The sequence below is a fragment of the Providencia sp. PROV175 genome, from assembly GCF_032707045.1.
Taxonomy (GTDB): domain Bacteria; phylum Pseudomonadota; class Gammaproteobacteria; order Enterobacterales; family Enterobacteriaceae; genus Providencia; species Providencia hangzhouensis.
Genome location: NZ_CP120533.1, coordinates 2,191,034 through 2,248,704 on the forward strand (window position 1 = coordinate 2,191,034; position 57,671 = coordinate 2,248,704).

Here is a 57,671-nt window from a genome sequence, read left to right on the forward strand (position 1 = left end):
TATGACAAACCTTATTGAATATGATTGCTATTTGCATTTAAACTATCAGTCATATTCTTTTTTGGTAGACAGGTGTAGGGTAGAAATTGCATATGCGTTGGATGCGTTGGACTTTAATTATCGTCGTTTCATTATCTATTCATGCGGGTCTTGCAATGGCATGGATTTTTAATCAACCTAACTTGGTCAGAGACCCTGAACCATTGACGATTTCTATGATTGCTTTTGCCGCCCCTGAACCTGCTTCTGAGCCCGTTGAGCAGGTTGAAACACAGGTAGAGCCGGAACCAGAGCCCATTATAGAACCTGAACCCGAACCGGTAGTTGAACCTGTTATTGCATTACCCAAGAAGAAACCTGAGGTAAAGAAAAAGCCTAAGCCAAAACAGGAAGAAAAGAAAAAAATTAAAGAAGATGTTAAGCCAGTTGAAAAGCAATTGGCGATGAATAATCTTAAATCAGACGTTACTGCGCCGAAAACGAATAACAGTCCAATTAAAACTGCAAACAATACAGGGGCAAGTAATAGTCAATCGACTAAGAAAGGCGGCCCGAGGGCTCTGCATAAACAAGCTCCTTCCTATCCTGAACGCGCGCGTCGCTTAGGTAAAGAAGGATATGTGAAAGTTCGTTATGATATTGATGATGGTGGACGAGTGACAAATATTGAATTTGTCGAAGCCTCACCTAAAGGTTTATTCGAGCGGGATGTTAAACGTGCAATGAACCGTTGGACTTTTGAAAAGCAACCTGCAAAAGGCTACGTGACTGAAATTTATTTCAAATTAGATGGCACTGTTAGCCAAGTCTAATGGTTAACATTAGGTTGTATAAAAAAGCACCACAGCAATGATGGTGCTTTTTAGTTTTTATATAATGAGTGGAGCAAAAAACTTATGCTTCGTTAGTTTTTTGATCTGAACTCGCTAACTGAAAATGTTGTTTTTCTTTGGGTAATGAACGTGAGGTACTATCATCATTAACTGCGACATAAGTAAATACCGCATCAGTAGCACGGTAACGTTGCCCAACAGGCTCCGTTGCGACTTTTTTTACCCAAACTTCAATATTAATGGTAATTGAGCTTTTTCCTGTTTTTAAGCAACGTGCATAGCAGCAAACAACATCACCAACTGCAACGGGCTTTTGAAACTTAATGCCATTAACTGCCACAGTAACAACTCGTCCGAGCGCTATTTCTTTTGCTAAGATAGCCCCACCAATGTCCATTTGTGACATTAACCAGCCACCAAAAATATCACCATTCGCATTAGTATCTGCGGGCATGGCTAATGTACGTAAAACCAACTCACCGTTCGGCAATTGCATATCTGACTCTTATTAAAAGGGTTATTACTTTTGATTTTGCATTTATAACAAATTACATATGCAATAGTAAACCTGAACCATACAGTTATTGATTGATAATAGCTATTTGATTGAATTGCTGCAAAAATAAGACAAATATGGTACCGATTATTAATAAACAGCGTCTAATTCTTGGTAAAAAGATCAACTTTTGCAAAGAAAAAGCAAGAAGTGTTTTTTATATTTAGTCAGTTGATTGAATTGGCTATACTCAATAATATAAATTTTATTGATTAATTTAGAGGTATGAAATGAGATTGTTACTGGCAATATTATTACCTTGGTTGCAATTTTTTACGATAGGGCGCCCCTTTGCTGGGGTCATTTGCTTAATTCTACAGATCACGTTAATTGGCTGGCTACCCGCTGCCATATGGTCGGTATACGCATTATCGCAGTACAATACAGATAAAAAAATTGAAAAAGCATTTGGTGACAAGCGCTATTAATAAGAAAAAAAAACCTGCTAATCGATAGACAATTAGCAGGTTTTTAACTCTAATTTTTAATTATTCTTCGTGTTTTTCTGCAGGCTCTTTAACCATATTTTTAAAAATATAGACCACACTCAGTACTGTAAATATTAATGTTCCCGCTGTCAGACCAAAGACTTTGAAATTCACCCAAATATCTTGCGCCATCCAGAAAGCAACATAAATGTTTAGTAATGCGCAGAAAATAAAGAATATTGCCCATGCACTATTGAGTTTGTTCCAATAACTATCTGCTAATTTTATTTCTTGATTACTGCCTAACATGCGCTGAATTAGGGGCTTTTCAGTAAACCATTGGCTAAAGAGTAATGCGCCAGCAAACGCAGCATAGATGATAGTGACTTTCCATTTAATAAATGCATCACTGTGGAAAATAAGGGTTAACGCAGCAAAACTCATCACAATTGCACAGGTGATTTTTGCAACTTTCTCAACTTTTTTATAAATAAGGTAGGTAGCTAATAACGCTAAAGGAGTGGTAACCATTAGTGCGCCACTCGCATAGAAAATATCGTATCTTTTATAGACTATAAAAAAGATTACCAAAGGAATAAAATCAATAAGTTGTTTCATAACAGTGAATACAGCGCCTCAACGTAAAGATAATGGAGTAGTTTAACCGATTTTGGCTTTAATTGTTAAAAGTTTGCACCTTTTTACCAATAAACATGTTTTGTTACCAATCATATTTGCACTATTTTACGATTATTTGACTTACTTCTAGATAAACTTTATTAGTTCGGATATAAGTAATACATAAAATAATTTAACTTGCTAATTTATAGGTACTTTTCTCCCATGATAAAGGCAAAGCTATTTGTCTGGATGCCAGGTTTAAAAACGCTATTTAACTATCAACGTACAGACTTAGGCCCTGATGTTAAAGCGGGTTTGTCTGTCGCTGCAGTTGCTTTGCCAGTGGCTATTGCCTATGCCGAATTAATGGGGGTGAATGCCATTGTCGGATTATACTCATGTATTTTACCGATGTTTTTCTATGCGTTATTTGGTACGTCGAAACAATTGATTATCGGGCCTGATGCCGCAACATGTGCTGTAATTGCAGCCGCAGTCGCACCACTCGCAATGGGGGATGAAACCGTTCGTTGGCAATTGATTATTGTCATGAGTTTTATGACTGGGGTTTGGTGTTTGATTGCAGCAAGGTTTCGTTTAGGTACCTTTGCTGATTTTTTATCGAGGCCGATATTGCAAGGTTTACTAAATGGGGTAGCTCTTACGATTATAGTCAGCCAAATCAGTAAAATATTTGGTATTACGACTTTACCTTCAGGGTTTATTGAACGCTTAATAGCGTTTCCATTAGCGCTAATGGAAACACATATTCCGACATTATTAGTGGCTATTGCAACATTGGTAATCACCTTAGTGATTAAGCGAGTAAGGAGTAAGTGGCCGTCCCTATTAATTGCAATGGTTTTGGCTACAGCAGCCAGTATTCTATTTAATCTTGAGCAATATGGAATTAGCACGGTTGGGGATTTAGGTGAAGGACTTCCTTATATACCTATGCCTGATTTTCCGCCAGGGTTACTCAGAGATCTTGTCATTCCATCATTAAACTTAGCAGTGATTAGCTTTGTAAGCTTTATGATGACAGCGCGAAGTTTTGCAAGCAAAAATGGCTATACCGTGGATGCAGACCAAGAATTAAGAGCATTAGGAATGGCAAATATTGCTTCTGCTTTTGGTCAAGGTTTTGCAGTGAGTGCTGCGAGCAGCCGTACAGCAGTTAATGATATGATGGGAGGGAAAACACAGTTGGTTTCCCTCGTTGCCGCGGTGACCATCTTAGCTGTTTTACTTTTTTCTATGAATTTATTGGAATATATCCCTATGCCTGCTTTAGGGATGGTTTTAATTATTTCAACTTATTCCTTGCTCAGTTTACGCAGTATTTTATCAATGCGTAAACGCAATAGAGAAGCTTTTTTCTTATGTGTTTTTACTTTATGCGCAGTGTTGGTAGTTGGTTTGATTAGTGGTGTAGGCTTAGCCGTTTTATTAGGTTTATTACAGTTTATCCGAATTATATTTAGGCCAACAGATCAACTATTAGGCGTTGATGAGCATGGTATGTTGCACTCGATGACATCAGAAAATGATATTCAAGAAGTTGATGGTGTCCTAATTTATCGTTTCAATTCTCCGCTTACCTATTTTAATGTGAATTACTTTAAAGAGCGGCTAAATAAACATTTAGATAATCAACATAAAAGACCCGCTTGGGTGATTGTTGATGCTGCTGTCAGCTTTACGCATAATGATGTGAGCGTATTTTCCACATTGAATGATATTGTGACATCTTTGAAGGCGAAAGGGGTGACTTTGGTATTAGCTGGGCGTAGAACTTCTCTTAATCGTTGGTTAGAACAAAATAAAATCAACCGTTCAGATGATGATTTATTAGTGGTACCGGATATTTATTTTGCGATCCGTTTAATTCAAAGTAAGCAGCAAATTCAAATGAAATGTGTGGAAGAAAGAAAGACACAAGAGAGCGGGAAGGACCCAGGCTCATTAGAATATGATTGCGAAAATCGAATTAGACCAACGAATATTAACTCAGATAAAGTTTAAAAATAACGTAAATAAAAAGGTATCAAATGATACCTTTTTATCAGCGAGATCAATTTTTTGTGATTAGCATATATAAACGATAAAAGTAAATTAAAGCAAATGCGGCTACAACATTATTGAGTAAAAAGGAGATACCATTAATCGCAATATGATTCATATTAAGGTTACCCAATAGAACACTGATAAGCATTTGAACGGCCATCCAAATTAAAATCATCGGTAAAGCGACACGCCAATTTGCATAAGCCAATTTCCAGCTTTTTCCCATCGCACTAAATGGGTTGGTATTTTCTGTCATTAAAATTGCTGGCGCTAAGGAAAAACCAATGGCTAGCACGATACCAGGTAGAACCATAATTGTGATGCCTAATTGGATAAGCAGCGAGCAAACGACCAACAGAAGAAACATAGAAGGCGCTTTGTTCAGTGATGATGTTATCGCTTGAAGTCCTGTCATATCTTCGCCACGAGACATCCCTGAGATATAGGATAATGTGCCACAAATAAGGAACAAACTGCCAAGAGTGACGGAGAGAATCAATCCAAAAGAAACACGCAAAATACTACTTTTATCTTCTTCAGATAGATTTAGAATCCAGTCTTGTAACCCCGAATTACCAGATTCAATCATTTTACTTTGTGCTTGAGCAAGAACACCTATCATCTGTTCACTTGGGATCATCACCGCATAGATAACGAGGCTCACTACGGTGGCTAAAAGCACGATGGTGAAGAGGCCACTCAATTGATTTTTAAAGAAATTGATACTATCACTAATGAGTGAGTTGGCCGAAATGGACATGACACTGCTCCTATCTACAAACGGGATCAAAAATTTATGCCAATTGTAACCGAGTATCACGCCTAGAGGTAGAGAAAGATAATAAAATTCGGGAGGTTAAGACAAATATAATGGACATAATGATTGAATTTAATTAGCCAAAGAAATGAAACTATATAAGTTGTATTTTTAATATATGTTTAAGTTTCGAAATAAATATATATATTTCGAAATCAAATTTTTATTTTGTTAGTTATCTTCCAAAAATTGATTTAAATCAAAATTTAAAAAATAATAAATGAAATAATAAATCCATATTTATTGGTTTACCTCTAAATTAGTAAAAGATGTGATCTTGATTTGAACATCAATTTAAATAATAAGGTATATTTTCCTAAAATAAAAACACAGGAATGGGATTGATAATGAAAAAACTCACTGCGCTTGTATTAGCTGCTGCAACTTTAGCTCCAGCAGTTTCTATTGCTCATGAAGCTGGCGATTTTCTTTTTCGCGCGGGTACTGCAACAGTCAGACCTAATGTCGGAGGAGATGATGTTAAAATTAATGGATTAGGTAATTTAGGTACCTTTGATGCAAATAATAATACTCAATTAGGTTTAACGTTTGGGTATATGATCACTGATAATATCGGTGTGGAATTATTAGCAGCAACTCCGTTTGAACATAAAGTTGGTACAGGCCCTACAGGTAATATTGCAACGGTAAAACATTTACCACCAACATTAATGGCGCAGTATTATTTTGGTAGTAAAGAAGATAAATTACGCCCTTATTTAGGTGCCGGTGTTAACTATACTTTCTTCTTTGATGAGAAATTTAACTCTACCGGAAAAACTGCAGGCTTATCTGATCTAGATCTATCAAGCTCGTGGGGCTTCGCGGCACAAGCAGGTATGGATTACATGCTGACTGATAACTGGATGTTAAACGCTTCTCTTTGGTGGATGAATATTGAGAGTGATGTGAAATTTAAAGCGGGTGGTGAACAGTATAAAGTTAATACTCGTTTAGACCCATTTGTATTTATGTTCGGTGCGGGTTACCGTTTCTAAGAATTTGATAGGATGCAATACAGGTAATACCTGAATTCTGAAGGACTAGAGAGAAGTAGGAAATCCGAGAATATTCGTATTCTCGGATTTTTCAATTACCATTAAGCTTGAACATATATTTAACAAATGATTATCATAAAAAACAAATTATGATAATGATATTTATAATATATTAATTAGTGTTATAGAGTGATAATAAAGTAAAGGTACTTATTGATTATCTTTATTTAGGGTAATTAATAAAAGTATTGAGACTAATTACCTTGAAATAAAAAGCCGAATACAGGGGCGTATTCAGCTTTAAGATATTATTCAAATTTACAATATTAAATTACCAAAACCATTGCACATTTAACCCAGCATTGACGCTACTGGTTTCATATTCGTCCGGCTTATAAAGTGGGGCACCTAAGAATAAGTCATAACTAAATATATTAACATTACCTCTCATGCCTATAGCCATTCCTAATAATTGGTCATCAGAATAGAGACCTAACGGATAAACACCGCCGAATACACGTCCATAGTCAAGAGCATAGTATGGATAGATGGAGAAGCCAGGAATATAAAAGTTAAACTCATTGCGTAAATAAAAACCCTTATCACCTATTAGGGAAAATTCTTCGTCAAAACCACGAACCGTCCAACGGTTACCTAACGAAAATTGATCTTGAATGGTTAAGCGGTCTCGTGAGTATTGTATAAACAGTTGTGGATTATAACTCATAATAAAATTATCAAAGGCGAAGGGAAACATTCCTGAAATATCGGCAGTATAAACACGGCTCATTTTGCTGACATCACCATATTTCATATCCCAGCTTTCTTCGGCACCAAACCAAGGTACATTACGTTGATAATATATTGAAGCATCGATAGTTGAATTATTGATGTTTTGACGGTGGTTAACACCGAGCTTAAGGCTGGTAAGGTCACGTTGTTGGGAAAGTAGGGCGACATCCTCTAATTTATATTTTGATTTTCTTTTAATTAGTTGAATTGATGCAGTGTCTTTGAACGTTTGCCCACGCAAGAAAACATTACTCGCCGTAGCATTATAATATTTACTATCACCATAATACTTATAGCTAAATACGGAGTCATTAATAGTTTGTTTATAGTCGCTTTTGCTTGCATACAATGAAAAAAGCCAGTAGTTGTAAGGTACGGCATAATAAATTGCAGTATTACTGGTGCTGTAGCGGGCTTGGTTTTTTAAATTTTTTCCTGCTGAAACATATATTGTGTCATTTAAACTCGTTAAATTGTTAGCATACAAAGTCACTCCGACTTGATCTTTACCCGTTTGGCGGCTTCCTGAGTTATTGTAATATCCACCTACGTTAAAGTGAGATGATTTTTCTCTTTGTATGGAAATATCAGATGTGGAAAACTCTTTACCCGGTGCTAGCTCTATATTCACTTTAGCACCCGGTATCCGCTCAAGGTTCTCTAAGCCTTGTTCGATGTCACGAATATTCAGAATATCCCCTTCTTTAGCAGGCATAATCGCACCTAACGTAATATAAGTGTCGCTACCTTCTGCAAGTTTTACATTCGCAACTTTACCTGGAATAATCTGGAGCGTTAAAATACCCTCACTGATGTTTTGTTCTGGAATATTAACTCGTGTTGTGACATAGCCTGATTTAATTATTTTATCTTGTAAGCCCTTTGCTAAAGTTTCAACGCCATTAATACCAATGCATACACCAACAACTTGGTTTACATATGTTTCAAGAGGACGCATAGAAGGGAGTTTAGGTTCAGAGAGCAAAATGACTTGCTTCATTTGAAAGCAATCTTTTTCATCATCGAAAACTAAAATATTATTTGACCGCTCTCTTGTTTTACCTAAGACATCTTTAGTTTCTAGTTGAGTCTGTTGTTGGCGAGAGCGATCTTGGCTGGTTTGGTTATTGATTTGTTGGTCAATAATTTGTGCAGTATTACCTGATACGTATAATGGAAAAGATAATAAAGTTGCAGATAAAAAAATAAATCGAAAATTCATGGTTACCACATATATTCTTATGATTAAAATATAATTAGAAGAGGCTTGTAGAAAATAATTTCTATCTTATATGAGAATTATCTTATCTATGTATAGCATTGTTAGCATTTTAAGACGGTTTTCATATATCTCCTTATAATAAAATTGTCGTTATGAAAATATTTATTTTTAGCTGATTTGAAATTACTAAGATTATGCTTTAAATTTAAATTTATTAAAAATTAATTATATTAACTAACTAATGAAAAACAAAATGGGAGGTTAATGCTAATATTGATTTAGTTATGGTTTTATATTTTTAGATGCGATTGTTTTTTTAATGAAATCAAAAGGTAATATTTACTCCGTTATAGGGTGAATAGGGTTTTATACTTAGATGTATAAACACGAAAATGAAAGGGGAAATAAGATAAACATTAGTATGTTTTAACCATTAAATATTTAAATAAGAAATAATAACTATCGGGTTTTTTAGCTAAGTGAATATAAGGTAGGTATCATGAATCAGGAGACCAAAGGCCTCCTGAATCATCTAATTAGTAATAATTAGATGTGTTTAAAACGACAGTAGAGCCTAAGATGCGGCCATAAGGACCATTGTAAATTACAGGGCTTGTAATCTCAGTTTTTCCATATGAACTTAATACCCCATTGTTGTTTTCTACGCGGCTAAATGCGTTAATGGAGAGATCTTTACCAGCACGGATAAAGCCAGAATAGGTATTATTTAACCTATTCATATCCAAGTTAATGGTTTTAGACGCTAGGATTTTTCCGTAGCTATTTTCAAGGTTGTTTTTTAAGTTAATTTTAACATCGCCATCAGTTCCTGCATTTTGGAACGTATTAGCTGAGATAATTCCATATTTATTATTTAAATTAGTTCCTTTGATAGTTACAGAACCATTTTTGGCATAGATACCACCAGTATAGCCGGCAGCACCGAAGATATTTCCGCTATTATTGAATTGTGCGGAATTAGTGTTATCTATCTGACTCGAATTTATGACAACATTAGAGTCTGCAGTAATTAAGCCTTTATCATTTCCAACATAAGTTGCTTTGATATTAAGGTTGTTCCCTTTGATATACCCATTTTGATTATTTAAAGTAGTTACATTGTATTTAGATTTACCTGCATTTGAAATGAGTGAACCGTCATTGTAAAGGATATTTGCATTAATATTTAATGCCTTACCACTATCAATAACACCATAACGGTTATTTAATAAATTACTTGATAGCGTAATATTAGTTTGGCCGTTAGTTGATTTTATCAAAGCATTCTGGTTTTGTAGTGTTTCAGCATCAATATCGATTCTTCTTTTTGCGATAATTTGGCCATTACTATCATTAGTAATAATATAACGCCCTGTTAATGCAACGTCCTGTCCTGAAAGAACTGAATTATTGTTATGGAGTTTGGTAGTATCGATGGTTAATTTCCCACCGGCTCTGATACCACGCTCAGGCTCATTGATAGCGCCATGATAGATAGAATATGAATTATCTATAGAGTTTGTAGAAGTAATATCAATATTGCCTTGTTTAGTTTTAATTGAGCCGTTGTTGTTAGTTAAATGATTTGTATTAATTTCTATATCTTGCTGTGCATGAATAACCCCCCTCTGGTTGTTATTGATAGTACCAGCGGCGATTTTGATATTACCACCGTTAGATTTAATTAATCCCGCATTGTTGCTAATAACTGTATTGTGATTGTTGATACTTATATCACCTTGAGCAACGATGGATGAGTTGTTATATAAACCGTTAGATTTAATATCGATGGTTCCATTCGAATTCATTAGTGCATTTTGGTTATAAACTAGTCCCGTCGAATCTATTTTAATACCACCTGAACCTGCTGATAACATACCTAGGTTAGAGACACCAGCTCCACTCTCAGTAGAAACTAAAGTAATTTTATCTGCGTACATACCACCCATAGCGGCAACATCAATACCAACACGAGGTGTTGAATTTGAGCCTGGTAGTTTAGTGATGTTAGTTGCATCTGCATCAACAAAGTTATTACCAGTAATAACATTAATTTCTTTAGCTGTAATATTTCCACGAATAACTGCCGAACGAGCGATGATATCTGTTGGTGAGTCTGACTGTAGACGGTTGTTTATCGTGATTTGACCATTTGAAACGTTGTATCCAAGAACTTCACCTCCAGCGACAATTGGTTTACCCGTTGTGAGTGTCACACGATCGGTATTGATAAAACCACAGTTATTACATGTGATGCCAGATGCGTTAGCAACGATAACTTGTGCTTTATCACCAGCGACTTCAATCATACCACCTAAGGTGCTTGCTTTATTTGAATTAACTTCATTCAAAATGACTTTTGCGGGGCCATTACCATTATTTAAATTTAGGTTTCCATTGATTTGTCCGCCCAAACTGGTATTCGTATTTGTTGCGCTATTATTTAAAATAACCCCTTTTTGGTCAACATCAAATTGGCTATAAATGTTATGTGAGACACCTTTGTCACTTGCTCCTTTAATCTGCACAATAGTAGGGCCATTGCTTTGATTTATAACACCAGCACCATTGGTATTAATAACCGCACCGTGAGCAATAGATATTGAACCTAAAATAATAGATACATTTAAAAAGAGTGGTTTAATTTTCATCATAGGATGAGTAATTGAATGGTTGGAAGAATGTTTCATAAATATCCCTAAAATAGACTATAGATAAAATTAAAAATAGCTAATAAAAATTCCATTAAAGCATAAGAATTATGCATGATATTAATTTTCATTAAAATTTAATTGTACTTAAGTCGGTGCTGGGGAATGTAAGAAGAGTAAAATATCTATATTATAACATAAATGGTATATTATATATTTAACCTGAAAATAATCATTTAAATCAATTGGTAGCGATTACTCCGCTACGGATTTAATACGAAAAAACACCAGTGTAATAACACGTAGCTATTGATTTTGACATTAGCGTATTGTATTAATAAATATTATGATTGGTGGTTTTTTATGATGTAAGATTTTTTTATTCGAATAAGGTCGAGTATATTTTGGCGTATTTTTATTGTCGAAATGAAAATAATACTAAAATAGTCAAAGTAGAGTATTTTAAAATTAATTATCTTATTTTAGTAATCAAGTCATTAAATATGAATATGACTTGATTACTCTTTATTCGTCCATCTACCTTTGTGTTGCGGCTTTCATATTTTCAACAAACTCCGTTAATGATTTAAGCATAACATCAGGTCGATTGAGGTTATTTTCGATAATTTTAACTACTGCGGAACCTGAAATCGCACCAGCAGCACCATTTTTAATGGCTTCTCTGACTTGTTCCGGTTCTGATATTCCAAAACCTTGCAAGGCAGGAGCTGCTTTATATTGGTTTAATTGACTTATTAAATGAGTCAAAGGCATTTCTGCTCTTTTTTCAGTACCTGTCACGCCTGCACGAGATAATAAATAAGTATAACCTTGGCTATATTTCCCGATCTGTTGCAGTAGCTCATCATTAGCATTTGGTGGGCAAATAAAAATGGGTGCAATATTGTGAGCTAGCGCCGCTTCGCGAAATGTTTTTGATTCAGACATAGGGACATCTGCAACTAATACAGAATCAACACCTGCTTTTTCGCAGCGAATATAAAAATTTTCAATACCATTCGTAAAAACTAAATTTGCATAGACTAATAAGCCAATAGGAATAGTAGGGTGTTTTTCTCGAATACGACGGAGTAGTTCGAAACAAATTGTTGGGGTAATTTCACTTTTAAATGCACGCAAATTTGCATTTTGGATAGTTGGGCCATCTGCCAGTGGATCAGAAAATGGAATACCAATCTCTAATGCATCAGCACCACCAGCAATCAAAGCATCGACAATTTTTAATGATAACTCAGCATCTGGGTCACCTAAAGTGACGAATGGAACAAATGCGCCTTGATTCTTCTGAGCTAAATGTTCAAAAAGTTGGGTGTAGCGTTCCATTAGATTTCTCCTTTGCTGGCTAAAATATCATGTACCGTAAAAATATCTTTATCACCACGGCCAGACAAATTGACGATTAATAACTGTTCTTTATTAGGTTCTTGCTCTGCCATTTTTAATGCATAAGCGAGTGCATGAGATGATTCTAATGCAGGAATAATTCCTTCCTTACGTGATAATAATTTAAAAGCATTTAAAGCTTCATCATCGGTAATGGAAACATATTCAGCACGACCAATACTGTTTAAATGGGCATGCTGAGGGCCGACAGAAGGGAAATCTAATCCTGCAGAGATAGAATAGGATTCTTCAATTTGACCTTCATTGGTTTGCATCATTGGCGATTTCATACCGAAATAAATCCCGACACGGCCATGTTTTAACGGGGCACCATGTTGGCCGGATTCAATACCTAATCCAGCAGGTTCCACACCGATTAGTTTCACATCTTCTTCTGGAATAAAAGAGGCAAATAAGCCGATTGCATTTGAACCACCACCAATACAGGCAACGACAGCATCAGGTAAACGGCCTTCTTTTTCGAGAATTTGTTGTTTTGCTTCATCACCAATCATACGTTGGAATTCACGTACAATTGTTGGGTAAGGGTGTGGCCCCGCCGCGGTTCCTAATAAATAATGAGCTTTATCATAGCTGCCAGACCAGTCCCTTAATGCTTCATTACAGGCATCTTTCAATGTGGCTGAACCGCTGTAAACTGGAATAACTTCAGCGCCCATTAATTTCATTCGAAATACATTGGGAGACTGGCGTTCTACATCTTTGGCACCCATATAAATACGGCATTTCATGTTCAGTAATGCACAAGCCAGTGCTGTCGCAACGCCGTGCTGCCCAGCGCCTGTTTCTGCAATTATTTCAGTTTTCCCCATTCGCTTAGCAAGTAGTGCTTGGCCTAATACTTGGTTAGTCTTATGGGCACCGCCGTGCAGTAAATCTTCCCGCTTTAAATATAATTTTGTTTTCGTACCTGCGGTTAGATTTTTACATAACGTTAGCGCAGTAGGGCGACCTGCATAGTTTTTTAGTAAGTCGTGAAACTCACGAATAAATTCATCATCATTCTGTGCGTCGATAAACGCGTCTTCTAATTGGTTTAATGCAGGAATAAGAATTTCTGGGACATATTGCCCACCAAACTCGCCAAAATACGGATCTAATTTGCTCATTATTTATTGTCCATTTTATCAGTTACATTAATTGGTGTTGGAGTCTTTCATTTCGTTGTGTATTGATGAGCCGTTGATTTGGCTAACAACGTTGACAATACCAAATTTATTTTTTGTTGACTTTTTATACCAGGTTCAATTTCAACCCCTGAATTAAAGTCTAATCCGTTGCACAATAACTTAGCTGCGTCTAGGCAGTTATCAGGGGTAAGCCCTCCCGCTATCATTAATTTCTGTGTTGTGGATGAGGGGATTGCTGACCAATCGAAGGTTTTGCCAGTACCACCAGAGCCATTATCCAGCAATAACACATCAATACCTTGTGTATCGTAGTCATTTAGAGTTGTTCGTGACATATCAAGCGCCTTCCAAACTTCACAGTAGTTTGGTAAAAATGTTTTTAACGTATTGATATAAGAAGTATCTTCTTCACCATGTAATTGTACCGCAGATAATGCAAGTTGCTTGGCGATATGAGCAACAAAATCCGCGGACTGATTGCGGAAAACACCGACATATTTTAAAGGCGCTGCATGGATGATATTCTGCGCTTGTGACAATGTCACTTTTCTAGGGGAGGTATCAGCAAAAATTAATCCACCATAGTGTGCTCCCGCTTCAAATGCGGCTTTTGCATCTTGCTCGCGGGTTAAACCACAGACTTTATGTTCTCCTACTAACAAGTTTCGAATGGCTTTATCTAGGTCAGCTTGCTCCATTAAGGCGCTACCGATTAAAAAACCATTAGCAAATTGTTTCAGCGACTGAATATGTTGGTGTTGGTGAATACCTGACTCACTGATCACAATGGTGCCTTCAGTTAATTGAGGGGCGAGTTCACGAGTTCGGTTTAAATCAATAGAAAGGTCACGTAAATCACGGTTATTGATACCAACAACCTTGGCTTGTAACCGAATTGCTCTCTCTAATTCTTCTTCATTACTGACTTCCGTTAATATTCCCATATTAAGTTGATGAGCGACCTCTGCTAACGCTTTATATTCATCATCATTTAAGACAGATAACATGAGTAAAATGGCATCCGCTTGGTAGTAACGTGCAAGGTAGATTTGGTATGGGTCAATGATGAAATCTTTGCATAACACGGGTTGTTTTACGGTATTACTGACAATCGTTAAGTAATCCATATTCCCTTGAAAATATTTTTCATCAGTAAGAACGGAAATCGCGGATGCGTAGGGCGCATAAGTTTTAGCTATCACAGCGGGATCGAAGTCAGCACGAATCAACCCCTTTGAAGGCGATGCTTTTTTGCACTCTAAAATAAATACAGGGCGTTTTGCGCTTAGTGCGTTATAGAAACTACGCTGGCTAGGTTGAATACCAGCAATAAAGCTTTCTAATGGCTGCTTGGCTTTACGTTCGATTAAATAATCAACTTTATCATCAACAATTTTTTGTAAGACTGTCGCTTTCATTTTATTGGTTCCTTGCCGCGAGTGCTGTGACGCGGTCAAATGCTTTACCGCTACGAATAATTGCGAGTGCGTGTTCGCTGTTTTGTTTTAAGTCTTCATGGCCATTAATACGCATCAACATGGCGACATTGGCTGCTACAGCAGCTTCGTGAGCAGCTTGCCCATGGCCTTGAAGCAAGTTACTAAGTAACACGCGGTTTTCATCTGGTGTTCCGCCTTCTAAGTCACGTAATTGATACGGTTCTAACCCAAAATCATCTGCAGTTAATTGGTAATGTTGTACTTTGCCATCTTTTAATTCAGCGACTTGAGTCACTGCATGTAATGAAACCTCATCCATCCCTCCACTGTGTACCACAGCTGCACGGGTGAAACCAAGCATCTGTAATGTTTCAGACACCGGTTTTACTAATGATTCTTGGTAAACTCCGATAAGGGCAATTGGCGGACGAGCCGGATTGATTAATGGCCCCAATACATTAAATAACGTTCGGGTTTTCAATTGAGTGCGTACAGGGGCCGCATGGCGGAACCCACTATGGTATTGCGGTGCAAATAAAAAACAAACACCAAGCTCATCTAATGCGTCACGAGCGCTTTGCGCACTGAGATCAAGAGCGATACCAAAGGCAGCCAGTAAATCTGAAGAACCTGAACGGCTCGAAACACTACGATTACCATGCTTGGCTATTTTAATACCACATTCAGCAGCAACAAAGGCACTTGCTGTTGAAATATTAATACTATTTGCACCATCTCCCCCTGTACCAACAATATCACTGAATAGGTAGTTAGGGCGGGGAAAGGGTTGTGCATTTTCTAAACAAGCTAGAGCGGCACCCGCAATTTCTTGTGGTTGTTCGCCACGCATTTTCATACTGATTAACACAGCGGCTAACTGAGGTTCTGTTAATTCACCTTGAATAATGGCATTAAACAAGTACTGGCTTTCTTGTTGAGTTAGCGGCTGCGCTTTAAATAATTTATCATAAATATTTTGCATAATTGGCTCTTTAGTATTCCGTTAGTGCGAATGAGTGGATTCGATTGCATTGGGAGTAGAAAGAGCCCATGCCACGGTGTTTTCTAACAACTGTTTACCTTGAGTTGTTAAAATGGACTCTGGGTGAAATTGGAATCCACAAACTCTATCGCTATCATTACGTACAGCCATGACCATGCCATTTGAATGGGCACAAATGGTTAAGCTTTCCGGAATTTGACTACCCACAAGAGAGTGGTAACGCGCCACTGATATTGGGTTTTCAAGATGATTAAACATAGCTAAACCATCATGTGTGGCAATCGAAGATTTACCATGCAAAATTTCACCTGCGGCTGAAACCGTTCCGCCATAAGCTTCAACGATGGCTTGGTGACCTAAGCAAATACCAATAACAGGAATTTTGCCTTTTACTCGCATTAATACTTCTGGCATTGAACCTGCTTCACTCGGTTTACCAGGGCCGGGTGATAAGACTAGTATCGGTGAAATCATTTGATTTAATACAGATAAAATATGTTCTACATTGACTGTATTGCGATAAATAACCACGTTATGGCCACCTGCGCGCAGTTGGTCTACTAGGTTATAAGTAAAGGAGTCAACGTTATCGAGCAGTAAAATGTTCGCCATTAGAATAACTCCTTAACTTGATGTGCTTGGGCAATTGCACGGATCACTGCACGTGCCTTATTACGGGTTTCATCGGCTTCAGCTTGAGGTACGGAATCTAGAACGACACCACCTCCCGCTTGTACAGTGGCAATGCCATTTTCTACGTAGGCGGAGCGAATAACGATGCAAGTATCAAAATCACCATTTCCTTGAAAATATCCTACAGCCCCCCCGTATGATCCTCGGCGCTCTTGTTCATATTGCGCAATCAGCTGCATTGCTTTTACTTTTGGTGCACCCGTTAACGTTCCCATATTCATACAGGCTTGATATGCATGAAAAACATCTAAATCTTGGCGTAATGTTCCCACGACATGAGAAACCAAATGCATCACGAAAGAATAGCGGTCAACCTTAGTTAGGTTAGCAACGTAACGGCTACCCGCTTCACAAATACGCGCTAAATCGTTACGTGCTAAGTCAACGAGCATGATGTGTTCAGCAAGCTCTTTCTCATCAGAACGCATGGAAAGCTCAATTCGGCTATCTAAATCAAGGTCTAATTCACCTTGGGCATTTCGTCCACGAGGGCGAGTCCCGGCGATTGGATAAATTTCCACTTTGCGATTTGCTGTCGCATATTTGAGTGCGCTTTCGGGGGAAGCCCCAAAGAGTGTAAATGCGTCATCTTGCATGTAGAACATGTAAGGACTTGGGTTTTGTACTTTGAGTTTTTGGTACGCAATTAAGGGATGTGAGCACGGCATCGTAAATTTACGAGAAGGCACAACCTGAAAAATATCCCCGCGGTATATGGCTTCTTTTAGTGAGGTGACAATTTCCCCATATTCTGGGTCATTTTTGTTTACCGAGACGGCAAATTCAGGCGCAGTTGCTAAAGGAAGTGCTGGCAAGAATGGACGGCACGAAGCGATAATTTGTGCGTGACGCTGCGTAACTGTTTCGACATCTTGCTCATTTTGCGTAAATAGGCAACTTTTTAGGCGTGCAGCCTGATTTTGATGGTCGATCACTAAATAATGCTCAGCAACAAAAAAACAGTAATCAGGGCAGTGATTAACGGTATTTACCTTGGGTAAATCTTCAAAGCTCGCGACTAAATCATAAGCAAACAACCCACCAACAAACAGATTTTCAGGTTTTGTGGAATAGGCTTGTGCAAGAGCGGGTAGTGCACGTAAAACGTCTAAGCTAGATGCAGCCTTCAGGCGGCTATCTTCGTCTAAATCTTGTGCAGGCTGGCTGAACGTTACCGTCAAACTATTTTCTTGCATGCTATGATGCATGATTAAATCTGTTAATTGAGTTAACAGTTTAGGTAATAAGGCCTGGCCATTTGGCGTCAACGCTTCTATTTCAACTTGCTGGCCAAAAGCACGAATACGTAGCGCGCTGTTGACAATCAACAAGCTTTGTAAGTTGGCTTTATTATTAATTTCAGCGGATTCCAACAGCATTGTTGATGGAACTTGATGACACAAATGATTAAATAATAATGTTGGGTCAGGCTGATAATTAATTGGGCTATCCAGATACTTAAAATGTGCTAATGTGGTGTTTTGTTCGTTCATTATGTTGCCTTACGCTAATTTTTGACATAAAAAAACCCGCCTAGGAAGGGCGGGTTTGGCACTGAAACATACAATAACTATGCGCGTGCGGCTTCCGCCCAATTTGGGAAGTCACGCCACCAACGATTTGATAAGTTTAATAAAGTCATTGTATGCCTCACTGGATAAACTGATTATTTTTAGCTTTAGCTGTCTTGCGTACTAGTTAACTGGATCGCGCTATTTATGTCAAGGACTTTATTAATTTATTAGGAAAAATAGTTTTTCATGGAAATAGGAGAAGATATCAATATGCCGACAGCCTCGTCGCCATTAGTGACTCGCTATGACTTACATAGCCATACGAATGCTTCGGATGGTGACCTCACTCCTGCTGAGTTAATCGAACGTGCAGTGGAAAAAGGGGTTAATATTTTAGCGATTACCGACCACGATACCTGTGAAGGTGTATTAGAGGCTCGCCGCTATCTTGCTGAACATGAGTGGCCAATTGAGCTAGTCAATGGCGTTGAAATTTCGACACTTTGGGAGAATATTGAAATACATATAGTGGGCTTAAATTTTTCGCCTTCACATCCCGCGATGGTTCAATTGTTAAAAACACAATCTGAGCATCGTTTAGAGCGTGGTATTGAGATGGGCAGGCGGTTACAAAAAGCAGGCATTGACGATGCATGGGAAAATGCACAACGTATTTCTGGTGGTGGGCAGGTAACGCGGGCACATTTTGCACAATATATTGTGAAAATAGGTAAAGAAAAAACGATTAATAATGTATTTAAACGTTTTTTATCGAAAGGGAAAACAGGGTATGTGCCTGCGAAGTGGTGCACAATTCAAGACTCAATTGACGCAATCCATGCCGCAGGGGGAGTTGCGGTATTAGCGCATCCGTCTAAATATCAATTATCCAATAAATGGTTAAAACGGTTGGTTGCGTATTTTAAACAGTGCGGTGGTGATGCTATGGAGGTTTCTCACTGCCAGCAACCGCCAAATGAAAAGCAATATTTAGCAGAATTGGCCAATAATGCTAATTTGTATACATCCGTTGGTTCAGATTTTCATCGGCCTTGCTCTTGGATAGAGCTTGGCAGAAATTTATGGTTGCCCGATGATGACAAGGCTGTTTGGACACTTTGGGATACAGTAAAAACAGCTAATTAATTGATGTATTAATAATGCAGTGTAAAATAATTATTATAAGTGATGATTTATTAATGAGTAAGTCATCTTATGGAATTCAAAGATAGTAGCATTTATAGGTATTTTTGCCGGGTGATGCTGTCGATACCCAAAAATTAGAGGTATGTATGAGCCAGTTTTTTTATATCCATCCGGACAATCCTCAGGCAAGACTTATTAGCCAGAGTGTTGAAATTTTAAATAAAGGCGGAGTGATTGTTTATCCTACAGATTCAGGATATGCCATTGGATGCCGTTTAGAAGAAAAAGATGCTTTACAACGTATCTGTCGGATTCGTCAGCTTGATGCTAACCATAATTTCACATTAATGTGCAGAGATCTCTCTGAGCTATCGAATTATGCGCATGTTGATAACACTGTCTTCCGTTTAATTAAAAATAATACACCAGGTAATTACACCTTTATTTTGCGGGCAACGAAAGAAGTTCCACGGCGTTTAATGAATGAAAAACGTAAAACTATTGGTTTACGTGTACCGTCGAACCCGATTGCTCGAGATTTACTCGAAGCTGTTGGTGAACCGTTGATGTCAACTAGTTTGATTATGCCAGGTGATGATTTCACTCAATCAGACCCTGAGGAAATCCGCGATTTACTCGATAAACAAGTCGATTTGGTGATACATGGTGGTTATATTGGGCAAAAACCAACAACTGTGATTGACTTTACTGATGATACGCCTGTTGTGGCGCGAGTCGGAACAGGGGATCCAACGCCTTTTGAGTAGGTATAAATATATCGAAGCTTAAGATTCAGTACTGAACTAACTAAAATTGTATTGAATGTGCAATATACAGATAAGTAATAGGGGTTCAGGACAAACCTGTGTATAATGCGCGGGTTTTCAAATTCATTATTGTTTGGCGCGGCAAAAATAGCGCGCCAAAAAGATATTTGACGCCTGTGAAGGCGACAGCAGAGGGTTACATGAGCGTAAAACCGCAAAAAACTGAAAAATTACAGAAAATCCTTGCTCGTTCAGGGCATGGTTCTCGTCGAGAAATCGAAACATTCCTGCAAGCGGGTCGTATTAGTGTTGATGGCAAAATTGCGACACTAGGGGACCGTGTTGAAGTCACACCAGCAACAAAAATTCGTTTAGATGGTCGTTTATTAGCAATCAAAGAGCCTGAAAAGGAAATCTGTCGTGTAATGGCTTACTACAAGCCAGAAGGTGAGTTATGCACACGTCATGATCCTGAAGGGCGCCCAACTGTTTTTAACCGTTTACCACGGTTAACAGGGGCGCGGTGGATTGCTGTTGGCCGTTTAGATGTTAACACTAGTGGTTTATTGTTATTCACAACAGACGGTGAGCTAGCTAACCGTTTAATGCACCCTAGCCGTGAAGTTGAACGTGAATATGCAGTGCGTGTGTTTGGTGAAATTAACGATGCAAAAATTCGTCAATTAACACAAGGTGTACAGTTGGAAGATGGCCCAGCCTCTTTTAAAACGGTTTCTTACCGTGGCGGAGAAGGGATGAACCAATGGTTTAATGTCACCTTAACAGAAGGACGTAACCGCGAAGTTCGTCGCCTTTGGGAGTCTGTTGGTGTACAAGTAAGCCGTTTAATCCGTGTGCGTTATGGTGACATCGACTTACCTAAAGGTTTACCACGTGGAGGATGGACGGAGCTTGGTTTAGAGCAAACCAACTATCTCCGTGAGCTGGTGGAACTGCCGGTGGAAACGGAAAGTAAGGTTGCGGTTGAGCGCGATCAACGTCGCATTAAAGCAAACCAAATTCGCCGTGCAGTAAAACGCCATACACAAGTTGCATCGCGTCCGGCATCAAAACGTCAATCATCAAGACCAACGGCGAAACGTCGTACTCGCATCTAAATTTGCTATTCTTTATTCAGTATAAAAACGCAGAGCGTAATTTCTCTGCGTTTTTTTATGTGATCACGCCAATAATCATCCACTCCAGTAATCATCAATCTTATAAACAGTAATAGTTATATGCAACATAGATAATTAGAAAATTAATGGTCTAGTTCACATTATTATGAAACCTATCAATAATAGATAATGTTTATGAGATGTTTGTCTCATTTTAATGTAATAAAAAGTCTTAGTATGCCCCTTCTTATGGGATGTAACTCACAAAATGTTGGGTTGCTAACTGATAATAAAGACAAATTTACAGATAAACCTATTACTTACCCAGTTTATCCAGATAAATAAAGAATGGTTTAAGTGGATAAACCTGAATAAGGACAAAACATGAAAAAAATAACACTGACTTTGAGTGCGATTGCATTGGCATTGAGTTTTACGGCAACCTCTCAAGCAAAAATTCCAATGCCAGAAACCGTAAGCCCCGGCGTTACCGTTGTTGAACTTGCTCAACAACAGCCTATTCATTGGGTTTCCATCGAACAAATTAAACAAAGCCTAGAAGGAAAAGCACCTATGGCTGTTGGGTTTGATATCGATGATACGGTGTTATTTTCAAGTCCAGGTTTTTACCGTGGTAAATTAGAGTTCTCACCTAACGATTTTAGCTACCTCAAAAATCAACAATTTTGGGAAAAAATGAATAATGAGTGGGACAAATTCAGTATGCCAAAACAAGTGGGTATTGATTTAGTCAAAATGCACTTAGAGCGCGGTGACACTGTTTATTTCATTACTGGCCGTACGAAAACAAAAACGGAAACAGTGACGAAATATGTTCAAGAAGGTTTAGCGATACCTGCGGATAAAATGCAACCTGTTATTTTTGCGGGCGATGAACCAGGGCAAAATAATAAAGTGAGCTGGATGCGTGATCACAAACTTACCATATATTATGGTGATGCTGATGCCGATATCGCAGCAGCACATGAGTTAGGCATTCGCGGTGTTCGTGTTTTACGTGCGGCAAACTCATCTTACCAACCATTACCAAAAGCAGGGCGCTTTGGGGAAGAGGTTGTGATTAATTCAGAATATTAATTTAACAAATACAACGCAAAGAAGGAGGTCTAATGACCTCCTCAGACTGCTGACAAACATATTATGTTTGGCGGCAAGTCTAATAGGTTTTGAAAATAAACTAGGAAAATCAATTTATTGATTTTCGGCTGATAACACAAAGCGGGAAAAACCACGCTTTTATCCTGCTTTGTCAACAACCTCAGGAGGTCTAATGACCTCCTTTTTAATCGTTGTAATATATTAGTTTGTCACAACTGCATCAATAATCACACGGTTACCCGTGATACTTCCAGTCGTTCCATTACTTATTATAGGGCTGGTGACTTTAGTTGTGTTAGTAGAGCGTAAAGCACCATATTGGTTGTTAATACGATTTTTTGAATCAATGGTGAGATTTTTACCTGCGGCCACTGTTCCTGAATAGTTTTCTAATGTGCCAACATCCAGTTTCTGGCTATTAGCGCTTTTGATTTCTCCATAATTATTATTGAGTGTTGCTTTGAGCTTAACGTCAATATCATTACGTGCAGCGGTATTATTTTCTACATTTGCAGCAATAGAACCATAGGTATTATGTAACGTATCACCTTTAACTTTAATAGTTCCATTATTGGTTTGTAGGCCACCATTTTGGTTTGTTAGTCCAAATTTAGTATTAATGAGTTTAAAGTCACTACTGTAACTGTTGTTCAAATAACTGGTTTCAATATCCAGATTATTTTCAGCATTAATTAACCCTGCTTGGTTATCAATACTATAGGCTTTAATCGTAAGATTTTGTCCTTTGATATAGCCAGAACGGTTGTTCATTGAATTAGCATTAATAACGGATTTGCCGTTATTTGAAACAATCGCTCCGGTGTTATTGAGCTGGTTAGCATTGATATTCATCAAGCGACCACTATGAATGGTTGACGTTCCCGCATTAGTGAGTGATACCGACGCATCTAAATTCATCTGGCCATCAATGGCATTTATTTCAGAATTAGTTTGCGTTAAGTACATCGTACTGATGTCTGCATGGCGTTGTGCAGTAATTTTGCTATTTGATGTGTTATCAATTGCGGATTGCGTGCTGATTTTGCTATCTCGCCCTGCAGTAATATTGGAGTTTTCATTCACAACACGAACGGCATTAATCGTTATATCACGCCCGGCATTGAATCCTTTTACTGGATCATTTGGATTGGCGAGATTGTCCCTGTTGTAAATTGTACTCATGGAATGAATGTCGATATTACCTTTAGTAGACTGAACGATACCATTATCATTTACAAATGAATCAGAGAGTGTATTAACATTCTGCAGAGCGATTATCGAACCACGATTGTTGCTTAGTGTACCTAATGTACTTAGATTAATATCATTGTTATAGGATGTGATATCACCATTATCATTATTAATTACACCCGTTCCTGCAACGGTAATATTGACGTTTTTATTACCCGCAATGCGACCGTTATTGGTAAGGCTTGCTGCTTTAATATCAATATCACCCGCTGCGTTCATATTACCATTGGTATTATTCACCGTTCCTGCGGTATCAATAGAAATTGCGCCATTATAGGTACCAATATCCCCTAAATTACTGACACCAACGCCAGTTTCAGTGGCTATTAATGAGATTTTATTGGCATACATACCGCCAATCGACGAAACATCAATCCCAATAGTGGGTTTTGTTCCAATTGCTGCGGCTGTCCCCGTCACATCCCCAGCCGAATTGACGTGATTACTTCCAGCTATCACATTGATGCGCTGTGTATCAATAATGCCATTAATGGCCACCGAACGTGCAATTAAATCTGTCGGAGAATTGGTATCTAATCTCCCATTGATGGCAATTTTACCTTGCTGCACATTATAGTTAGCAATGGAGCCATCATTTGCTAGCTCTACTTTACCGGTTGTCAGTGTTGTACGATTGGTGTTGATAAAGCCACAGTTGTTACATGTAACTCCGGACGCATTAGCAACGATTACTTGCGCTTTGCCACCTGCAACCTCAATCATGCCATTTAATGTGGTTGCCGCATTTGAATTTATTTCGTTTAAGATAACTTTAGCTCGCCCGCCAGCAACATTGGTATTGCCACCAATTTTGCCGCCAATGAGCGTATTAGAATTTTTTGCACTGTTATTTAAAATAACGCCTTTTTGGTCAACATCGAATTGGCTATAGGTATTATGGGAAACACCAGCCTGGCTTGGTTTATTAATATAAACGACAGTCGGCCCATTACCTTGATTTAATATACCAGCCCCATTAGTTGGTGTAATTGCCGCTTGAGCAACAGTAGTAGTTCCAACGATTATTGAAACACATAAAAAGAGTGGATTTAATTTCATTTTTGTGAAATTTAAATGAGAATTTGAAACATTTTTCATATATATCCCTTAAATAAAATAGAAAAATCTAAGATAACTAACAATCCATTATTGCAGTTTAATTATGCTTAAATAGAAAACTAAATAAAATTAATAATGTTAACATGGGTAAATATATCGTTATTCATTGATAACTAACTAAAACTGAATAAAAGCGGAGTAATATCTATTTTTATAGATTAGTTTGTTTTTTATCAATAGGTTGTGTTTACGCATTTTTAGCCTGTTAGGAGGATTTTACTCACGTAGCAATACGTAATCATTTTAATTAAAGAGGAGATTTTCAACAAATAGCATTAATTATTTTTATATTTATTCTTTATCGTTATAAAATAATTGTGATACTTGATGAACAAAAGTTAGCAAAAAACTCATACTACCAAAAAATATTTTCCAATATGGAGTTCACACTAAATTAGTGTTACCAATGAAAAGTATTAAATAACTTTTTTATAGGTTAACTGATGGCTTAGTTAGAAAAATAGCTAGTGAAATAGATTAGAAGTGCAATAATAAAAAATAACGCCTTATTATTGCACTTTGTTATCGGATGATTACCAATCAATCCCTTTTTGAGCTTTAATCCCAATATCAAATGCATGTTTCACTGGGCGCATTTCTGTTACTGTATCAGCTAATTCGATTAAATCTCGGTGGCAACCTCTGCCAGTGATCACAACAGATTGATTGGCAGGGCGGCTTTGTAATGCTTGGATCACTTCTGCTAATTCGAGATAATGGTAACTTACCATGTAGGTGAGTTCATCTAAAATGACTAAATCGTACTGTGGGTCACTTAATAATTGTTTGGCGTATTGCCAAGTTTCTATACAGGCGAGGGTGTCTGTCTCTTTGTTTTGAGTTTCCCAAGTGAACCCTGTGGACATAACATAGAAGGGAACGCCTTGGGGTTCTAACAGTTCACGTTCACCATTATCCCAGCCACCTTTAATAAATTGAACAACAGCGGCTTTTTTACCATGGCCTACTGCACGGCAAACAGTACCAAATGCCGCTGTCGTTTTGCCTTTTCCATTTCCAGTAAAGACAATAACGATACCCCGTTCAATTTGAGCGGCTTCAATTCGTGCATCCACTTTTTCTTTTAAACGTTGTTGACGTTCTTCGTGTCGGCTTTGAGACATCATTTTTACTCCGCAGCACCGGGCTTGCGTCCGGGTTGTGCATCATAGCTACTTCCTGTTTTACGCAGGCTATCATCACCCATCAAATAGATATAAATAGGCATGATATCAGCAGGAGTTTTCAATTTAAGTGGATCTTCGTCAGGGAACGCACTTGCTCGCATAGAGGTTCGAGTTCCACCTGGATTAATACAATTTACACGAAGATTACTGTGCTTATACTCTTCGGATAGAATTTGCATTAAACCTTCTGTCGCAAATTTAGAGACAGAATAAGCACCCCAACCGGCTCGACCTTGTTTACCTACACTTGAACTGGTAAAAACTAACGAGGCATTAGGCGCTTTAAGTAATAGAGGGAGCAAAGCTTGAGTTAGCATGAATGTGGCATTAACATTTATTTGCATCACATCATGCCATAGGTCACTGGGTTGCTCAGAGATAGGGGCTACTACACCAAGTATTCCCGCGTTGTGTAAAACGCCATCTAAATAAGGCGTTATTGACGCAACTTGCGAAGCGAGTGTATGGCAGTCATCAATTGTTGCGGTTAATAAGTCTAATATAAAGCAAGGTGGATTCTTTCCATCTAAAGCCGCTATTTCATCACTAACTGATTGTAATTTATGCAGTGTTCTACCAACAAGAATAAGGGATGCACCATAGCGCGCATAAGTGAGAGCGGCTTCACGGCCAATGCCATCACCGGCACCTGTCACGAGAATAGTTTTACCTTTCAATAGGTCTTGTCTAGGCTGATATTGGAGCATATTCTTTCCTACTATTGTGATTAGCATGTATGGTTATCATCGCACTGATTGTGATAATTGGCTAATCTAACATAGTATTAACAAGGTTTGTCGTGCCAACTCTGTTTTTTTCTGGTTGTTTGCGCGTAATCGTGAGATTATTTTTGTATTGAAGATAAATATCAAAAGGATCAGATTGTGGAGTATTTCTCATTGTATGGGCTATTTTTAGCAAAAGTCGTTACGATTTTGGTAGCGGTGGTTTTGCTGGCTGTTTTTGTGTTTGGCGTAGGTATGCGCAGACAAGGAGCAAAAGGTGCTTTGAAAATCACAGATTTAGGTGAAAGCTATCGTGAGCGTCAGCGCCAAATGCAGCAGATAAAAATGAATGAATCAGAACATAAGGCATGGCTAAAAGCATTTAAAAAACAGCAAAAAGCAAAATCAAAAAGTGAGAAAACTGGGGCTAAATTAGGCCAAACAGGGGTTAAAAAGCCTTGCTTATATGTCTTAGACTTCAAAGGTAGTATGGATGCACGTGAAGTTGCCTCTTTACGTGAAGAGATCAGTGCAATTCTCGCTGTTGCAGACCAACAGGATGAGGTTTTGTTAAGACTTGAAAGCCCAGGTGGGATGGTTCATGGTTATGGCTTAGCGGCTTCACAATTACTAAGAATCAAAGAAAAAAATATCCCACTGACTATTGCGGTAGATAAAGTCGCTGCGAGTGGTGGATATATGATGGCGTGCATCGCAGATAAAATTATCGCAGCGCCATTTGCCATTATTGGTTCGATTGGTGTTGTCGCTCAAATTCCAAATATTCATCGGTTATTAAAAAAGCATGATGTTGATGTTGAACTTCACACCGCTGGCGAATATAAACGTACATTGACCATGTTAGGTGAGAACACGGAGCAAGGTCGTAAGAAATTTGTTGAAGATTTAAATTCAACACATGAATTGTTTAAACAATTTGTTCATCAAAATCGCCCATCTTTAGATATTTCTGCAGTTGCAACAGGGGAGTATTGGTATGGTTCACAGGCGCTTGATAAAGGGCTTGTGGATAATATTGGTGTGAGTGATGATTTTATTATTAATGCAATTGATACTAAGGAAATAGTTAGTATCCGTTATGTATTAAGTAAAAAAATGATGGATAAGTTTATGGGAAGCGCGGCAAAGAGCGTGGATAATTTATTATTGCGCTGGTGGCAGCGTGGGCAAAAACCACTCTTGTAATTTCCAATTTTGCCTAGCGAATAAGCGTTTTTAAATCTACTATTAATTTACCGGCTTTTTAGCCGGTAAATTATATACAAAGAGCAAACGTGTTAATTAGTTATTATCACTCAATTGGTATTGTTCTGATAGTACATGAGCAAGGTGTTTGTACATATTAAAAGCAGCGGTACTCTTTAAGGTAGGGATATTGTTCTCATCTAAGAAGAACTCCCCTTTAAATACCAATGTACCTCGATGCTGCTCTACAGTATCAACAAACATACCATGAATATAATCATCATGTTTCTTTATGATATCATTAGCTTTTTCAAGTAACTCTTTTTTTGTGATGAACGGTAAATTGTCTTGCATAACTTGGCTTCCTTGAAAAAATAATTGGTTGCTTCTAGCATTTTATCAGGTAGAGTGTGTGGTTTTCAATTGTGACTAAACATCTTTATATGGTTAAAATCAGTCGACTAGAAGACACTTTGTGCCTTTTAGAATAACGTGATTGAGTTTATAAGTTTTGTTTCAACACAAATAATTGTTTAAAAATATATTGATATATTGTGATTGTGTCGCAATATAAAAAAGAGATTCTCATTTTGCGCATTTTAATGTAGAAATGCGCCATTGTTGATATTTAGGTAAAGGTAAATATGGGTAAAGCTCTTGTTATAGTGGAGTCCCCGGCAAAGGCCAAAACGATTAATAAGTATCTTGGCAGTGGCTACGTTGTAAAAAGCAGCGTTGGCCACATTCGTGATCTGCCGAAAAGCGGCTCTGGTTCACAAACCGGCTCACAAAAGAGTACAGGCTCATCTACCGACAAAACAAAGAAAGTGAAAAAAGATCCGCGTGACGCATTAGTTAAGCGCATGGGGATTGACCCTTACCATGGTTGGAAAGCGAATTATCAAATTCTACCAGGTAAAGAAAAAGTGGTCTCTGAACTTAAATCACTGGCGGAGGATGCCGATCACATCTACCTTGCAACGGACTTGGACCGAGAAGGGGAAGCTATTGCGTGGCATTTACGTGAAGTGATTGGTGGAGACGATTCTCGTTTTAGTCGTGTTGTATTTAATGAGATCACCAAAAATGCGATCACTCAGGCATTTGATAGCCCTGGGGAATTAAATATAGATAGAGTTAACGCACAACAAGCGCGTCGTTTTATGGACCGAGTTGTGGGTTACATGGTTTCTCCACTGTTGTGGAAAAAAGTGGCTCGTGGCTTATCTGCTGGTCGTGTTCAATCAGTTGCAGTGAAACTGATAGTTGAACGTGAACGGGAAATTAAAGCCTTCGTTCCTGAAGAATATTGGGAACTGCATGCCGACTTAGCCGATAAAGATATCGCTAATTTGCGTATGGAAGTCACTTCACAAGGTGGTAAGGCATTTAAGCCAGTCAATAAAGCGCAAACAGAGGCGGCGGTTAAATTACTGGAAAATGCCCGTTTTGCGGTTACTGACCGTGAAGATAGGCCGACATCCAGTAAACCGAGCGCACCGTATATCACGTCAACGCTACAACAAGCTGCTAGTACCCGTTTAGGTTTCGGCGTGAAAAAAACCATGATGATGGCTCAGCGTCTTTATGAGGCGGGTTACATCACTTATATGCGTACTGACTCAACAAACTTGAGTCAAGATGCACTCGACATGGTTCGTGGCTATATTAATGATAATTTTGGCGCGAAATACCTGCCAAAAGATGCCAATGTGTATAGTAGCAAAGACAATTCGCAAGAGGCACACGAAGCCATTCGTCCTTCTAGTGTCGATGTTTTACCTGAGTCACTAAAAGACATGGAGAACGACGCGAAAAGGTTGTATCAATTGATTTGGAATCAGTTTGTGGCTTGTCAAATGACACCTGCGAAATATGATTCAACAACCTTAACAGTCAAAGCAGGGGATTTTGAACTAAAAGCCAAAGGGCGTACTCTGCGTTTCGATGGTTGGACGAAAGTCATGCCTGCACTGCGTAAAAATGATGAAGACAAAACGCTGCCACCAATGCAAGTTGGTGCGGAGTTGTCTTTGGTTGAACTATTGCCTAGCCAACACTTTACCAAGCCGCCAGCACGTTTTAGTGAAGCGTCTTTAGTTAAAGAGTTAGAAAAGCGTGGTATTGGCCGTCCTTCAACGTATGCAGCGATTATTTCGACGATCCAAGACAGAGGTTATGTTAAAGTTGAAAACCGTCGTTTCTATGCAGAAAAAATGGGTGAAATCGTCACAGACCGCTTAGAGGAAAACTTTAACGATCTGATGAACTATGATTTTACTGCACGTATGGAAGACCAACTGGACCATGTTGCAAACCATGATGCCGAATGGAAAGCCGTATTAGATGAATTCTTCTCTGATTTTAGTAAGCAGCTCGATGTTGCTGAAAAAGAACCAGAGGAAGGGGGAATGCGCACCAACCCAATGGTAATTACCTCAATCACTTGCCCTGATTGTGAGCGCCATATGGGTATTCGTACCGCATCAACTGGGGTATTTTTAGGTTGCTCTGGTTACGCATTACCACCCAAAGAGCGTTGTAAAAAAACGATTAACCTTATCCCTGAAGACGAAGTCCTTAATGTCCTTGAAGGGGATGATGCGGAAACTAATGCGTTAAGAGCCAAACGTCGTTGTCCAAAATGCGGCACCGCGATGGACAGCTATTTGATTGATAATGGCCGTAAATTACATGTTTGTGGTAATAACCCTGCGTGTGAAGGTTATGAAATCGAAGAAGGCGAGTTCCGTATTAAGGGTTATGACGGTCCGGTCATTGAGTGTGACAAGTGTGGTTCAGAAATGCACCTGAAAATGGGGCGTTTTGGTAAGTACATGGGTTGCACTAACGAAGAGTGTAAAAATACGCGTAAAATCTTACGAAGTGGTGAAGTGGCACCACCGAAAGAAGATCCAGTGCCATTGCCGGAACTTCCATGTGAAAAATCTGATGCGTATTTTGTGTTACGTGATGGGGCTGCTGGCGTTTTCCTTGCGGCGAATACATTCCCTAAATCACGAGAAACACGTGCACCACTAGTGGCAGAATTACAGCGTTTTAAAGACCGTTTACCTGAAAAACTCGCATATTTAGCTGAAGCACCGGCTGAAGACGGTGAAGGTAACCCAACAGTCGTCCGTTTTAGCCGCAAAACGAAACAACAATATGTTTCTTCAGAGAAAAACGGTAAAGCAACGGGTTGGAGTGCATTCTACGTTGATGGTAAGTGGGAAGTAAAAGAGAAGTAATAGCTCTCTTTTGTTTCCAAACAAAAAAGCCAATCATTTAATTAGATTGGCTTTTTTATTAAACGGTAAAATAAACTGTAATGAAATAAGTTGACTTACATTATGTTCAGGTAGTGTTATTTTTTGTTTTTATAGTGAATTGATTTAGTAGAGGTTATAAAAATGGGTCACGCATTACAAAAGCCTAATCGTTTATTGATACCTGCTCGTGACAAAAGTAAAATTGCTGCACCTAAACCAGCAATTAGCGAGCAATGTTCACATGAAGTCCAAGTCAAAAATGTTTTTGATTTTGGTTTCGCTCGCTATGAAAAAGCAATGGAAAAACTTGCTAAGGTATAGTGAGAGAGATACACGTCCAAGGGGTGTTTGTTGAAGGTATTAATTATTTATTTGTTGATGATTTGGTAAATATTAATAGGGTATTGATAGAACTACAAACTCCTAATGAACCTATAGAAGTCCTCAATTTTAATAATCTCAATTCCTCCCAGTTTAAATCCAGCCTATTTTTATTTCTTATCGCTCACTGTGATACAGCCGCCAATTTTTAACTAAACTCAAATGTAGCACCAAAGTGATAACTAATTTGTGTTAACTTAAGATAGAGTCGTTGTAGTTATCAATTGGCAGTAATAATCCTTACCTTGCTGAAATATTTAGGTAAGTCGATGGAATGATAGATAAAAGTTATCCACCGGAGGCAAAATGAAGTTAAAAATGTGTTTACTGGCTGCATTATTGACAGCGGGGACAGCGTACGCTGCTCAGTCTACTGTTGTATTAAAAGAAGCGACACCCACAGGTGATGGTAAAGCAATAGGTGAGGTTGTTATCTCAGAAACGGAATATGGATTACTGTTCACGCCTAAATTAACAGGACTACAAGCAGGTATTCATGGTTTCCATATTCATGAGAACCCAAGCTGCGAACCTGCAGAAAAAGACGGTAAATCGGTACCTGCATTAAAAGCAGGTGGTCATTTAGACCCAGCCAAAACAGGCGTTCATAAAGGCCCTTATGATAACACAGGGCATTTAGGCGATTTACCCGGCTTAGTTGCCGATAGTCAAGGTAATGCTAATTATGCGGTACTAGCGCCACGTTTAAAATCACTCAAAGATGTTCAAGACCGCGCATTGATGGTGCATGTGGGTGGTGATAACTATTCTGATAATCCAGAAGCGTTAGGCGGTGGTGGGGCTAGGATGGCCTGCGGCGTCATCAAATAATACGCGTCATATTTCAAGCTGTGGCGTTGTTAGCTGCGCTTGCTAACCCTAGTCACATACTGATGTATGCTCCTAGGTCTTAGCGCCGCTTGCTGCCTAGCCACAACTTGAACTATTTAGCGTATTGTATTGATTATAAAGTAGTTTAAAAGACAGTATTGCATTGATTAGAATATGATTTAAACAGCAGAATTGTTATCTGGACTTACTAATGTTAATTACATACTGATGTATGCTCCTAGGTCTTAGCGCCGCTTGCTGCCTAGTCATAAAAAGAAGGCTCACGCTAAATTTCGAGCCTTCTTTTGTCATTGATAAATTACCAAATACGAATACGCTGTTCTGGTGGCAAATACAGGGCGTTATTTTTATCAACACCGAATGTTTCGTACCAGTCATCAATATTGCGTACTACGCCATTTGCGCGAAATTGGTTAGGGCTATGAGGGTCTGTCATAATCTTATTACGTTCAGATTCTTTATTTGACAGCTCTTGCCACGTGCGTGCCCAAGCAATGAAGAAACGCTGTAACCCAGTTGTTCCGTCAATAATTGGAGCCTCACCATTTGAGTAGTTTTCTTTGGCAAATTGCTTATAAGCACTTAAGGCGATATTTAACCCACCGAGGTCACCAATATTCTCCCCTAATGTAAGCTCACCGTTCACCTTTAAGCCATCAACAGTAAAGCCGTTATATTGTTCAACAAGCTTAGCGGTTTTCTCTTTGAAGTGGGTTTTAGCGCTCTCACTCCACCAATTACGTAACTGCCCGGTTCCGTCATATAAACTGCCTTGGTCGTCAAAACCATGGCCCATTTCGTGGCCGATGACTGCACCTATTGCGCCATAGTTATAGGCTGGGTCAACATTAGGGTCAAAGAACGGTGCTTGTAAAATTGCAGCAGGGAACACAATTTCATTTTGAACAGGGTTGAAATAGGCATTGACTGTTTGTGGCGTCATTCCCCATTCCCATTGACGAACAGGCTGACCAATTTTGCCAATCATATCATCATATGACCAAGCTAAAACTTGCTTATAATTATCTAATAATGAATCGGGCTTAAGGTTAATCTCACTGAAATCATTCCATTGGTCTGGATAACCCACTTTAACCGTGAATTGTTCCAATTTTTTAAGGGCTTCTTGGCGAGTAGGCTCATCCATCCAGTCATTGACTTTTAAGCGTGAATTAAATGTTCCTCTCACATAACTAACCAAATCTTTAATTTTTTCTTTAGCTTGAGGGTCGAAATATTGTTCGACGTAAATTTGCCCTAATGGCTCACCTTGGAGTGAGTTAACGGTTTGCAAAGCGCGCTCTTGGCGGGTGCGTTGCTTCTCAATACCATTGAGTTTTTTCGAGTAAAAATCAAACTGTGCATCTGCGATGGTTTGGTTTAAATAACGTGCGTGCTCACTAATATACTGAAAGGTTAAGTAATCTTTTAATGTCGAAACTGGGGTATCTGCAAAAATCTTTGCAGTTTGTTCAACTGCGCTGTCCGTTTCAACGACCACTTTCGCAAGTTGCTTATCAGTTAAGTTGCGGCTAGTAATAAAGCTATCCCAATCAAAACCTTGGGTATGGTTTTTCATTTCAGCTAAGGTCATCGCATGGTAATTTTTGATAGTGTCACGGCGGGCCTCAGGGCTCCAATGTACAGTTGCAATCGCTTTTTCTAAATCAAAAATTTTCTGTGCTTTTTGTGTGACATCTTTTTCACCGGCTAGCTCTAACATGGTAGCGATATAAGCGATATAACTTTTTCGAATATCTTCCATTTGAGGGGTGTTATCGAGGTAATAAGTACGGTTCGGCAGCCCTAAACCGCCTTGACCGATATAAAGCACATAGGTATCAGGTGCTTTGGCATCTAAATCTACCCAATAAGAAATCAGCGATTTATAGTCAGGCTGTGTCATTAACTGGCTAATATCATGATGATTTTTAGCTTTTGCAATGGCATCTAAATCGGATTTTATTGGGCTAATACCAGCTTGCTCGATAGCTTCTTCATTCAGGTAGCTGAGATATAAATTTCGAATATTTCGTTGATTATGCGCAAGTTTGTTTTCGGGGATCTGCTGTAGCTGGTCAATTATCGATTGAATTTGTTTTTCTGTATTTAAGTATAATTCCACAAAAGAGTTAATACGTGGCATACCGGTAGGGATTTGCGCTTTATTTACCCAATCTTCATTCACATAACGGTAAAAATCATTGCCGGGTTCAATCGTGTCAGACAAAACAATTTTTTGTTGTCCATAACTAACTTCTTTTGCCAATAGTGACGGGGCAAAAGAAATAGTCGACATACCAATAATTAAAGCCAAAACATTTAAACGCATGTAACCACCTCTCTTCGTTGAGAATTACGATATCCACTCTAATACGTTAAACCTTGGAGCGAGTGTTCTGCAAAATTTATTTCACTCATTGAACCACATAATGAAATAAAGTTAATCCGTCTTTGCAGTACCTTACTGCTTTTCTTCATTGTAGAGGGGATTTAGATGAAATTTTATCATCATACTGTTTATTCTTCAGAGAATGATGTTATATTGGTTATATCAAATAAACCAATTATAACTATTAGCTATATGTAATATTCTTTAGCTATAGATAGCAAATGCACATTATTCCTGTATGAGGTAGACTGAAATATGAAATTGCAGCAATTACGTTATATTGTTGAAGTGGTTAACCATGACTTGAATGTCTCCTCAACCGCTGAGGGGCTTTTTACGTCACAGCCCGGTATCAGTAAACAAGTGCGGATGCTTGAAGATGAGCTTGGGATCCAAATTTTTGCGCGTAGTGGTAAGCACTTAACGCATGTTACTCCCGCAGGGGAAGAAGTGGTACGGATCTCCCGAGAAGTGCTATCAAAAATAGAAGCGATCCGCTCGGTTGCTGGGGAGCATACTTATCCAGATAGAGGTAGCTTGAGTATTGCCACGACACATACACAAGCTCGTTATGCTTTGCCTCCGACAATCAAAGGTTTTATTGAGCGTTATCCACATGTTTCATTGCACATGCAGCAAGGATCACCAACGCAAATCGCTGAGGAAGTGTGCAAAGGTAACAGTGATTTTGCGATAGCAACCGAAGCATTGCACCTTTATAACGATTTGATTATGTTGCCATGCTACCATTGGAATCGCTGTGTGGTCGTGCAAAAAGACCATCCACTTGCAACGAAAAAAAATGTCACTATTGAAGATATCTCTGAATATCAAATTGTAACCTATACTCATGGGTTTACTGGCCGTTCAGAATTAGATGTGGCATTTCAGAAAATTGGTCTTGAGCCCAAAATTATTTTTACTGCAACCGATGCTGACGTGATTAAAACCTATGTTAGATTAGGGTTAGGGATCGGTATTATCGCGAGTATGGCCGTTGACCCTGTTAGTGATAGCGATTTAGTTGTGATTGATATGCGTGATAAGTTCAGCTATAGCACAACCAAGATTGGTTTTAAACGTACTAGTTTCTTGCGTAGTTATATGTATGATTTTATGTGGCGTTTCGCACCGCATCTAACCCGTGATGTGGTCGATAAAGCGGTTGCTATACGTAACAATGAAGAAATTGAAGAGTTTTTTAAAGATATGAAACTGCCTATCATTTAATTTCTTTATATTTTTGCCTTGTCATAATTTGTAAGTAGGAACCCTAGTGATCGTATTTCTAGGGTTTTTATTATTATTACCGAGTTGGTGTACTTAGTTTTTTCCTGACTTATTTCCCTTCTTATCTTAAATTTCCTATTATTAATAGAGAAAAATTCAATATTTGGCACAAAATCTATAAATCAAATTTCTAGAGCAACTATGATTACAATTGGTTAACAAAAAATAATGGTGGTAAATACAAATATTGCCATAGCCATAAAAACCAAGGAGGAGTTATGTCGTTGAGTCTAAAAACAACGAGTGCTTCGACACTCAATGTTGGAAACAAGCAGTATAATTACTTCAGTTTAGCGATTGCTGAAAAAAAGCTCGGTGAGGGGACTAAATTACCTAAGTCATTAAAAGTTTTACTCGAAAATCTATTACGTCATATTGATGGCACCTCAGTTGTCGAACAAGATTTACAAGCAATAATTGACTGGCAAAAAAACGCGCATGCAGATAGAGAAATTGCTTATCGCCCAGCGCGTGTTCTCATGCAAGACTTCACGGGTGTTCCTGCTGTTGTTGATCTTGCCGCTATGCGTGAAGCAGTTAAATCCCTTGGCGGCAATGTTGAGCAAGTAAACCCGTTGTCACCTGTTGATTTAGTGATTGACCACTCGGTGATGGTGGATGAGTTTGCAACCGAATCAGCATTTGGCGATAACGTTGAAATTGAAATGGCGCGTAACCATGAACGTTATTTATTTTTACGTTGGGGCCAAAAAGCATTTAATCGTTTTCAAGTAGTGCCGCCGGGTACCGGTATCTGTCACCAAGTTAATTTAGAATACCTTGGCAAGGCAGTATGGTATGAAGAAATTGACGGTAAATTATATGCCTATCCCGATACTTTAGTGGGTACGGACTCTCATACGACGATGATCAACGGGTTAGGTGTGTTAGGTTGGGGTGTCGGTGGTATTGAAGCTGAAGCCGCGATGTTAGGCCAACCGGTTTCAATGCTAATCCCTGACGTTGTTGGTTTTAAATTAACGGGTAAATTATCCGAAGGGATCACAGCAACTGACCTTGTGTTGACAGTGACACAAATGCTACGTCAACATGGTGTCGTGGGTAAGTTTGTTGAATTCTATGGTGACGGCTTGGCCGATTTACCATTAGCAGACCGCGCAACAATTGCGAATATGTCCCCTGAATATGGTGCAACTTGTGGCTTTTTCCCGGTTGATGAAGTAACACTGTCTTATATGCGTTTAACTGGGCGCAGTGATGATGAAATTGCGCTGGTGGAAGCTTATAGTAAAGAGCAGGGTTTATGGCGTTATGCGGGCGATGAACCGATTTTTACCAGTACACTTGAGTTAGACATGTCGACAGTCGAATCCAGTTTAGCCGGGCCTAAACGTCCACAAGACAGAGTCGAACTTAGCCAAGTACCAAAAGCATTTCGTGGCGCAGTCGAATTAGAAGTCAATAAGAAAATCCAATCGAGCTATCCTTCGGTTAAATATCAAAATAAAACCTTTGAATTAACCGATGGCGCGGTCGTTATTGCAGCAATTACCTCTTGTACAAACACGTCGAACCCAAGTGTATTAATGGCGGCGGGGCTATTAGCGAAAAAAGCCGTTGAAAAAGGGTTAGTTCGCCAACCGTGGGTTAAATCATCATTAGCACCGGGTTCTAAAGTGGTTACTGATTATCTTGCCGTTGCAGGTTTAACACCGTATTTAGATAAGCTTGGGTTTAACCTTGTCGGGTATGGATGCACAACCTGTATTGGTAACTCAGGGCCATTACCAGAACCAATAGAAGAAGCGATTAAACAAACGGATCTTACTGTTGGTGCCGTGCTGTCAGGAAACCGTAACTTTGAAGGGCGAATTCACCCACTGGTGAAAACTAACTGGTTAGCCTCTCCGCCGCTTGTTGTTGCCTATGCACTGGCGGGTAATATGAATATCAACTTGAAAACTGACCCTATCGGGGTTGATAAATCGGGTAATGATGTTTATTTGAAAGATATTTGGCCATCAAGTGCTGAAATTGCGCAAGCTGTACAGCAAGTTAAAACAGATATGTTCCGTAAGGAATATAACGCGGTCTTTGAAGGTGATGACGCTTGGAGAGCATTAAAAGTTGAAAGCTCTTCAACTTATCACTGGCAAGCAGACTCGACCTATATCCGCCATCCACCTTTCTTTGAAGGAATGCAATCTCAGCCAGTACCTGTTAAAGATATTCATGGCGCAAATATTTTAGCGATCCTCGGTGACTCGGTCACCACTGACCATATTTCTCCTGCAGGGAATATCAAAAAAGAGAGTCCAGCGGGGCGTTATCTGCAAGAACACGGCGTTGCTGTTGCAGATTTCAACTCTTATGGTTCGCGTCGTGGTAACCATGAAGTGATGATGCGAGGAACATTTGCAAATATTCGTATTCGCAATGAAATGGTGCCAGGTGTAGAGGGGGGATATACCTTACATATACCGACAGGCAAACAAATGGCGATTTATGATGCAGCGATGCTGTATCAACAAGAAAATCGCCCATTGGCTATCATTGCGGGTAAAGAATATGGTTCAGGTTCTAGCCGAGATTGGGCAGCTAAAGGCACGAATTTATTAGGTGTGAGAGTTGTCATTACTGAATCATACGAGCGTATCCACCGTTCTAATTTGATTGGCATGGGGGTTATACCTTTAGAATTTAAAGATGGGGTATCTCGTAAAACTCTCAGGTTAAAAGGTGATGAACGCATTGATGTCACAGGGCTTCAGTCAATTACCCCAGGGCAGGATATCACAGTGAAAATCACTTATGGTAATGGGGATATAAAAGAAGTTATAACTCGTTGTCGTATTGATACCGCAACGGAGATGGATTATTACCGTCATGGTGGTATTTTGCATTATGTAATAAGACAGATGCTACATTAATCATTAAATTATGGCACTTCAACGCCTGTAAGATTGTATCCTACGGGCGTTTTTATTTTTTAATATTTAATCTTATTTATCAATCTTGTTTTTTCTCAATATTTTTGATGGCAATCTACGTTATGGTGTTAAATAGACGGTAAATTAAAGGAGAAAATAGTCGCAACTAGGCTAAATGAAAATAGGGTGAAGTTCGCCATAAATAAGTTTCTTTGTGCAAAATAATTGAATGTAATAGCTTCAACATGGGGCACCATGTGACTAGCTTATCGAAAACACTATTAAGGAAATGAGTATGGCAGATATCAATGAAACCGATTTCTATAAAGGGGCATTGTGGGCAGCAGATATCTTATTAACCACATCCCATTTTGATGGTGCGAACGAAGAGGTTCGTGACATTTTGGAGCACATACCTAACTTATATTCTATTGTGATGAGAACACCTGAAACGGAAGTCCATGATTTGCGTTTATATGCAGACAAAGAATTTCCACTCGGCTTAAATGCAGATTATACCGCCATTACCATTGCGCCATTACAAGACTACTTTGATATTCTGCCGATGCCCGATCAAAACCCTGAAAGTATTACGGTTGAAGTTGATTACTGGGGAGTGGTTGCAACGACATCTGCGGGTAAACAAGATTTATTGATTGCTGGTTTAGCAACGGCAGAGCAAGCACAGCATTATGCGCAAACACTAACTCAACAGCTTGAATTGCAAAGAGCAAAATAGCCATTTGGTTGTTAATTGGTCGATTTAAGTATTATTATTCAACAAAAATGACAAAAACCCGCGATACTGTAATTTTATACAGTGGTGCGGGTTTCTTTAACTGAATGAGATTATAACGCGTTGGCTTCGGCTAATTGTAAAGCGAAATAAGTGAAAATAAGATCAGCACCTGCGCGTTTGATTGACCCCAGTGTTTCAAGAGCCACACGAGTTTCATCAATTGCACCCGCTTGAGCAGCAAATTTAATTTGTGCATATTCGCCACTGACTTGATAAGCACCGATAGGTAATTGGGTATGCTCACGTAAATCACGAATAATATCCAAATAAGCCCCAGCAGGTTTAATCATTAGCGCGTCAGCACCTTCACGTTCATCAATTAGTGATTCATGTAGTGCTTCACGGCGGTTCATTGGGTTCATCTGATACGTTTTTCTATCCCCTTTAAGGCATGAACCCGCTGCATCTCGGAATGGGCCATACAGTGCTGAAGCAAATTTTGTGGAGTAAGACATAATGGCGGTGTCTGTAAAACCAGCTTCATCAAGTGCATGACGAATTGCGGCAACTTGGCCATCCATTGCCGCAGAAGGGGCAATAAAATCAGCACCTGCACGTGCAGCGGCAACCGCTTGTAAACCTAGGTTATGGATGGTTGCATCGTTATCAACGATATGGCCGTGAATGACACCACAGTGACCATGGGAAGTGTATTCACAAAAACAGGTGTCAGACATCACTATCATTTCAGGGACGGTTTCTTTACAGATACGTGACATACGTGCCACTAAACCATTTTCTTGCCATGCATCACTACCATTATCATCAAGATGATGGGAAACCCCAAAGGTCATCACTGATTTTATTCCTGCATTTGCGATACGCTCAATTTCATAAGCAAGGCGTTTTTCAGGAATACGCATAACACCCGGCATGCTGTTGATTGGCATATAATCGTCGAGTTCTTCTTCAACAAAAATTGGCAAGCAAAGGTCATTAATAGAAAGGTGAGTTTCTTGGAATAAAGTACGGAGTTTTTCAGTTTTACGCAATCTTCTCATGCGTTGAATGGAATGCAGGTTGTTCACAGTATCTCCTGGTAGTATGCGGAATAAACCTCAAAAACTCAGTTTATTCGTCAGGGTAATCAGATGGCTAACAGTATAAACCTTATGGAAAGAAAGTGAATATAGCCGTGGATAAATGGCACACTTTGAATGGTGATAATGAAATAGGAAAAATAAAGGGAAGAGCAGAACACTCTTCCTTTGCTGAGGTCATTGGTGCTTAAATAGCATATGGCCCATTTTTTCTGCTTTAACGTCAAGATAATGTTCATTACTTGGGTTGCGGCCAACGATCAACGGAACACGTTCTACCACGTTAATTCCAGCTTCACGCATGATATCGATTTTTTTCGGGTTATTCGTCAATAAGCGGACTTCATTTATCCCCAATAACTTATACATATCAGAGCATAAGGTAAAATCACGCTCATCCGCTTTAAAGCCTAACTTAATGTTAGCTTCAACCGTATCTAAGCCTTGATCTTGCAATGCATAAGCTCGGATTTTATTCAGCAAGCCAATATTTCGGCCTTCTTGACGATGGTAAAGTAATACCCCTCGGCCTTCTTTACTAATCTGAGAGAGTGCGGCTTCTAATTGAAAACCACAATCGCAACGTAGACTAAATAACGCATCTCCTGTTAAACATTCGGAGTGGATCCGGCTGAGTACCGGTTCACTTCCTGAGATATCGCCAAAAATTAACGCTACATGATCACGACCGGTTGCGATTTCTTCAAAACCCACCATCAAAAATTCACCAAAAGGTGTAGGAAGTTTTGCTTCGGCAACGCGTTTTAGCTGCATATTTTCTTTCATTAGTTAAAGTAACTCTTGCTTAATTAATAACGTTTATCGATATAAAGTAGCTTAACTATAATACATCGATGCTATATGACGTTTAGCATATAGAGGTTGGTATTCTTTGCACACGACCAACGCTGTATTACTATAACAGAGTTAATAATAGGTGAATGGAATATTTGTATATTTAATAGAACTTTATTTGGAACACGTTGAATGAAAAAAACTGTTTTGGTCGTTTGTACTTTTGCATTGTTATTAATTATGCCTCCCATGGTGATGATAGTTACAGGGTGGCATTGGTCACCAGAAACCCAGTTTAACTCAATGAAATGGATACTCTGGCTGACAGACACTGCGGGAGCACCTTATAGTATTTTAACGTCTCTGTTATTTCTTAGCGCAGTTGCATTTATTTTTCGTTCAGAAAAAAAACAGCGACTGAAAATATTGCTTGTTCTTGTTGGTATTGTATTACTGCAGCAAGGTTTGAAGACGGCATTAAAAAGTACGTTTAAAGAGCCTCGCCCTTATGTGGAATGGCTGGCAACCGAATATCAAATTCCTTCATCAGACTTTTATGCGTTAAAACGTAGTGAACGAGCAAAATTAATTAAAGACACCGTCAAACAAGATGAATATATAGCGAAATGGCAGCGTAAACACTGGCAAGCAGAAACCGGATATTCTTTTCCTTCTGGTCATATGTTATTTGCGGCTGGCTGGGCATTGTTTTTAATTGCGCTTTTTTGGCAACAACGTTTATACGTTTTATCGATAGGGCTCGCTATTTGGGCTGAGGGTATTGCATTTAGTCGTATGTTGTTGGGCATGCATTGGCCTATTGATATAATTACTTCAGTGATCATCAGTGCGTGTTTTGCCTTATTTGGTTATTATATTTTGCGAGCATGGGGAATACTGAGTAAAACCGATTAATCTTTCATCAAGTTAACCATTATTAGGGGAGATCTGACTTAAATCTCTCATTGTATAAAATAAATTGCTTTGTCTGAATGCGTTGGAAATGCTACCTTAACAGGTAGATATTATTGGATGAATAGAACTGATAACGGGAATAAATGTGAAATATTTTCTGATTTTATTACTAGCGGTCGCTTTTTTTATTATTTCGATTACGCTAGGTTCAAGCAATGATCAGGTTATTACATTTAACTACCTGATTGCAAAAGGGGATTTTTCATTATCGACCCTTCTTGCATCACTTTTTGGTGTCGGTTTTGTGCTAGGTTGGCTAGTTTGTGCTGTGTTTTATTTACGAGTCATTGTTAGCCTGAAAAACGCACGTCGTAAAATTAGACGTTTAGAATCACAATTAGGTGCTGGAGAAAGTCATATTTCCGATTCAACCTCATTAGTGACGACTCAGAACAAGGAATAATCCTGTATGTTCGAGTTGCTGTTTCTGCTGCTACCAGTTGCTGCTGCTTACGGTTGGTACATGGGGCGCAGAAGTGCTCAACAAGATAAGCAACAACATGCGAATCGCTTGTCACGTGATTATGTGACAGGCGTTAACTTCCTATTGTCTAATCAACAAGATAAAGCTGTCGATTTATTCCTCGATATGCTAAAAAATGAAGATAGCTCTGCTTTTGAAGCACACCTCACGTTGGGAAATTTATTCCGTTCTCGTGGTGAAGTTGAACGCGCCATTCGTATTCACCAGTCGCTGGTGGAAAGTGCCGCTTTATCATTTGAACAACGCTTATTAGCAACTCAACAACTCGGTCGAGATTACATGGCTGCTGGGGTTTATGACCGAGCAGAAAACATGTTTCAACAATTGACGGATGAAGTCGATTTCAAACAAAGTGCCTTACAATCCCTGTTAAATATTTATCAATTAACCAGTGATTGGACAAAAGCTATTGAAACGGCAGGTAAACTGGTTAAATTAGGGCATACAGAGCTACGTGAGCAAGTTGCACACTTTTATTGTGAATTAGCGACTCAACAACTTGCTAGCGATGATCTCGAAGATGCACTGACCTTTTTAAATAAGGCAGAGCAAGCCGACAACCACTGCGCTCGGGTCTCAATTATGAAAGGGCGCTTGTTCATCGAACAAGGTAATTACGACAAAGCAATTCATGTCCTAAAACAAGTCTATGAGCAAGATAGAGAGCTCGTCGCTGAAACGCTACCTTTGCTGTTTGATTGCTACCAACATACTGGCCAAGCCGATGAGTGGGAAGATTACCTACGTCAGTGTGTTGCGGGTAACTCAGGGGCTATTGCAGAGCTTTATTTAGCGGATATTATTGTTGAAAAGCAAAATCACGAAGCCGCTGCAAATTATATTAATGACCAAATTCAACGTCATCCTACCATGCGTTTATTTTATCGTTTAATGGATTACCATCTTGAAGAAGCTGAAGATGGAAGGGCAAAAGAAAGTTTGATTTTGCTACGAAAAATGGTAGGGGAGCAAATTCGTACCAAACCCGATTATCGTTGCCATAAATGTGGGTTTACATCACGTGCATTATATTGGCATTGCCCATCTTGTCGCTCGTGGGACACGATTAAACCTATTCGTGGGCTAGATGGGCAGTGACAGCGTCACTTTTTAAATAATAACGACTCTTTAAAGGCTAAGAAATGATTTCCTCAACTGAGAACCACACACATTCACCAATTATTGTGGCACTTGACTATGAAAATGCTAATGAGGCTTTGGCTTTTGTGGATCGCATTGACCCACGTGATTGTCGCTTAAAAGTAGGCAAAGAAATGTTTACTTTTAATGGTCCTCAATTTGTTAAGTCACTCCATGATCGTGGTTTTGATGTTTTCTTAGATTTGAAGTTTCATGATATTCCAAATACTGTTGCTCGAGCGGTTGCAGCTGCGGCTGAAATGGGGGTATGGATGGTTAATGTTCATGCAAGTGGTGGTGCTCGTATGATGGAGGCGGCACGCCAATCTCTTGAGCCTTATGGTAAAGAGGCGCCATTACTCACAGCAGTAACCGTATTAACGAGTATGGATGAATCTGACCTCATTGGTGTTGGGATTAACCTGTCACCAGCTGCTCATGCAGAGCGTTTGGCCTTATTAACCAAACAATGCGGGCTAGATGGTGTTGTTTGCTCTGCTCATGAAGCCCAACGTTTAAAACAAATTTGTGGTGCCGATTTCAAATTAGTTACCCCAGGTATTCGCCCAACGGGAAGTGATGTTGGGGACCAACGCCGCATTATGACACCACAAGATGCAGTGAAGGCGGGTGTGGATTATATGGTGATTGGTCGTCCGATTACGCGTAGTGAAAACCCAACTGCCACATTACAACAAATCAATCAGTCTATTGAAGGTTTGCTATGAATGATTCAAATAGTCGTCTTGTTTACAGTACAGAAACAGGGCGTATTGCTGAAGATAAACCCAAAATTGAAAGGCCTAAAGGTGATGGTATTGTGCGGATCCGCCGTGAGACATCAGGCCGTAAAGGAAAAGGGGTTTGTGTTGTAACTGGTCTTGATCTTGAAGACAGCGAATTAGCTAAATTAGCGGCTGATCTTAAAAAGAAGTGTGGCTGTGGCGGAGCTGTCAAAGACGGTAACGTTGAAATTCAAGGCGATAAACGTGATGTTATCAAACAGTACCTTGAGGCGAAAGGTTTTCAAGTTAAGTTAGCTGGTGGCTGATAGGTTCGAAAATTTTACTGTTTGTCATGAGTGGCTACTTAGAAAGCCACTCATTTTATAACGAAGAAGTGGTTAAATTGCTGCTAACTCAGCAAATAAAGCTGGGTTACGTTTAATGGCGATGAGTATTTTAGCTGCTAGCCCTGTTGGGTTTCGTCGTTTAAGTTCCCAACTTTTAATTGTATCGAGGCTAGTTCCTAGTGCATGAGCTAATTCGCTTTGGGAAACATTCAGTTGCTCTCGAATAGCTTTGACATCAGTAATTTCGTAACGAGTAACATTAGCGGCTTTTTGATGGCCTTGTTTTATTTCAACAGCTTCTTCTAAAGAGGCTTTTAATTCGTTGAATATACTCATTTTATACCTCATTTTTTAGTAATTTCGTTAGTTTCTTTAATTCTGCTTTTTCTAAGTCATTTAGCGTATCTTTGACATTTTTTGGATAATCCATTATAAAATAAATAATTTCTGCTGTAGCTAGGAAATAAATAACTCGTACACTTGCACTTTTTCCTTTATTACCAGTTGCCATCCTAATTTTACGAAGCCCACCTGTTCCTTGGATGATATCGCCTTTATCTGGCCATGCGATAAGTTCATTTTGTAATATCCTAAGTTCTTCTTGTGTGGCGATAGATTGGATTTGTTTGGTAAAAAAGCTGGTTTCAATAAATTCAATTGCGTGACTCACAGGGTTCCCTCCCTTTGTATTAATTGCAAGTGTACTTTGTACACTTTTTACCGTCAATAGTTTAATAGATTATCGGATATAAAAAATAAAATAGCGTTCATACTGAACGCTATTTTAGATTAAGGAGAGCGACTAAAGGATATTATGAGATTTATTTGCCTACTTGGTGTCCAATAATTCCGCCAATAGCCGCACCACCTACGGTTCCTATGGAACTTCCGCCTGTCAATACAGCGCCACCAACAGCTCCTACACCGGCACCAATCGCTGTGTTTTTATCGCGTTTAGACATATTTGAACAGGCACTGACGCTGATAGCGACAGTAGCTATCACCATGAATGATAAAATACGTTTGCTTACTGTGTTCATTTTAATGACCCTTAATACAGATTTAACAGTTAACAAAATATCATGATAGGTAAATTTACGAATAAGAATAATCAGGAAAAAATATGGAAAAGTGTTTGCAGTTTAACGTTTAATGCGAATTTTAGGTTGTAAAAAAGTAGATAGAAAAATAAAAGACCATAGGTTTCAAACTATGGTCTTTAAAGAGTAGCAGAAAAGCTGTTATTCGGCTGGTCTAGCGACGATATTACGTGTTTCCATACGAACTTCATTAATGGTGACATTGATAATATCGTTAAGTTGGTAAGCTATTTCACCTTTAACAAGTACATTACCTGTTTCTTGGCTACATTGGATCTCATCACGAACACTATGAATAAAAGGCGCAGGAACAAAAGCTACAGCACCATTATCTACCAAACGGACTCTTACGCCACCGCGAGTGATATCAATAATTTCAGCTGGGAATTTGGTATCCGTACCTTCAAAAGGTTTTAAGTAACGAGAATAGAGCCAATCACCCACATCACGTTCAGCCATGCGGTTTGCACGACGACGTTCGGCTAACTTGATTGATAATTCTTCGGATGGCTTATTCGTTGAAGGTTTACCAGCAATAATAGATTTGATTAAACGGTGGTTGACGATATCGGTATATTTACGAATTGGTGAAGTCCAAGTCGCATAAGCTTCAAACCCTAAACCAAAATGCGGGCCGGGCTCAGCTTTGACTTCTGCGAAAGTTTGGTAACGGCGAATGCGGCTATCGAGGAATTGGGTCGGCTGTGCATCTAGTTGACGGCGTAGTTGGCGGAAGCCTTCTAGTGATAATAATGATTCAGCCGTTGTTTCAATGCCATTATCTTTAAGCGTTTGCACGACTTGGTCAATTTGTAGGGGTTCAAAGCCCATATGCACATTAAATACGCCAAATCCTAATTTTTCTTTCAGTACTGCGGCAGCACAGAGGTTAGAGGTGATCATGGCTTCTTCAACAATGCGATTAGAGCTGCGGCGACGTTCAGTCACGATATCAACCACAATTCCTTTGTCATCTAATACAAAGCGGTAATCAGGGCGATCTTTGAACACGAGTGCATTGTTTTCGCGCCATAGTAAACGCCTATCTGCCATTTCTTTAAGCAGCAAAATTTGTTGTTTGTCAGTGTCATTTTCTGGCTGCCAACTGCCTGTATTTTCAAGCCAATCAGAGACTTCGTCATAAACTAATTTAGATTTTGATTCGACCCAAGCGCTGAAAAACTCAATATTATCGTCAATGCGACCATCTTCTTTGATGAGTGCAATGCAGACTAAAGCAGGGCGACGTTCATTTGGGCGCAAAGAGCACAGGTCGTCAGATAATTTGCGCGGTAGCATTGGAATATTAAAACCCGGTAAATAGTTGGTGTAGCCACGGGCTAAAGCCAGTTTATCGAGTTCGCTACCTTCTGGTATATAGCTTGTTGGGTCAGCAATAGCGATATACAGTTTTAAGTCACCATTATCGGTTTTTTCAACATAGAGTGCGTCATCTATATCTTCAGTACTTGCATTGTCTATGGTCGTAAAGTGCAAGTGAGTTAAATCAACTCGTTCAATACCTTGGTCATCACGTTCGCTATCAACCATTTGCGGTTCATTACGGTCTAATTGGTGACGGCGTAACGTTACCCACCATGGTGCAAAATGGTCATCTCCGTCAGTGATAAACTCAGTAATTTCAGCGTAGAAGGTTTTATCGCCTTTTAATGGATGGCGTCGCATTTGTGCAACAACCCAATCATCTTGCTTAAACTCATGAGTAATGCCATTGATAGGACGGCAAGAAATCATATCCTTCAGTAATGGGTGATCGGGAATGACAAATAAACGGTTATCATTTTCTTTCTTTTGTATTTTCCCAACAAACCTATCTAAAAAAGGTTCTACCAGTTCTTCTGGTTCTGCAAATTCACGGTCTTTATCGGTATGAACCGCAGCAATAACACGATCACCATGCATGACCTTTTTCATTTGAGGAGGCGGAATGAAATAGCTTTTTTGGCCATCAACTTCGAGGAAGCCAAAGCCTTTTTCTGTACTTTTTACCAGCCCTTCGACGCGTGGGGTTTGGGCATGTAGTTTTTGTTTAAGCTGTGCGAGCAGTGGGTTGTCTTGGAACATACTTACCGTTTAATTAATATTGGGTTTGGCTCTATTGTTACGTAAGACAAAGTCTTAGAGCAAGGAAAAAATGCGTTACCGGCTAGATTCATGATTAAAAGTATCGTTTATCTATAACCTATTCAAAATAGTATCTTGGTCAATCTTCTGGATATATTTTATCTTTAAATTCGCATAAATCTTCGATAATACAAGAGCCACAGCGGGGTTTGCGGGCAATACAAGTATAACGTCCATGCAAAATAAACCAATGGTGACAATCTACTTTAAACTCTGCAGGTACAACTTTAAGGAGTTTGTCTTCAACTTCAACGACATTCTTACCAGGAGCAAAGTTAGTACGATTGCAGACACGGAAAATATGCGTGTCAACGGCGATAGTCGGCCAGCCAAATGCGGTATTAAGAACCACATTTGCCGTTTTGCGGCCAACACCCGGTAAAGCTTCTAAAGCCTCTCGGTTTTCAGGGACTTGGCTGTTGTGCTTTTCGATTAAAATTTGACAGGTTTTATAGACGCTTTCAGCTTTGGTATTAAATAAGCCAATGGTTTTAATGTACTCTTTTATTCCATCCACACCGAGTGCCATAATAGCTTCAGGCGTATTAGCTACAGGATATAGCTTTGCTGTCGCTTTATTGACACTCACGTCAGTAGCTTGAGCTGATAATAAAACGGCGATTAATAGCTCAAAAGGGGAGTTAAATTCTAACTCCGTTGTAGGGTGTGGGTTGTTATCCCGTAGACGAGTTAGAATTTCAATGCGTTTTGATTTATTCATTGCTCACAAAATATCGTTGTTAAGAAATATGGCTGCCGCAACCTTGCTGTTTTTCATATTCACGTTCTGGTTGAATACCAGATTGTCGTGCGGCTCTTTTTTTCATTTTTTCATCAATTAAGTATTTCGCAGCTAATAGTAGTGCTAGGCCAATGAAGGCACCAGGCGGTAGCATAGCGAGTAAAAATGGGGAATCAAGGTGTAACACTTCAATACGAAGGGAGGTAGCCCAAGAACCGAGTAACAAGTCAGCGCCATCAAATAAGGTCCCATTCCCTAAAACTTCACGAATTGCTCCTAGAACAAGCAAGGTCGCGGTTGCACCTAAGCCCATAGCAAACCCATCAAGGGCAGATAGCCCAACAGGATTACGAGATGCATAGGCTTCTGCGCGTCCAATCACAATGCAGTTGGTAACGATTAACGGAATAAAGATCCCGAGAGATTCATATAAACCAAAAGCATATGCGTTGATTAACATTTGTACCGCGCTAACAACAGAAGCAATAATCATCACATAAATAGGGATGCGAATTTCTGATGGCACCCAACGACGTAAAGCAGAAACGGCAACATTAGTACAAACTAAGACTAATGTGGTCGCTAAGCCTAGTCCTAATGCATTGGTTGCTGTTGATGACACAGCGAGCAGCGGACAAAGCCCTAATAATTGAACTAATGCAGAGTTGTTTTTCCACAAACCTTGCATTAATAAGTCTTTAGATGAATCGCTCATTATTCGTCCCCACAGCGTGGATAATTCGATAATTGTTGTGGAATTTGTTGCATAAATACCGCAGTACGTTTAGTGGCATTGACGACTGCTCTGGGTGTAATTGTTGCCCCAGTAAACTGATCAAATTCACCTCCATCTTTTTTAACTGCCCATTTAGGGTCATTATCAGAGGCTATTTTTTTACCACTAAAATAAGTAATCCAATCAGATATTCGTGTCTCAATTTTGTCACCAAGCCCAGGTGTTTCATGATGTTCTGTAACACGAGTTCCCAGTACTGTACCGTGAAAATCTGTACCGACTAATAAATGTATAGCGCCTGAGTAGCCGTCTAATGCTGTTGTTTCCAAGGCAGCAGCAACAGGTTCGCCATTTTTACGGGCTAGATACAAGCGCCTAGGTTGTTTATTACCCAGTATGGCCTCATTAGTGACTAAATAACACTCTTTTGCGAGGTCGTTATCGTATAAATCACTTGGTATCACTTGGTCGAGTAGTTTTTTCTGAACAATAGCAGCTTGCTCAGCAATAGTCTCTTTCGTTAACGTGTACACAGCAGCACTAAGCGCAGTGGTTCCTGCTGCAAAGATGGCTAACGTTACCCCATGGCGTCTCATCGTGTTCAACATACGGTTATCCTTACTTATGTCCATGACCGTACGCACGAGGCTGCGTATAGTAATCAATTAATGGAACAGTAATATTGGCGAGTAACACGGCAAAAGCAACAGCGTCAGGGTAACCACCGTATACACGGATCACCCAAACAAGAAAACCGATAATCACACCAAAAATAATCCGTCCCTTAGGCGTTGTCGATGCGGTGACAGGGTCAGTGGCAATAAAAAATGCCCCTAGCATAGTGGCACCAGACAATAAATGAACCCATGGCGACGCATGTTGGCTATCATCAATTAAATAACTAACAATAGATAAAACTGCCAATGTACCTAAGAACGAAACCGGAATATGCCAGCTAATAATACGGCGCTGTAATAAGAACAAACCACCCACTAAATAGCCAATATTCACCCATTGCCAACCAATTCCCGCTAAGGAACCTTGTAAAATAGGTTGCTGTAATACTTCAGAAATAGAATGAGTCAGTAGGCCCGTTTTAAAGCTATCAAGCGGAGTCGCTTGGCTCATGCCATCAATGCCTGTACGTAATTGCTCGAGGGTAATACCTGTTGGAGTATGGCCATTGAGAATAATAGATAGGCTATCAAGTGCAGAAATCGACATATTTTGTAATTCATGCGGAGGTAGCCAGTTTGTCATGTGAACAGGGAATGATATTAGCAAAACGACATAACCCACCATCGCAGGGTTAAAAGGGTTTTGCCCCAATCCACCATAACATTGCTTAGCAATCGTAATAGCAAAAAATGTCCCTAATACGATCATCCACCAAGGTGAGAGCGGAGGTAGGCTGATAGCTAATAATAATGCGGTCACAATGGCGGAATTATCTTTTAGTACAGGAACCACAGGTTGTTGGCGTAAACGAATAGAAACTGCTTCTGTGATAACCGCTGTTAGCACCGCTAAAATAATTTGGTATAAGGTGCCAACGCCAAAGAAATAAACTTGAGCAGCAATACCCGGTATTGCTGCTAAAAGTACCCAAAGCATCACTAAACTGGTGCTTTGATTGTTATGAGTAAATGGTGCGCTAGCAATTTTTAAACGGCGATTTTTCGCATCAATTGGCCTAAATTTCATCTCGTTATCACTTACTCTGTAGTCGTTTGTTCATGTTGTTTTTGTGCTTGCTTTGCTTTTACTCGCGCGATCGCAGCGGCAACGGCAACTTTTCGAGGGTCGGTTTCCTCTTCAATGGGTTGTTCAGCGGCGGGTGTAAGCTCTTCTTGTGCGAGTTGTTCTGCTTGAGCTGCTTTTTTGGCTTTCGCTCGTGCAATGGCGGCCGCGACAGCCGCTTTACGTGGGTCAACCTCAGCGTCAGTGACCGTTTCAGCAACTGGCTCAGTTGCAGATTGCGCTTGTGCGGCTTTTTTGGCCTTCGCTCGTGCAATGGCGGCCGCGACAGCTGCTTTGCGTGGGTCAACCTCTGCATCAGTGACGGTGTCAGCGACTGGCTCAGTTGCAGGTTGCTCTTGAGCCGCTTTTTTGGCCTTCGCTCGTGCAATGGCGGCAGCGACAGCCGCTTTACGTGGGTCAACCTCAGCGTCAGTGACGGTGTCAGCGACTGGCTCAGTTGTAGGTTGCTCTTGAGCCGCTTTTTTGGCCTTCGCTCGTGCAATGGCGGCCGCGACAGCCGCTTTACGTGGGTCAACCTCAGCGTCAGTGACCGTTTCAGCAACTGGCTCAGTTGCAGATTGCGCTTGTGCGGCTTTTTTGGCCTTCGCTCGTGCAATGGCGGCCGCGACAGCTGCTTTGCGTGGGTCAACCTCTGCATCAGTGACGGTGTCAGCGACTGGCTCAGTTGCAGGTTGCTCTTGAGCTGCTTTTTTGGCTTTCGCTCGTGCAATGGCGGCAGCGACAGCTGCTTTGCGTGGGTCAACCTCAGCGTCAGTGACCGTTTCAGCAACTGGCTCAGTTGCAGATTGCGCTTGTGCGGCTTTTTTGGCCTTCGCTCGTGCAATGGCAGCTGCGACAGCCGCTTTGCGCGGGTCAACCTCAGCATCAGTGACGGTGTCAGCGACTGGCTCAGTTGCAGGTTGCTCTTGAGCCGCTTTTTTGGCCTTCGCTCGTGCAATGGCAGCTGCCACAGCGGTTTTGCGAGGATCATCCGTGGCCTCTATATCAGTAGGTTCTACTGGTGTATTGGCCAGTTTTTCCGCCTGTTTAGCACGTGCTTGTGCTTTACGGGCTTCGCGAGCAGCAATCACAGTACTATTGTCTGGTAATTCACCGGAAACAATCTTAATTGGTTCGGTTGTCGCACTTTGTTTGGCTTTAACCCGGGCTAAAGCTGCATTAACGGCATCTTTATCAGCGCTATCTACTTGTACAGCAGCTTTTTTATGACGTTCTTCCCTCGCTTGCTTATCACGTTCCATACGCAACTGTTTTGCTTCAAAACGCAACTTTGCTTCAGCAGCACGGCGCTCTTCTTGAGCTATTTCACGAATTTCTGCTTTTTCTTGACGATAATATTGCACTAGCGGAATATTACTTGGGCACACATAAGCACATGCACCACACTCTATGCAGTCAAATAAATTATGTTTTTGCGCTTTTTCGTGTTCATCCCCTTTACTGAACCAGTAAAGTTGCTGAGGAAGTAACCCGGCTGGGCAGGCATCGACACACAACCCACAACGAATACACGCTTCTTCTAGTGCTTTAGGTCCCATTTCTTCCATTGTGGGAACCAGTAAACAGTTACAAATTTTTACGACAGGGACATTCAGGTCGGGTAGGGTAAAGCCCATTAAAGGCCCCCCCATAATCACCATTTGTTCTGGTCCAGGGTTAAAACCTGATTGCTGTAATAGATGTTTAACGGGGGTGCCTAAACGCGCCCAAAAATTACCCGGTTTACTGATGGCTTCACCAGTAACGGTTACCACACGCTCAATCAATGGCTGGCCATCAACAACCGCGCGTTTAATGGCGACGACAGTACCGACGTTTTGCATCAACACACCAATTTGTGACGAACGCGCACCGGATGGCACTTCTTTTCCCGTCAAAATTTTTGTCAGCTGTTTGGCACCACCTGATGGGTATTTTGTTGGTATAACTCGGATGAATATTTGTTTGTCTTGCGAGGTGACAGCATCTTTTAGGGCACGGATAGCCTCGGGTTTATTGTCTTCAATACCAATTAATACTTGGTCTGGGGTTAATAAATGCTGTAAAACACGACAGCCTTCAATAACTTCCTGTGCATGTTCTTGCATTAACCTATCATCAGCTGTGATATAAGGCTCACATTCAGCTGCATTAATGATTAATGTTTTAATCGCATCTTGACCACCGGCCAATTTTGATGCGGTTGGGAAACCTGCACCACCGAGGCCGGCTATCCCAGCTTGTTCAATTTTTTGCAGTAATTCAGCACGGGTTAGTTGAATGTAATTAGGCTCTGGGGACAAAGTACACCATATATCATGGCCATCGGCTGCAATACGCACACACAATTCTTTTAAGCCTGAAGGGTGTGCCGTTACCATAGGTTCAATTGCAGTGATCACCCCTGAAGTTGATGCATGAACAGGTACAGTACGCCCAAGCCCTTTAGTCAATGGCTGGCCTTTTAATACGGAGTCGCCAACCTGAACAATTAGCTCTCCCTCAGGGCCCAAATGTTGTTGTAATGGGATAATCAGCTCATTGGGCACTGATGCAATACGCATCGGTGTTTGGCTAGATTGTAGCTTCATTTCAGGCGGATGGATCCCACCTTTAAAATCCCAAATATTATCTTTTTTCAACCAATTAAAGAGCTTAAGCATGAGTTTCACCTCTTGCTTTAGTGACAAGCTGTTCATTGGGTTCAACACTAATATTTTTTACTGGGATAGTGTTTAAATCCCATTTCCAATTGGCTGTAGTCGTTTTCACAGGAACAAGCTCAATACAATCTGTAGGACAAGGGGCGACGCATAAGTCGCAGCCTGTGCACAAGTCTTCAATCACAGTATGCATGGCGCGGGTTGCACCAACAATGGCATCAACAGGGCAAGCTTGAATGCATTTAGTACAACCAATGCAGTTTTCTTCGTCGATAATAGCCACTTTACGAACGGGGTTTTGCGCGGCTTCATCGCCATCAATCGGCTGAGGGTCGACATTAAGCAACTCAGCGATTTTTAGCATGACTTGCTCGCCACCAGGGGCGCATTTGTTGATCATTTCCCCATTATTTGCAACCGCTTCGGCGTAAGGGCGGCAGCCAGGATAACTGCATTGACCGCACTGGCTTTGAGGCAATATTGCTTCAACTTGTTCGACAATAGGGTCTGCTTCAACTTTAAAGCGTAATGAGGCGTAACCTAACATCAGCCCAAATATCAGGCCAAAAACGGCTAATATACCGATAGCAATCCATACAGACATCATTAGAATTTCACCAAACCACTAAAGCCCATAAACGCGAGAGACATTAAGCCAGCTGTAATTAACCCAATTGATGATCCTTTAAATGGAGCAGGAACATTGGCAACAGCTAAACGTTCGCGAATAGCGGCAAATAAAACCATTACTAATGAGAAACCCACAGCAGCGCCAAAACCGTACACGGCAGACTGCATAAAAGTATGAGACATATTAATATTTAATAAGGCAACACCAAGAACCGCACAGTTGGTGGTAATTAAAGGTAGAAAAATACCGAGTAAACGGTAAAGCGTTGGGCTCGTTTTCCTGACCACCATTTCAGTAAACTGTACAACAACAGCAATCGCTAAAATAAAGCTTAGCGTCCGCAGATAGACAAGGTCGAGAGGAATAAGGACAAGTGTGTCAATCAACCAAGAACTGATTGACGCTAATGTCATAACAAACGTCGTTGCTAAGCCCATTCCAATGGCCGGTTCGAGTTTTTTTGAGACGCCCATAAAAGGGCATAAGCCAAGGAATTTAACGAGAACGAAGTTGTTAACCAGCACTGTTCCAACAAAGAGTAATAGATAATCAGTCATGCTATTGCCTGAAATGAAAAAAGAACAAAAACTGGCTGAAGCCAGTTAAACTATCATTATGATATCAAGCAATTTATGTGATGCTTATCGATCTTGTGTGAAAGTCATTTTCACACGTTGAGAGCGTTTTAGATAAGGGACAAAGAAACCCGCGCCAATTAAAGGCCATGCTAAGACCTGCAAAGCGGTTTCATCGTCAATAGGTGAAAATGCGAAGGTTTTTATACCTAATAATAACAAAATGAGTAGCCAAATAATAAAACGGCGGGGGAAATGCTTTGAGCGGGAAAACATCAGTTGCAGTACATGAATACTGAAAATAGTCATCCCAACAGCGATGGCAAATGACAGATACCAAGCGGTAGGAATAAAACTTGTCCAACGATCAACAGTCGTGACAATCTCATAAAGTTTAATGCAATACATAACAGTCATACTGCAAACAGCTAAAAAGGTTAATAACAAATAGATCGCTGGAACTAATAGCCAGCCAGTGATGCGGTTAGCGTCATAAACTGAAGTCATAATTAATCAAACCCATTTTGGCAAATTCGCTGGACAATCTACAATCCTATCATAGATTTATTTGCCATTTCATTCCTTCTGATGGTACTTTTTATCTCTACCTGAGTTTATCGTTGTATGAGGTCTAAATGTCTAAACCAATTAAAGTCGCGATCATCGGATATGGCTATGCCAGTAAAACATTTCATGCTCCCTTCCTTGGTATTTTAGAAGGGTATGATTTAACAACGATTTCTAGCAGTGACCCGAGTAAGGTTAAGGCAGATTGGCCAAATATTCATGTTGCCGCCTCTCCGGAAGCTGTTTTTGCTGATAAAGATATCGAACTAGTCGTTATTCCTACGCCTAATGATACTCACTTTCCTCTTGCTCAAGCGGCATTAGCAGCAGGGAAGCACGTCGTTGTCGATAAACCATTTACATTAGATGTCTCACAAGCAGAACAATTAAAACAACAAGCGGAGCAAGCAGGAAAATTACTGTCGGTTTATCATAACCGCCGATGGGATTCAGGTTTTTTAACAGTTAAAAAAATATTAGAAGAAGGTAAGCTAGGCGATATTAAATATTATGAATCACATTTTGACCGTTATCGTCCGCTAGTTAGGCAACGTTGGCGTGAAGCTGATATTCCTGGAGCAGGTATTTGGTACGACTTAGGGCCGCACTTGTTGGATCAAGTCCTGCAGTATTTTGGTAGGCCTTTAGGGATCAGCGTTGATCTTGCTATGATCCGCCCTAATGCACAGGCAGTGGATTACTTTCATGCCGTTTTGCAATATGCAGATAAGAAGGTTGTATTACATGCAACAACATTAGCTGCTGCACCAACACCGATATATGTTATTCATGGAATGAATGGTAGTTATGTTAAATATGGTTTAGATCCCCAAGAAGACTGTTTAAAAGCTGGCCAACGACCAGAAGGGGCTGATTGGGGAGTTGATACCAATATGGGGAGCGTGACGTTGTCACAAGGTGATGAGCTTATAACACAATCGTGGCCAAACCAACGCGGTAATTATGGTGGTTATTATCAAGGGATATATGATGCGATTCGCCATGGTAAACCAAACCCTGTCACACCGAGTGAAGCAATAGATATTATGAAGCTTATTGAAGCAGGTATACGTTCGGCAAAAGAAAAACGCACAATCGAAGCAATATTTTAACGTCATTAACGCACACTATAAGGCCAGTTAACATAACTGGCTTTTATTATGGATAATCGAATGAATTTGCTAGCTAAACTGAGAATCGACCCATTTTTACTTATCATGATTGGCGTTGTCATTCTAGCCAGCCTTTTTCCTTGTGAAGGCGATATAAAAACGGGGTTTCAATATTTAACTACTGCTGCAATTGCATTATTGTTCTTTATGCATGGGGCTAAGTTATCTCGTGAATCAATAATGGCAGGGATAGGGCATTGGCGTCTCCACCTCTTGGTTTTTGCGAGTACATTTATTGTATTTCCTATCGTAGGCTTAGGGCTTGCGGTGATTGTACCTAAATGGATGTCACCTACCGTATATATGGGCTTTTTATATCTGTGTGCTTTACCTGCGACCGTACAGTCAGCAATTGCTTTCACTTCGGTGGCCGGGGGAAATATTGCCGCG

General features: G+C 39.8%; 52 protein-coding genes and 1 other annotated feature (1 of these 53 cut by a window edge). Of the genes, 22 read left to right on the forward strand and 30 right to left on the reverse strand.

The genetic code is table 11. The features are described from left to right. Positions 1–92: 92 nt before the first annotated feature. A complete protein-coding gene (locus tag P3L44_RS09630) occupies positions 93–812 on the forward strand; it encodes a TonB family protein (protein ID WP_272661929.1) in 720 nt (239 codons plus the stop codon). An 82-nt stretch (positions 813–894) separates the two neighbouring features. On the opposite strand, the gene yciA is transcribed toward P3L44_RS09630, so the two are convergent. Further along, a complete protein-coding gene (gene yciA / locus P3L44_RS09635; RefSeq protein WP_004254136.1) occupies positions 895–1,329 on the reverse strand; it encodes an acyl-CoA thioester hydrolase YciA in 435 nt (144 codons plus the stop codon). Positions 1,330–1,619: 290 nt separating this feature from the next. On the opposite strand from yciA, the gene P3L44_RS09640 reads away from it, so the two are divergent. Further along, positions 1,620–1,817, forward strand: coding sequence for a YqaE/Pmp3 family membrane protein (locus P3L44_RS09640; RefSeq protein ID WP_004254139.1), 198 nt, complete (start codon positions 1,620–1,622; stop codon positions 1,815–1,817). Between the two features lie 60 nt (positions 1,818–1,877). On the opposite strand, the gene P3L44_RS09645 is transcribed toward P3L44_RS09640, so the two are convergent. After that, entirely contained in the window at positions 1,878–2,435 is a 558-nt protein-coding gene (locus P3L44_RS09645) for a septation protein A (RefSeq protein ID WP_004254142.1), read from the reverse strand. A 225-nt stretch (positions 2,436–2,660) separates the two neighbouring features. Here P3L44_RS09645 and P3L44_RS09650 point away from each other — a divergent pair, with 225 nt between their 5' ends. Next, positions 2,661–4,463: a SulP family inorganic anion transporter gene (locus tag P3L44_RS09650; protein ID WP_140172210.1), complete on the forward strand. Its 1,803-nt coding sequence runs from the start codon at positions 2,661–2,663 to the stop codon at positions 4,461–4,463. Positions 4,464–4,512: 49 nt separating this feature from the next. On the opposite strand, the gene P3L44_RS09655 is transcribed toward P3L44_RS09650, so the two are convergent. Next, positions 4,513–5,265: a YciC family protein gene (locus P3L44_RS09655; protein ID WP_140172209.1), complete on the reverse strand. Its 753-nt coding sequence runs from the start codon at positions 5,263–5,265 to the stop codon at positions 4,513–4,515. Positions 5,266–5,669: 404 nt separating this feature from the next. Here P3L44_RS09655 and ompW point away from each other — a divergent pair, with 404 nt between their 5' ends. Next, on the forward strand, positions 5,670–6,320 hold the full coding sequence (ompW, locus tag P3L44_RS09660; protein ID WP_094960528.1) for an outer membrane protein OmpW: 651 nt from the start codon (positions 5,670–5,672) through the stop codon (positions 6,318–6,320). Positions 6,321–6,651: 331 nt separating this feature from the next. Here the strand turns inward: ompW and P3L44_RS09665 are convergent, their stop codons facing one another. The 8 genes from P3L44_RS09665 to P3L44_RS09700 form a co-directional block, all read right to left on the reverse strand. Then, a complete protein-coding gene (locus P3L44_RS09665) occupies positions 6,652–8,334 on the reverse strand; it encodes a ShlB/FhaC/HecB family hemolysin secretion/activation protein (RefSeq protein ID WP_272661930.1) in 1,683 nt (560 codons plus the stop codon). A 536-nt stretch (positions 8,335–8,870) separates the two neighbouring features. Further along, complete coding sequence (locus tag P3L44_RS09670; RefSeq protein WP_272661931.1) at positions 8,871–11,024, reverse strand: filamentous hemagglutinin N-terminal domain-containing protein; 2,154 nt, start codon at positions 11,022–11,024, stop codon at positions 8,871–8,873. A 498-nt stretch (positions 11,025–11,522) separates the two neighbouring features. After that, entirely contained in the window at positions 11,523–12,329 is an 807-nt protein-coding gene (gene trpA, locus P3L44_RS09675) for a tryptophan synthase subunit alpha (protein WP_140172206.1), read from the reverse strand. After that, positions 12,329–13,519, reverse strand: a complete 1,191-nt coding sequence (gene trpB, locus P3L44_RS09680) for a tryptophan synthase subunit beta (RefSeq protein WP_094960531.1) — start codon at positions 13,517–13,519, stop codon at positions 12,329–12,331. The genes trpA and trpB overlap by 1 nt, the downstream gene beginning before the upstream one ends. Positions 13,520–13,566: 47 nt before the next feature. Then, the gene (gene trpCF / locus P3L44_RS09685; protein ID WP_140172205.1) at positions 13,567–14,958 is read right to left on the reverse strand and encodes a bifunctional indole-3-glycerol-phosphate synthase TrpC/phosphoribosylanthranilate isomerase TrpF; all 1,392 of its coding nucleotides are present in this window, start codon (positions 14,956–14,958) and stop codon (positions 13,567–13,569) included. Position 14,959: 1 nt separating this feature from the next. After that, entirely contained in the window at positions 14,960–15,961 is a 1,002-nt protein-coding gene (trpD, locus tag P3L44_RS09690) for an anthranilate phosphoribosyltransferase (RefSeq protein WP_140172204.1), read from the reverse strand. A 21-nt stretch (positions 15,962–15,982) separates the two neighbouring features. Further along, positions 15,983–16,594, reverse strand: a complete 612-nt coding sequence (locus P3L44_RS09695; protein ID WP_272661932.1) for a glutamine amidotransferase-related protein — start codon at positions 16,592–16,594, stop codon at positions 15,983–15,985. Then, positions 16,594–18,168: an anthranilate synthase component 1 gene (locus P3L44_RS09700; protein WP_140172202.1), complete on the reverse strand. Its 1,575-nt coding sequence runs from the start codon at positions 18,166–18,168 to the stop codon at positions 16,594–16,596. The genes P3L44_RS09695 and P3L44_RS09700 overlap by 1 nt, the downstream gene beginning before the upstream one ends. Before the next feature lie 26 nt (positions 18,169–18,194). Then, positions 18,195–18,296 (reverse strand) — a sequence feature (Trp leader region). A gap of 139 nt (positions 18,297–18,435) precedes the next feature. On the opposite strand from P3L44_RS09700, the gene rnm reads away from it, so the two are divergent. The 4 genes from rnm to aphA all read left to right on the forward strand — a co-directional run bounded on the left by rnm (position 18,436) and on the right by aphA (position 22,318). After that, positions 18,436–19,335 (forward strand): RNase RNM, encoded by a 900-nt coding sequence (gene rnm, locus P3L44_RS09705; protein WP_410480050.1) that lies wholly within the window; start codon positions 18,436–18,438, stop codon positions 19,333–19,335. Between the two features lie 146 nt (positions 19,336–19,481). Next, the gene (locus P3L44_RS09710; RefSeq protein WP_036957701.1) at positions 19,482–20,102 is read left to right on the forward strand and encodes an L-threonylcarbamoyladenylate synthase; all 621 of its coding nucleotides are present in this window, start codon (positions 19,482–19,484) and stop codon (positions 20,100–20,102) included. A gap of 200 nt (positions 20,103–20,302) precedes the next feature. Then, positions 20,303–21,220, forward strand: coding sequence for a 23S rRNA pseudouridine(2605) synthase RluB (rluB, locus tag P3L44_RS09715; RefSeq protein ID WP_036958116.1), 918 nt, complete (start codon positions 20,303–20,305; stop codon positions 21,218–21,220). Between the two features lie 384 nt (positions 21,221–21,604). After that, positions 21,605–22,318 (forward strand): acid phosphatase AphA, encoded by a 714-nt coding sequence (aphA, locus tag P3L44_RS09720; RefSeq protein ID WP_140172201.1) that lies wholly within the window; start codon positions 21,605–21,607, stop codon positions 22,316–22,318. A gap of 222 nt (positions 22,319–22,540) precedes the next feature. On the opposite strand, the gene P3L44_RS09725 is transcribed toward aphA, so the two are convergent. The 3 genes from P3L44_RS09725 to P3L44_RS09735 form a co-directional block, all read right to left on the reverse strand. After that, the gene (locus P3L44_RS09725) at positions 22,541–24,688 is read right to left on the reverse strand and encodes a filamentous hemagglutinin N-terminal domain-containing protein (protein ID WP_272661937.1); all 2,148 of its coding nucleotides are present in this window, start codon (positions 24,686–24,688) and stop codon (positions 22,541–22,543) included. A gap of 554 nt (positions 24,689–25,242) precedes the next feature. Beyond that, positions 25,243–25,833, reverse strand: a complete 591-nt coding sequence (gene cobO / locus P3L44_RS09730; RefSeq protein ID WP_112307152.1) for a cob(I)yrinic acid a,c-diamide adenosyltransferase — start codon at positions 25,831–25,833, stop codon at positions 25,243–25,245. A gap of 5 nt (positions 25,834–25,838) precedes the next feature. Then, entirely contained in the window at positions 25,839–26,603 is a 765-nt protein-coding gene (locus tag P3L44_RS09735; protein ID WP_036957702.1) for a YciK family oxidoreductase, read from the reverse strand. 177 nt (positions 26,604–26,780) lie between these two features. Between P3L44_RS09735 and sohB the strand changes: the two genes are divergently transcribed. Beyond that, on the forward strand, positions 26,781–27,827 hold the full coding sequence (sohB, locus tag P3L44_RS09740; protein WP_004254182.1) for a protease SohB: 1,047 nt from the start codon (positions 26,781–26,783) through the stop codon (positions 27,825–27,827). A gap of 96 nt (positions 27,828–27,923) precedes the next feature. On the opposite strand, the gene P3L44_RS09745 is transcribed toward sohB, so the two are convergent. Continuing rightward, positions 27,924–28,181, reverse strand: a complete 258-nt coding sequence (locus P3L44_RS09745) for a DUF2498 family protein (RefSeq protein WP_094960535.1) — start codon at positions 28,179–28,181, stop codon at positions 27,924–27,926. Between the two features lie 290 nt (positions 28,182–28,471). Here P3L44_RS09745 and topA point away from each other — a divergent pair, with 290 nt between their 5' ends. The 3 genes from topA (at position 28,472) to sodC (ending at position 32,311) form a co-directional block, all read left to right on the forward strand. Further along, on the forward strand, positions 28,472–31,078 hold the full coding sequence (topA, locus tag P3L44_RS09750; RefSeq protein WP_140172199.1) for a type I DNA topoisomerase: 2,607 nt from the start codon (positions 28,472–28,474) through the stop codon (positions 31,076–31,078). Positions 31,079–31,240: 162 nt separating this feature from the next. Beyond that, a complete protein-coding gene (locus P3L44_RS09755; RefSeq protein ID WP_140172198.1) occupies positions 31,241–31,420 on the forward strand; it encodes a hypothetical protein in 180 nt (59 codons plus the stop codon). A gap of 366 nt (positions 31,421–31,786) precedes the next feature. After that, entirely contained in the window at positions 31,787–32,311 is a 525-nt protein-coding gene (gene sodC / locus P3L44_RS09765; RefSeq protein WP_004254197.1) for a superoxide dismutase family protein, read from the forward strand. A 319-nt stretch (positions 32,312–32,630) separates the two neighbouring features. Here the strand turns inward: sodC and P3L44_RS09770 are convergent, their stop codons facing one another. Next, positions 32,631–34,664 (reverse strand): M13 family metallopeptidase, encoded by a 2,034-nt coding sequence (locus tag P3L44_RS09770; RefSeq protein WP_272661938.1) that lies wholly within the window; start codon positions 34,662–34,664, stop codon positions 32,631–32,633. Positions 34,665–34,979: 315 nt separating this feature from the next. On the opposite strand from P3L44_RS09770, the gene cysB reads away from it, so the two are divergent. The 3 genes from cysB to P3L44_RS09785 all read left to right on the forward strand — a co-directional run bounded on the left by cysB (position 34,980) and on the right by P3L44_RS09785 (position 39,644). Beyond that, the gene (gene cysB, locus P3L44_RS09775; protein ID WP_004254202.1) at positions 34,980–35,954 is read left to right on the forward strand and encodes an HTH-type transcriptional regulator CysB; all 975 of its coding nucleotides are present in this window, start codon (positions 34,980–34,982) and stop codon (positions 35,952–35,954) included. 278 nt (positions 35,955–36,232) lie between these two features. After that, positions 36,233–38,905: an aconitate hydratase AcnA gene (gene acnA, locus P3L44_RS09780; protein WP_272661940.1), complete on the forward strand. Its 2,673-nt coding sequence runs from the start codon at positions 36,233–36,235 to the stop codon at positions 38,903–38,905. A 295-nt stretch (positions 38,906–39,200) separates the two neighbouring features. Next, a complete protein-coding gene (locus P3L44_RS09785; protein ID WP_036957705.1) occupies positions 39,201–39,644 on the forward strand; it encodes a hypothetical protein in 444 nt (147 codons plus the stop codon). Between the two features lie 110 nt (positions 39,645–39,754). On the opposite strand, the gene hemB is transcribed toward P3L44_RS09785, so the two are convergent. Both hemB and ribA read right to left on the reverse strand, forming a co-directional pair. Beyond that, positions 39,755–40,732, reverse strand: coding sequence for a porphobilinogen synthase (gene hemB / locus P3L44_RS09790; protein WP_140172195.1), 978 nt, complete (start codon positions 40,730–40,732; stop codon positions 39,755–39,757). 189 nt (positions 40,733–40,921) lie between these two features. Beyond that, positions 40,922–41,518 (reverse strand): GTP cyclohydrolase II, encoded by a 597-nt coding sequence (gene ribA / locus P3L44_RS09795; RefSeq protein ID WP_094960627.1) that lies wholly within the window; start codon positions 41,516–41,518, stop codon positions 40,922–40,924. Between the two features lie 213 nt (positions 41,519–41,731). Between ribA and P3L44_RS09800 the strand changes: the two genes are divergently transcribed. The 5 genes from P3L44_RS09800 to yciH all read left to right on the forward strand — a co-directional run bounded on the left by P3L44_RS09800 (position 41,732) and on the right by yciH (position 45,189). Beyond that, entirely contained in the window at positions 41,732–42,454 is a 723-nt protein-coding gene (locus tag P3L44_RS09800) for a phosphatase PAP2 family protein (RefSeq protein WP_272661942.1), read from the forward strand. A gap of 145 nt (positions 42,455–42,599) precedes the next feature. Then, a complete protein-coding gene (locus P3L44_RS09805; protein WP_004254219.1) occupies positions 42,600–42,917 on the forward strand; it encodes a LapA family protein in 318 nt (105 codons plus the stop codon). 6 nt (positions 42,918–42,923) lie between these two features. Beyond that, the gene (gene lapB, locus P3L44_RS09810; protein WP_140172194.1) at positions 42,924–44,096 is read left to right on the forward strand and encodes a lipopolysaccharide assembly protein LapB; all 1,173 of its coding nucleotides are present in this window, start codon (positions 42,924–42,926) and stop codon (positions 44,094–44,096) included. A gap of 44 nt (positions 44,097–44,140) precedes the next feature. Next, positions 44,141–44,866, forward strand: coding sequence for an orotidine-5'-phosphate decarboxylase (gene pyrF / locus P3L44_RS09815; RefSeq protein ID WP_112307124.1), 726 nt, complete (start codon positions 44,141–44,143; stop codon positions 44,864–44,866). Further along, complete coding sequence (gene yciH, locus P3L44_RS09820) at positions 44,863–45,189, forward strand: stress response translation initiation inhibitor YciH (RefSeq protein ID WP_110591748.1); 327 nt, start codon at positions 44,863–44,865, stop codon at positions 45,187–45,189. The genes pyrF and yciH overlap by 4 nt, the downstream gene beginning before the upstream one ends. Before the next feature lie 72 nt (positions 45,190–45,261). Here the strand turns inward: yciH and nadS are convergent, their stop codons facing one another. The 12 genes from nadS to P3L44_RS09880 form a co-directional block, all read right to left on the reverse strand. After that, positions 45,262–45,546: a NadS family protein gene (gene nadS / locus P3L44_RS09825; RefSeq protein ID WP_096863771.1), complete on the reverse strand. Its 285-nt coding sequence runs from the start codon at positions 45,544–45,546 to the stop codon at positions 45,262–45,264. Between the two features lies 1 nt (position 45,547). Further along, positions 45,548–45,880, reverse strand: a complete 333-nt coding sequence (locus P3L44_RS09830; protein ID WP_272661944.1) for a type II toxin-antitoxin system RelE/ParE family toxin — start codon at positions 45,878–45,880, stop codon at positions 45,548–45,550. Between the two features lie 151 nt (positions 45,881–46,031). Then, positions 46,032–46,250 (reverse strand): osmotically-inducible lipoprotein OsmB, encoded by a 219-nt coding sequence (gene osmB, locus P3L44_RS09835; RefSeq protein WP_036957717.1) that lies wholly within the window; start codon positions 46,248–46,250, stop codon positions 46,032–46,034. A gap of 201 nt (positions 46,251–46,451) precedes the next feature. Then, positions 46,452–48,395, reverse strand: coding sequence for an exoribonuclease II (locus P3L44_RS09840; RefSeq protein WP_094960544.1), 1,944 nt, complete (start codon positions 48,393–48,395; stop codon positions 46,452–46,454). Between the two features lie 139 nt (positions 48,396–48,534). Next, positions 48,535–49,176, reverse strand: a complete 642-nt coding sequence (nth, locus tag P3L44_RS09845) for an endonuclease III (protein WP_004254236.1) — start codon at positions 49,174–49,176, stop codon at positions 48,535–48,537. A 19-nt stretch (positions 49,177–49,195) separates the two neighbouring features. Next, entirely contained in the window at positions 49,196–49,912 is a 717-nt protein-coding gene (locus P3L44_RS09850) for an electron transport complex subunit E (RefSeq protein ID WP_140172192.1), read from the reverse strand. Then, positions 49,912–50,541, reverse strand: a complete 630-nt coding sequence (gene rsxG, locus P3L44_RS09855; RefSeq protein WP_140172191.1) for an electron transport complex subunit RsxG — start codon at positions 50,539–50,541, stop codon at positions 49,912–49,914. The genes P3L44_RS09850 and rsxG overlap by 1 nt, the downstream gene beginning before the upstream one ends. A 10-nt stretch (positions 50,542–50,551) precedes the next feature. After that, complete coding sequence (gene rsxD / locus P3L44_RS09860) at positions 50,552–51,637, reverse strand: electron transport complex subunit RsxD (RefSeq protein ID WP_140172190.1); 1,086 nt, start codon at positions 51,635–51,637, stop codon at positions 50,552–50,554. 11 nt (positions 51,638–51,648) lie between these two features. After that, positions 51,649–54,336 (reverse strand): electron transport complex subunit RsxC, encoded by a 2,688-nt coding sequence (gene rsxC, locus P3L44_RS09865; protein ID WP_316928228.1) that lies wholly within the window; start codon positions 54,334–54,336, stop codon positions 51,649–51,651. Continuing rightward, positions 54,329–54,943: an electron transport complex subunit RsxB gene (gene rsxB / locus P3L44_RS09870; protein ID WP_004254251.1), complete on the reverse strand. Its 615-nt coding sequence runs from the start codon at positions 54,941–54,943 to the stop codon at positions 54,329–54,331. Before rsxB ends, rsxC begins: the two co-directional genes overlap by 8 nt. Continuing rightward, positions 54,943–55,524, reverse strand: a complete 582-nt coding sequence (gene rsxA, locus P3L44_RS09875) for an electron transport complex subunit RsxA (RefSeq protein ID WP_004254254.1) — start codon at positions 55,522–55,524, stop codon at positions 54,943–54,945. Before rsxA ends, rsxB begins: the two co-directional genes overlap by 1 nt. A gap of 84 nt (positions 55,525–55,608) precedes the next feature. After that, complete coding sequence (locus P3L44_RS09880; protein WP_272662339.1) at positions 55,609–56,049, reverse strand: DUF2569 domain-containing protein; 441 nt, start codon at positions 56,047–56,049, stop codon at positions 55,609–55,611. A gap of 128 nt (positions 56,050–56,177) precedes the next feature. Here P3L44_RS09880 and P3L44_RS09885 point away from each other — a divergent pair, with 128 nt between their 5' ends. Both P3L44_RS09885 and P3L44_RS09890 read left to right on the forward strand, forming a co-directional pair. Continuing rightward, the gene (locus P3L44_RS09885) at positions 56,178–57,221 is read left to right on the forward strand and encodes an oxidoreductase (protein ID WP_196724927.1); all 1,044 of its coding nucleotides are present in this window, start codon (positions 56,178–56,180) and stop codon (positions 57,219–57,221) included. Positions 57,222–57,281: 60 nt separating this feature from the next. Continuing rightward, positions 57,282–57,671, forward strand: the 5' portion of a protein-coding gene (locus tag P3L44_RS09890; protein ID WP_112307120.1) for a bile acid:sodium symporter family protein. The gene runs 588 nt beyond the window's last position; 390 of the gene's 978 nt are visible here — the first part of the coding sequence; its start codon is at positions 57,282–57,284; the stop codon falls past the right edge of the window.

Excerpts from the sequence above, each read along its gene's own strand:
- cysB (WP_004254202.1), top strand. The coding sequence starts at position 34,980 with ATGAAATTGCAGCAATTACGTTATATTGTTGAAGTGGTTAACCATGAC.
- P3L44_RS09785 (WP_036957705.1), top strand. The coding sequence starts at position 39,201 with ATGGCAGATATCAATGAAACCGATTTCTATAAAGGGGCATTGTGGGCA.
- sodC (WP_004254197.1), top strand. The coding sequence starts at position 31,787 with ATGAAGTTAAAAATGTGTTTACTGGCTGCATTATTGACAGCGGGGACA.
- P3L44_RS09850 (WP_140172192.1), bottom strand. The coding sequence starts at position 49,912 with ATGAGCGATTCATCTAAAGACTTATTAATGCAAGGTTTGTGGAAAAAC.
- P3L44_RS09670 (WP_272661931.1), bottom strand. The coding sequence starts at position 11,024 with ATGAAACATTCTTCCAACCATTCAATTACTCATCCTATGATGAAAATT.
- topA (WP_140172199.1), top strand. The coding sequence starts at position 28,472 with ATGGGTAAAGCTCTTGTTATAGTGGAGTCCCCGGCAAAGGCCAAAACG.
- osmB (WP_036957717.1), bottom strand. The coding sequence starts at position 46,250 with ATGAACACAGTAAGCAAACGTATTTTATCATTCATGGTGATAGCTACT.
- P3L44_RS09725 (WP_272661937.1), bottom strand. The coding sequence starts at position 24,688 with ATGAAAAATGTTTCAAATTCTCATTTAAATTTCACAAAAATGAAATTA.
- nth (WP_004254236.1), bottom strand. The coding sequence starts at position 49,176 with ATGAATAAATCAAAACGCATTGAAATTCTAACTCGTCTACGGGATAAC.
- ribA (WP_094960627.1), bottom strand. The coding sequence starts at position 41,518 with ATGCAGCTAAAACGCGTTGCCGAAGCAAAACTTCCTACACCTTTTGGT.
- yciH (WP_110591748.1), top strand. The coding sequence starts at position 44,863 with ATGAATGATTCAAATAGTCGTCTTGTTTACAGTACAGAAACAGGGCGT.
- nadS (WP_096863771.1), bottom strand. The coding sequence starts at position 45,546 with ATGAGTATATTCAACGAATTAAAAGCCTCTTTAGAAGAAGCTGTTGAA.
- P3L44_RS09735 (WP_036957702.1), bottom strand. The coding sequence starts at position 26,603 with ATGCTCCAATATCAGCCTAGACAAGACCTATTGAAAGGTAAAACTATT.
- lapB (WP_140172194.1), top strand. The coding sequence starts at position 42,924 with ATGTTCGAGTTGCTGTTTCTGCTGCTACCAGTTGCTGCTGCTTACGGT.
- rsxD (WP_140172190.1), bottom strand. The coding sequence starts at position 51,637 with ATGAAATTTAGGCCAATTGATGCGAAAAATCGCCGTTTAAAAATTGCT.
- P3L44_RS09840 (WP_094960544.1), bottom strand. The coding sequence starts at position 48,395 with ATGTTCCAAGACAACCCACTGCTCGCACAGCTTAAACAAAAACTACAT.
- rnm (WP_410480050.1), top strand. The coding sequence starts at position 18,436 with ATGGAAATAGGAGAAGATATCAATATGCCGACAGCCTCGTCGCCATTA.
- trpD (WP_140172204.1), bottom strand. The coding sequence starts at position 15,961 with ATGCAAAATATTTATGATAAATTATTTAAAGCGCAGCCGCTAACTCAA.
- P3L44_RS09645 (WP_004254142.1), bottom strand. The coding sequence starts at position 2,435 with ATGAAACAACTTATTGATTTTATTCCTTTGGTAATCTTTTTTATAGTC.
- P3L44_RS09745 (WP_094960535.1), bottom strand. The coding sequence starts at position 28,181 with ATGCAAGACAATTTACCGTTCATCACAAAAAAAGAGTTACTTGAAAAA.
- trpA (WP_140172206.1), bottom strand. The coding sequence starts at position 12,329 with ATGGAACGCTACACCCAACTTTTTGAACATTTAGCTCAGAAGAATCAA.
- P3L44_RS09665 (WP_272661930.1), bottom strand. The coding sequence starts at position 8,334 with ATGAATTTTCGATTTATTTTTTTATCTGCAACTTTATTATCTTTTCCA.
- P3L44_RS09700 (WP_140172202.1), bottom strand. The coding sequence starts at position 18,168 with ATGAACGAACAAAACACCACATTAGCACATTTTAAGTATCTGGATAGC.
- trpCF (WP_140172205.1), bottom strand. The coding sequence starts at position 14,958 with ATGAAAGCGACAGTCTTACAAAAAATTGTTGATGATAAAGTTGATTAT.
- P3L44_RS09650 (WP_140172210.1), top strand. The coding sequence starts at position 2,661 with ATGATAAAGGCAAAGCTATTTGTCTGGATGCCAGGTTTAAAAACGCTA.
- pyrF (WP_112307124.1), top strand. The coding sequence starts at position 44,141 with ATGATTTCCTCAACTGAGAACCACACACATTCACCAATTATTGTGGCA.
- P3L44_RS09885 (WP_196724927.1), top strand. The coding sequence starts at position 56,178 with ATGTCTAAACCAATTAAAGTCGCGATCATCGGATATGGCTATGCCAGT.
- P3L44_RS09770 (WP_272661938.1), bottom strand. The coding sequence starts at position 34,664 with ATGCGTTTAAATGTTTTGGCTTTAATTATTGGTATGTCGACTATTTCT.
- P3L44_RS09800 (WP_272661942.1), top strand. The coding sequence starts at position 41,732 with ATGAAAAAAACTGTTTTGGTCGTTTGTACTTTTGCATTGTTATTAATT.
- rluB (WP_036958116.1), top strand. The coding sequence starts at position 20,303 with ATGAGCGTAAAACCGCAAAAAACTGAAAAATTACAGAAAATCCTTGCT.
- aphA (WP_140172201.1), top strand. The coding sequence starts at position 21,605 with ATGAAAAAAATAACACTGACTTTGAGTGCGATTGCATTGGCATTGAGT.
- acnA (WP_272661940.1), top strand. The coding sequence starts at position 36,233 with ATGTCGTTGAGTCTAAAAACAACGAGTGCTTCGACACTCAATGTTGGA.
- rsxA (WP_004254254.1), bottom strand. The coding sequence starts at position 55,524 with ATGACTGATTATCTATTACTCTTTGTTGGAACAGTGCTGGTTAACAAC.
- yciA (WP_004254136.1), bottom strand. The coding sequence starts at position 1,329 with ATGCAATTGCCGAACGGTGAGTTGGTTTTACGTACATTAGCCATGCCC.
- rsxB (WP_004254251.1), bottom strand. The coding sequence starts at position 54,943 with ATGATGTCTGTATGGATTGCTATCGGTATATTAGCCGTTTTTGGCCTG.
- P3L44_RS09630 (WP_272661929.1), top strand. The coding sequence starts at position 93 with ATGCGTTGGATGCGTTGGACTTTAATTATCGTCGTTTCATTATCTATT.
- rsxC (WP_316928228.1), bottom strand. The coding sequence starts at position 54,336 with ATGCTTAAGCTCTTTAATTGGTTGAAAAAAGATAATATTTGGGATTTT.
- rsxG (WP_140172191.1), bottom strand. The coding sequence starts at position 50,541 with ATGTTGAACACGATGAGACGCCATGGGGTAACGTTAGCCATCTTTGCA.
- ompW (WP_094960528.1), top strand. The coding sequence starts at position 5,670 with ATGAAAAAACTCACTGCGCTTGTATTAGCTGCTGCAACTTTAGCTCCA.
- trpB (WP_094960531.1), bottom strand. The coding sequence starts at position 13,519 with ATGAGCAAATTAGATCCGTATTTTGGCGAGTTTGGTGGGCAATATGTC.
- P3L44_RS09695 (WP_272661932.1), bottom strand. The coding sequence starts at position 16,594 with ATGGCGAACATTTTACTGCTCGATAACGTTGACTCCTTTACTTATAAC.
- cobO (WP_112307152.1), bottom strand. The coding sequence starts at position 25,833 with ATGTCTCAAAGCCGACACGAAGAACGTCAACAACGTTTAAAAGAAAAA.
- P3L44_RS09655 (WP_140172209.1), bottom strand. The coding sequence starts at position 5,265 with ATGTCCATTTCGGCCAACTCACTCATTAGTGATAGTATCAATTTCTTT.
- P3L44_RS09755 (WP_140172198.1), top strand. The coding sequence starts at position 31,241 with ATGGGTCACGCATTACAAAAGCCTAATCGTTTATTGATACCTGCTCGT.
- P3L44_RS09640 (WP_004254139.1), top strand. The coding sequence starts at position 1,620 with ATGAGATTGTTACTGGCAATATTATTACCTTGGTTGCAATTTTTTACG.
- P3L44_RS09710 (WP_036957701.1), top strand. The coding sequence starts at position 19,482 with ATGAGCCAGTTTTTTTATATCCATCCGGACAATCCTCAGGCAAGACTT.
- P3L44_RS09880 (WP_272662339.1), bottom strand. The coding sequence starts at position 56,049 with ATGACTTCAGTTTATGACGCTAACCGCATCACTGGCTGGCTATTAGTT.